Source organism: Sulfurovum indicum (assembly GCF_014931715.1).
Classification (GTDB): Bacteria; Campylobacterota; Campylobacteria; order Campylobacterales; family Sulfurovaceae; genus Sulfurovum; species Sulfurovum indicum.
The window spans coordinates 803,078-859,356 of record NZ_CP063164.1; the positions used below are offsets into that span (position 1 = coordinate 803,078).

General features: G+C 44.9%; 59 protein-coding genes (2 of these 59 running past the window's edge). 36 read left to right on the forward strand and 23 right to left on the reverse strand.

Annotated features, from left to right (window positions below; all coding sequences use genetic code 11):
- The 7 genes from gatB to IMZ28_RS04120 all read left to right on the forward strand — a co-directional run.
- A protein-coding gene (gene gatB, locus IMZ28_RS04090) for an Asp-tRNA(Asn)/Glu-tRNA(Gln) amidotransferase subunit GatB (protein WP_197549477.1) crosses the window boundary here: on the forward strand, window positions 1-1,304 show its 3' portion. It extends 127 nt beyond the left edge of the window; the window shows 1,304 of its 1,431 coding nt (coding positions 128-1,431); its start codon lies beyond the left edge, outside the window; the stop codon is at window positions 1,302-1,304.
- A gap of 24 nt (window positions 1,305-1,328) precedes the next feature.
- Complete coding sequence (locus IMZ28_RS04095) at window positions 1,329-2,864, forward strand: ion transporter (RefSeq protein WP_197549478.1); 1,536 nt, start codon at window positions 1,329-1,331, stop codon at window positions 2,862-2,864.
- Entirely contained in the window at window positions 2,864-3,601 is a 738-nt protein-coding gene (locus tag IMZ28_RS04100) for a potassium channel family protein (protein WP_197549788.1), read from the forward strand. Before IMZ28_RS04095 ends, IMZ28_RS04100 begins: the two co-directional genes overlap by 1 nt.
- Window positions 3,598-4,485, forward strand: a complete 888-nt coding sequence (locus tag IMZ28_RS04105; RefSeq protein WP_197549479.1) for an NAD(P)H-dependent glycerol-3-phosphate dehydrogenase — start codon at window positions 3,598-3,600, stop codon at window positions 4,483-4,485. The genes IMZ28_RS04100 and IMZ28_RS04105 overlap by 4 nt, the downstream gene beginning before the upstream one ends.
- 38 nt (window positions 4,486-4,523) lie before the next feature.
- Complete coding sequence (locus IMZ28_RS04110; RefSeq protein WP_197549480.1) at window positions 4,524-6,323, forward strand: autotransporter assembly complex protein TamA; 1,800 nt, start codon at window positions 4,524-4,526, stop codon at window positions 6,321-6,323.
- A complete protein-coding gene (locus IMZ28_RS04115; RefSeq protein ID WP_197549481.1) occupies window positions 6,320-9,898 on the forward strand; it encodes a translocation/assembly module TamB domain-containing protein in 3,579 nt (1,192 codons plus the stop codon). The genes IMZ28_RS04110 and IMZ28_RS04115 overlap by 4 nt, the downstream gene beginning before the upstream one ends.
- Window positions 9,899-9,982: 84 nt before the next feature.
- On the forward strand, window positions 9,983-10,471 hold the full coding sequence (locus IMZ28_RS04120) for a hypothetical protein (protein ID WP_197549482.1): 489 nt from the start codon (window positions 9,983-9,985) through the stop codon (window positions 10,469-10,471).
- 13 nt (window positions 10,472-10,484) lie between these two features.
- Here IMZ28_RS04120 and nspC read toward each other — a convergent pair whose 3' ends face one another.
- Window positions 10,485-11,624 carry a carboxynorspermidine decarboxylase gene (nspC, locus tag IMZ28_RS04125; RefSeq protein ID WP_197549483.1) on the reverse strand — a complete coding sequence of 380 codons (1,140 nt, stop codon included), beginning with the start codon at window positions 11,622-11,624 and terminating at the stop codon, window positions 10,485-10,487.
- Window positions 11,625-11,708: 84 nt separating this feature from the next.
- Here nspC and IMZ28_RS04130 point away from each other — a divergent pair, with 84 nt between their 5' ends.
- From IMZ28_RS04130 to IMZ28_RS04165, 8 genes are all read left to right on the forward strand, one after another.
- Window positions 11,709-12,191, forward strand: a complete 483-nt coding sequence (locus IMZ28_RS04130) for a hypothetical protein (protein WP_197549484.1) — start codon at window positions 11,709-11,711, stop codon at window positions 12,189-12,191.
- A gap of 109 nt (window positions 12,192-12,300) precedes the next feature.
- Window positions 12,301-12,435: a 50S ribosomal protein L34 gene (gene rpmH / locus IMZ28_RS04135; protein ID WP_197549485.1), complete on the forward strand. Its 135-nt coding sequence runs from the start codon at window positions 12,301-12,303 to the stop codon at window positions 12,433-12,435.
- 31 nt (window positions 12,436-12,466) lie between these two features.
- Window positions 12,467-12,784, forward strand: a complete 318-nt coding sequence (gene rnpA / locus IMZ28_RS04140) for a ribonuclease P protein component (RefSeq protein ID WP_197549789.1) — start codon at window positions 12,467-12,469, stop codon at window positions 12,782-12,784.
- Window positions 12,785-12,829: 45 nt separating this feature from the next.
- Window positions 12,830-14,449, forward strand: coding sequence for a membrane protein insertase YidC (gene yidC / locus IMZ28_RS04145; protein ID WP_197549486.1), 1,620 nt, complete (start codon window positions 12,830-12,832; stop codon window positions 14,447-14,449).
- A complete protein-coding gene (locus IMZ28_RS04150) occupies window positions 14,450-15,307 on the forward strand; it encodes a Jag N-terminal domain-containing protein (RefSeq protein WP_197549487.1) in 858 nt (285 codons plus the stop codon).
- On the forward strand, window positions 15,304-16,644 hold the full coding sequence (gene mnmE / locus IMZ28_RS04155) for a tRNA uridine-5-carboxymethylaminomethyl(34) synthesis GTPase MnmE (RefSeq protein ID WP_197549488.1): 1,341 nt from the start codon (window positions 15,304-15,306) through the stop codon (window positions 16,642-16,644). Before IMZ28_RS04150 ends, mnmE begins: the two co-directional genes overlap by 4 nt.
- On the forward strand, window positions 16,622-16,945 hold the full coding sequence (locus IMZ28_RS04160; RefSeq protein ID WP_232087512.1) for an SEL1-like repeat protein: 324 nt from the start codon (window positions 16,622-16,624) through the stop codon (window positions 16,943-16,945). Before mnmE ends, IMZ28_RS04160 begins: the two co-directional genes overlap by 23 nt.
- Before the next feature lie 74 nt (window positions 16,946-17,019).
- On the forward strand, window positions 17,020-17,655 hold the full coding sequence (locus IMZ28_RS04165) for a peptidase associated/transthyretin-like domain-containing protein (protein WP_197549490.1): 636 nt from the start codon (window positions 17,020-17,022) through the stop codon (window positions 17,653-17,655).
- A 106-nt stretch (window positions 17,656-17,761) separates the two neighbouring features.
- Here the strand turns inward: IMZ28_RS04165 and IMZ28_RS04170 are convergent, their stop codons facing one another.
- Complete coding sequence (locus IMZ28_RS04170; RefSeq protein ID WP_197549491.1) at window positions 17,762-18,442, reverse strand: dUTP diphosphatase; 681 nt, start codon at window positions 18,440-18,442, stop codon at window positions 17,762-17,764.
- A 131-nt stretch (window positions 18,443-18,573) separates the two neighbouring features.
- On the opposite strand from IMZ28_RS04170, the gene purL reads away from it, so the two are divergent.
- The 3 genes from purL (at window position 18,574) to IMZ28_RS04185 (ending at window position 23,056) form a co-directional block, all read left to right on the forward strand.
- Window positions 18,574-20,796 (forward strand): phosphoribosylformylglycinamidine synthase subunit PurL, encoded by a 2,223-nt coding sequence (gene purL / locus IMZ28_RS04175; RefSeq protein WP_197549492.1) that lies wholly within the window; start codon window positions 18,574-18,576, stop codon window positions 20,794-20,796.
- Between the two features lie 285 nt (window positions 20,797-21,081).
- Complete coding sequence (purH, locus tag IMZ28_RS04180; RefSeq protein ID WP_197549493.1) at window positions 21,082-22,614, forward strand: bifunctional phosphoribosylaminoimidazolecarboxamide formyltransferase/IMP cyclohydrolase; 1,533 nt, start codon at window positions 21,082-21,084, stop codon at window positions 22,612-22,614.
- Window positions 22,615-22,720: 106 nt separating this feature from the next.
- The gene (locus tag IMZ28_RS04185) at window positions 22,721-23,056 is read left to right on the forward strand and encodes a DsrE family protein (protein ID WP_197549494.1); all 336 of its coding nucleotides are present in this window, start codon (window positions 22,721-22,723) and stop codon (window positions 23,054-23,056) included.
- 89 nt (window positions 23,057-23,145) lie between these two features.
- Here the strand turns inward: IMZ28_RS04185 and IMZ28_RS04190 are convergent, their stop codons facing one another.
- The gene (locus IMZ28_RS04190) at window positions 23,146-23,931 is read right to left on the reverse strand and encodes a TrmH family RNA methyltransferase (protein ID WP_197549495.1); all 786 of its coding nucleotides are present in this window, start codon (window positions 23,929-23,931) and stop codon (window positions 23,146-23,148) included.
- A 74-nt stretch (window positions 23,932-24,005) separates the two neighbouring features.
- Here IMZ28_RS04190 and IMZ28_RS04195 point away from each other — a divergent pair, with 74 nt between their 5' ends.
- The 3 genes from IMZ28_RS04195 to IMZ28_RS04205 all read left to right on the forward strand — a co-directional run bounded on the left by IMZ28_RS04195 (window position 24,006) and on the right by IMZ28_RS04205 (window position 25,897).
- Window positions 24,006-24,407, forward strand: a complete 402-nt coding sequence (locus IMZ28_RS04195; RefSeq protein ID WP_197549496.1) for a rhodanese-like domain-containing protein — start codon at window positions 24,006-24,008, stop codon at window positions 24,405-24,407.
- 127 nt (window positions 24,408-24,534) lie between these two features.
- Window positions 24,535-25,401 carry a DnaJ C-terminal domain-containing protein gene (locus IMZ28_RS04200; RefSeq protein WP_197549497.1) on the forward strand — a complete coding sequence of 289 codons (867 nt, stop codon included), beginning with the start codon at window positions 24,535-24,537 and terminating at the stop codon, window positions 25,399-25,401.
- Between the two features lie 124 nt (window positions 25,402-25,525).
- A complete protein-coding gene (locus IMZ28_RS04205) occupies window positions 25,526-25,897 on the forward strand; it encodes a heat shock protein transcriptional repressor HspR (RefSeq protein WP_197549498.1) in 372 nt (123 codons plus the stop codon).
- A gap of 50 nt (window positions 25,898-25,947) precedes the next feature.
- Here the strand turns inward: IMZ28_RS04205 and IMZ28_RS04210 are convergent, their stop codons facing one another.
- From IMZ28_RS04210 to recO, 3 genes are all read right to left on the reverse strand, one after another.
- The gene (locus tag IMZ28_RS04210) at window positions 25,948-26,250 is read right to left on the reverse strand and encodes a glycine zipper 2TM domain-containing protein (RefSeq protein WP_197549499.1); all 303 of its coding nucleotides are present in this window, start codon (window positions 26,248-26,250) and stop codon (window positions 25,948-25,950) included.
- A 78-nt stretch (window positions 26,251-26,328) separates the two neighbouring features.
- Window positions 26,329-26,703, reverse strand: a complete 375-nt coding sequence (locus IMZ28_RS04215) for a hypothetical protein (protein ID WP_197549500.1) — start codon at window positions 26,701-26,703, stop codon at window positions 26,329-26,331.
- A 113-nt stretch (window positions 26,704-26,816) separates the two neighbouring features.
- Window positions 26,817-27,530 carry a recombination protein RecO gene (gene recO / locus IMZ28_RS04220; protein ID WP_197549501.1) on the reverse strand — a complete coding sequence of 238 codons (714 nt, stop codon included), beginning with the start codon at window positions 27,528-27,530 and terminating at the stop codon, window positions 26,817-26,819.
- 186 nt (window positions 27,531-27,716) lie between these two features.
- On the opposite strand from recO, the gene gltB reads away from it, so the two are divergent.
- The 4 genes from gltB to IMZ28_RS04240 all read left to right on the forward strand — a co-directional run bounded on the left by gltB (window position 27,717) and on the right by IMZ28_RS04240 (window position 34,896).
- Window positions 27,717-32,135, forward strand: coding sequence for a glutamate synthase large subunit (gltB, locus tag IMZ28_RS04225; RefSeq protein WP_197549502.1), 4,419 nt, complete (start codon window positions 27,717-27,719; stop codon window positions 32,133-32,135).
- A 98-nt stretch (window positions 32,136-32,233) separates the two neighbouring features.
- Complete coding sequence (locus IMZ28_RS04230; RefSeq protein WP_197549503.1) at window positions 32,234-32,995, forward strand: inositol monophosphatase family protein; 762 nt, start codon at window positions 32,234-32,236, stop codon at window positions 32,993-32,995.
- The gene (accD, locus tag IMZ28_RS04235) at window positions 32,985-33,833 is read left to right on the forward strand and encodes an acetyl-CoA carboxylase, carboxyltransferase subunit beta (RefSeq protein ID WP_197549504.1); all 849 of its coding nucleotides are present in this window, start codon (window positions 32,985-32,987) and stop codon (window positions 33,831-33,833) included. Before IMZ28_RS04230 ends, accD begins: the two co-directional genes overlap by 11 nt.
- Window positions 33,834-33,987: 154 nt before the next feature.
- Entirely contained in the window at window positions 33,988-34,896 is a 909-nt protein-coding gene (locus IMZ28_RS04240; RefSeq protein WP_197549505.1) for an alpha/beta fold hydrolase, read from the forward strand.
- A gap of 103 nt (window positions 34,897-34,999) precedes the next feature.
- On the opposite strand, the gene IMZ28_RS04245 is transcribed toward IMZ28_RS04240, so the two are convergent.
- The 3 genes from IMZ28_RS04245 to IMZ28_RS11065 form a co-directional block, all read right to left on the reverse strand.
- Window positions 35,000-35,629: an NAD(P)H-dependent oxidoreductase gene (locus IMZ28_RS04245; protein ID WP_197549790.1), complete on the reverse strand. Its 630-nt coding sequence runs from the start codon at window positions 35,627-35,629 to the stop codon at window positions 35,000-35,002.
- 229 nt (window positions 35,630-35,858) lie between these two features.
- Complete coding sequence (locus IMZ28_RS04250) at window positions 35,859-36,467, reverse strand: hypothetical protein (RefSeq protein WP_197549506.1); 609 nt, start codon at window positions 36,465-36,467, stop codon at window positions 35,859-35,861.
- Between the two features lie 19 nt (window positions 36,468-36,486).
- Window positions 36,487-36,609: a hypothetical protein gene (locus IMZ28_RS11065; RefSeq protein ID WP_269472902.1), complete on the reverse strand. Its 123-nt coding sequence runs from the start codon at window positions 36,607-36,609 to the stop codon at window positions 36,487-36,489.
- A gap of 103 nt (window positions 36,610-36,712) precedes the next feature.
- Between IMZ28_RS11065 and IMZ28_RS04255 the strand changes: the two genes are divergently transcribed.
- The 3 genes from IMZ28_RS04255 to IMZ28_RS04265 all read left to right on the forward strand — a co-directional run bounded on the left by IMZ28_RS04255 (window position 36,713) and on the right by IMZ28_RS04265 (window position 38,005).
- Complete coding sequence (locus IMZ28_RS04255) at window positions 36,713-36,862, forward strand: tautomerase family protein (RefSeq protein WP_197549507.1); 150 nt, start codon at window positions 36,713-36,715, stop codon at window positions 36,860-36,862.
- Window positions 36,863-36,953: 91 nt separating this feature from the next.
- Window positions 36,954-37,328 carry a hypothetical protein gene (locus tag IMZ28_RS04260; RefSeq protein WP_197549508.1) on the forward strand — a complete coding sequence of 125 codons (375 nt, stop codon included), beginning with the start codon at window positions 36,954-36,956 and terminating at the stop codon, window positions 37,326-37,328.
- Window positions 37,325-38,005: a class I SAM-dependent methyltransferase gene (locus IMZ28_RS04265; protein WP_197549509.1), complete on the forward strand. Its 681-nt coding sequence runs from the start codon at window positions 37,325-37,327 to the stop codon at window positions 38,003-38,005. Before IMZ28_RS04260 ends, IMZ28_RS04265 begins: the two co-directional genes overlap by 4 nt.
- A 25-nt stretch (window positions 38,006-38,030) precedes the next feature.
- Here IMZ28_RS04265 and IMZ28_RS04270 read toward each other — a convergent pair whose 3' ends face one another.
- On the reverse strand, window positions 38,031-38,501 hold the full coding sequence (locus IMZ28_RS04270) for a leucine-rich repeat domain-containing protein (RefSeq protein ID WP_197549510.1): 471 nt from the start codon (window positions 38,499-38,501) through the stop codon (window positions 38,031-38,033).
- Between the two features lie 53 nt (window positions 38,502-38,554).
- Here IMZ28_RS04270 and IMZ28_RS04275 point away from each other — a divergent pair, with 53 nt between their 5' ends.
- The 3 genes from IMZ28_RS04275 (at window position 38,555) to IMZ28_RS04285 (ending at window position 41,259) form a co-directional block, all read left to right on the forward strand.
- Window positions 38,555-40,084 (forward strand): CCA tRNA nucleotidyltransferase, encoded by a 1,530-nt coding sequence (locus tag IMZ28_RS04275; protein ID WP_197549511.1) that lies wholly within the window; start codon window positions 38,555-38,557, stop codon window positions 40,082-40,084.
- 135 nt (window positions 40,085-40,219) lie between these two features.
- Window positions 40,220-40,894 (forward strand): hypothetical protein, encoded by a 675-nt coding sequence (locus IMZ28_RS04280; RefSeq protein WP_197549512.1) that lies wholly within the window; start codon window positions 40,220-40,222, stop codon window positions 40,892-40,894.
- Window positions 40,891-41,259, forward strand: coding sequence for a DUF2237 family protein (locus IMZ28_RS04285; RefSeq protein WP_197549513.1), 369 nt, complete (start codon window positions 40,891-40,893; stop codon window positions 41,257-41,259). Before IMZ28_RS04280 ends, IMZ28_RS04285 begins: the two co-directional genes overlap by 4 nt.
- 3 nt (window positions 41,260-41,262) lie before the next feature.
- On the opposite strand, the gene IMZ28_RS04290 is transcribed toward IMZ28_RS04285, so the two are convergent.
- Complete coding sequence (locus IMZ28_RS04290; RefSeq protein WP_197549514.1) at window positions 41,263-42,288, reverse strand: aldo/keto reductase; 1,026 nt, start codon at window positions 42,286-42,288, stop codon at window positions 41,263-41,265.
- A gap of 246 nt (window positions 42,289-42,534) precedes the next feature.
- Between IMZ28_RS04290 and IMZ28_RS04295 the strand changes: the two genes are divergently transcribed.
- Window positions 42,535-43,191, forward strand: coding sequence for a pyridoxamine 5'-phosphate oxidase family protein (locus tag IMZ28_RS04295; RefSeq protein WP_197549515.1), 657 nt, complete (start codon window positions 42,535-42,537; stop codon window positions 43,189-43,191).
- Between the two features lie 63 nt (window positions 43,192-43,254).
- On the opposite strand, the gene IMZ28_RS04300 is transcribed toward IMZ28_RS04295, so the two are convergent.
- From IMZ28_RS04300 to IMZ28_RS04310, 3 genes are all read right to left on the reverse strand, one after another.
- Window positions 43,255-43,725: a host attachment protein gene (locus IMZ28_RS04300; protein ID WP_197549516.1), complete on the reverse strand. Its 471-nt coding sequence runs from the start codon at window positions 43,723-43,725 to the stop codon at window positions 43,255-43,257.
- A gap of 151 nt (window positions 43,726-43,876) precedes the next feature.
- The gene (cutA, locus tag IMZ28_RS04305; protein ID WP_197549517.1) at window positions 43,877-44,245 is read right to left on the reverse strand and encodes a divalent-cation tolerance protein CutA; all 369 of its coding nucleotides are present in this window, start codon (window positions 44,243-44,245) and stop codon (window positions 43,877-43,879) included.
- Complete coding sequence (locus IMZ28_RS04310; RefSeq protein WP_197549518.1) at window positions 44,232-44,687, reverse strand: low molecular weight protein-tyrosine-phosphatase; 456 nt, start codon at window positions 44,685-44,687, stop codon at window positions 44,232-44,234. The genes cutA and IMZ28_RS04310 overlap by 14 nt, the downstream gene beginning before the upstream one ends.
- A 61-nt stretch (window positions 44,688-44,748) precedes the next feature.
- On the opposite strand from IMZ28_RS04310, the gene IMZ28_RS04315 reads away from it, so the two are divergent.
- The gene (locus IMZ28_RS04315) at window positions 44,749-45,348 is read left to right on the forward strand and encodes a trimeric intracellular cation channel family protein (RefSeq protein ID WP_197549519.1); all 600 of its coding nucleotides are present in this window, start codon (window positions 44,749-44,751) and stop codon (window positions 45,346-45,348) included.
- A 21-nt stretch (window positions 45,349-45,369) separates the two neighbouring features.
- Here the strand turns inward: IMZ28_RS04315 and IMZ28_RS11070 are convergent, their stop codons facing one another.
- The 4 genes from IMZ28_RS11070 to IMZ28_RS04330 form a co-directional block, all read right to left on the reverse strand.
- Window positions 45,370-45,504 carry a hypothetical protein gene (locus tag IMZ28_RS11070; protein ID WP_269472903.1) on the reverse strand — a complete coding sequence of 45 codons (135 nt, stop codon included), beginning with the start codon at window positions 45,502-45,504 and terminating at the stop codon, window positions 45,370-45,372.
- 40 nt (window positions 45,505-45,544) lie between these two features.
- Window positions 45,545-45,712, reverse strand: a complete 168-nt coding sequence (locus IMZ28_RS04320; RefSeq protein ID WP_197549520.1) for a hypothetical protein — start codon at window positions 45,710-45,712, stop codon at window positions 45,545-45,547.
- A complete protein-coding gene (locus IMZ28_RS04325) occupies window positions 45,709-46,272 on the reverse strand; it encodes a CDP-alcohol phosphatidyltransferase family protein (protein WP_197549521.1) in 564 nt (187 codons plus the stop codon). Before IMZ28_RS04325 ends, IMZ28_RS04320 begins: the two co-directional genes overlap by 4 nt.
- Window positions 46,273-46,376: 104 nt before the next feature.
- Complete coding sequence (locus IMZ28_RS04330) at window positions 46,377-47,231, reverse strand: universal stress protein (protein ID WP_197549522.1); 855 nt, start codon at window positions 47,229-47,231, stop codon at window positions 46,377-46,379.
- 145 nt (window positions 47,232-47,376) lie between these two features.
- Between IMZ28_RS04330 and IMZ28_RS04335 the strand changes: the two genes are divergently transcribed.
- Both IMZ28_RS04335 and nhaA read left to right on the forward strand, forming a co-directional pair.
- Complete coding sequence (locus IMZ28_RS04335) at window positions 47,377-49,989, forward strand: cation-translocating P-type ATPase (protein ID WP_197549523.1); 2,613 nt, start codon at window positions 47,377-47,379, stop codon at window positions 49,987-49,989.
- Between the two features lie 71 nt (window positions 49,990-50,060).
- Window positions 50,061-51,230, forward strand: a complete 1,170-nt coding sequence (gene nhaA, locus IMZ28_RS04340) for a Na+/H+ antiporter NhaA (RefSeq protein ID WP_197549524.1) — start codon at window positions 50,061-50,063, stop codon at window positions 51,228-51,230.
- Window positions 51,231-51,301: 71 nt separating this feature from the next.
- On the opposite strand, the gene IMZ28_RS04345 is transcribed toward nhaA, so the two are convergent.
- The 5 genes from IMZ28_RS04345 to IMZ28_RS04365 all read right to left on the reverse strand — a co-directional run bounded on the left by IMZ28_RS04345 (window position 51,302) and on the right by IMZ28_RS04365 (window position 55,614).
- Entirely contained in the window at window positions 51,302-52,099 is a 798-nt protein-coding gene (locus IMZ28_RS04345) for an ion transporter (protein ID WP_197549525.1), read from the reverse strand.
- Window positions 52,100-52,397: 298 nt separating this feature from the next.
- Complete coding sequence (locus IMZ28_RS04350) at window positions 52,398-53,162, reverse strand: slipin family protein (RefSeq protein ID WP_197549526.1); 765 nt, start codon at window positions 53,160-53,162, stop codon at window positions 52,398-52,400.
- 3 nt (window positions 53,163-53,165) lie between these two features.
- Complete coding sequence (locus IMZ28_RS04355) at window positions 53,166-54,461, reverse strand: NfeD family protein (protein WP_197549527.1); 1,296 nt, start codon at window positions 54,459-54,461, stop codon at window positions 53,166-53,168.
- 125 nt (window positions 54,462-54,586) lie between these two features.
- Entirely contained in the window at window positions 54,587-55,288 is a 702-nt protein-coding gene (locus IMZ28_RS04360) for a GNAT family N-acetyltransferase (protein WP_197549528.1), read from the reverse strand.
- A 5-nt stretch (window positions 55,289-55,293) separates the two neighbouring features.
- Window positions 55,294-55,614 (reverse strand): hypothetical protein, encoded by a 321-nt coding sequence (locus IMZ28_RS04365; protein ID WP_197549529.1) that lies wholly within the window; start codon window positions 55,612-55,614, stop codon window positions 55,294-55,296.
- A 363-nt stretch (window positions 55,615-55,977) separates the two neighbouring features.
- On the opposite strand from IMZ28_RS04365, the gene IMZ28_RS04370 reads away from it, so the two are divergent.
- Window positions 55,978-56,279, forward strand: the 5' portion of a protein-coding gene (locus tag IMZ28_RS04370; protein WP_197549530.1) for a 23S rRNA (pseudouridine(1915)-N(3))-methyltransferase RlmH. Its footprint extends 160 nt past the window's final position; the window shows 302 of its 462 coding nt (coding positions 1-302); the start codon lies at window positions 55,978-55,980; its stop codon lies off the right edge, out of view.

Here is a 56,279-nt window from a genome sequence, read left to right on the forward strand (position 1 = left end):
TTCCGGGAGCTTTGCCTGTGGTGAACAAGGAAGCGGCTATGAAGGCGATGAGACTGGGCTATGCACTCAATGCAACAGTCAACCATGATTCGACATTTGACAGAAAATCCTACTTTTATCCGGACAGTCCTTCCGCGTACCAGATCACACAGCTTACCAAAGCGATCGTACAGAACGGGGAGCTCTACATCGATCTGGAAGACGGGTCTCAAAAGCGTGTAGGGATCACCCAGGCGCACCTGGAGGCAGATGCAGGAAAGAACATGCATGAGGGAGACCACTCCAAAGTCGATCTCAACCGTGCAGGGACACCGCTTATCGAGATCGTCTCTGCTCCGGATATGAGAAGTTCGGATGAAGCGGTTGCCTACCTGAAAAAGCTCCATGCTACTGTACGCTATCTTGATATCTCCGATGCAAATATGCAGGAGGGGTCGTTCAGATGTGATGTGAATGTCTCGATCCGTCCCAAAGGACAGGAGGAGTACGGCACCAGAGTAGAGATCAAAAATATCAACTCTTTCCGTTTTGTGGCACAGGCGATCGCATATGAGGTGCAAAGACAGATAGAAGCATATGAGGATGGGGTCTATGACCAGGAGGTCGTACAGGAGACAAGACTCTGGAATGTAGCCGAAGGGGTGACCAGATCAATGAGAGGGAAAGAGGAAGCGGCAGACTACCGTTACTTCCCTGACCCTGACCTCAGACCGCTTATCGTGACAGAGGAGATGATCGAAGAGGCGAAAAAGATCCCTGAGATGCCTGATGAAAAAGTGAAGCGTTATGTTGAAGAGCTTGGTATCAAAAGAGATGATGCCCTTGTCATCACATCTGTCAAAGAGATGGCATACTATTTCGAAGAGATGCTCTCACACGGTGCGGTTGCCAAGACAGCAGTGACCTGGTTAACCTCGGAACTGCTCGGGCGTTTGAACAAAGCCGGTCTTTCAATCGAAGCATCACCGGTAGATGCAAAGACGCTGGGGACTCTGGTCTCAAAGATCGCAGATGATACCATCTCCGGGAAAGGTGCCAAAGAGGTACTGGACTATATGATGGAGAATGAGAGTCGTGATGTTGATGCGATCATTGATGAACTTGGTCTGGCACAGGTAAGCGATGACGGTGCGATCTTGGCACTCATCGATGAGATACTGGCTGCAAATGAGGAGAAAGTTGAACAATACAAAGCAGGAAAAGAGAAGCTTTTCGGCTTCTTTGTCGGACAGACGATGAAGGCAAGCAAAGGTTCGGCCAATCCTGCCAAGGTGAACGAGTTGCTTAAACAGCGGCTTGCATAACCTGCCTTAAAGGAGAAACGGGAAATGAACGATACGATACTCTCCATTGCCCGTTTTTTACACAGCTCCAGGCGTTACCGGAAGACAAAGTCCGCTATACGCGACATTCTCAACAACCCAAACAATGAAAAGAAGAAGTATTTTGATCTGACCATTATCTTTCTCATAGTTACCTCTGTATTCATTCTGGTCTATGAAGTGAAGCATCCGGTACCTGTATGGCTGGACTACTATGACATCTATTTCGTCTCTGTGGTCTTTGCTATTGAGTATCTGTTGCGTCTATGGGTACACAATGATCTCTCAGAAGCGGTATTGAGCGAATACTACGATTCGAAGTTTCTTGACAAACCTTTTAAAATAGCAAGACCTCTCAGGAAAGTACTGCTGGAGAAGTTCAGATATATGCTCACCCCATCGGCGATCATCGATCTGCTGGCGATCTTTCCCGCATACAGACCGATCAGAGTGCTGCGCATCTTTGTACTCTTCAGGGTATTGAAGCTGCTGCGTTATGCCAGGAGTATCAATCAGTTTGTAGAGGTATTGAGAAACAAACAGTTCGAGCTCTATACACTTCTTTTTCTGCTCGCATTCATTGTGATTACCGCCGGGATCGCCATCTATGTTCTCGAAGAGAAGGTCAATCCGAATATCAATTCGCTCTTTGATGCGCTCTACTGGTCTCTCGTAACCATCTCGACAGTAGGGTTCGGTGATATTTCGCCTGTTACTCCGGAAGGAAGAAGTATTTCGATGATCATTATTATCAGCGGAATAGCGATGATCTCCTTTGCGACTTCGGTGATTGTCTCCGCTTTCTCTGAAAGGCTCAATGAGGTCAAAGAGATGCGAACTATTGAACGGATCAACAAGAGTGAGTCGTTCCTGGTCATTTGCGGTTACGGACAGATGACGAAAATGTTCCTGCGGCAGGGTGATCCTGCGAAGAACGGCTACATTATTTTGGAAAAAGATCGTGAGCGTGTGGAAGAGGCAAGGAAAGACGGGTTTGATGTGATCCATGAAGATGCTAGCCGCACTGAAGTACTCAAACGTTTCAATACGGAATATGCAAAGATCACACTGCTGTGTCTGACAGCCAGTGATGTGGAGAATATCTATATTACGCTCACGGCAAAATCTATTTCAAAAAAGATCCAGGTGATCGCCAGAGCCAGTCACCAGAATATGGTCAGAAAGTTCGAATATGCCGGCGCGAACCACATTTTACTGCCGCATGAAGTGGTCAACAATATGATCCATATCGCGATTACCCAGCCTACGATGTATAAAGCACTGCATGCCGTATTGACCGGGAAAGAGTCGGCACAGATCTATGAGATCCATATGAATGCCTATGGTTCCCTGGTGGAAAAAACGGTAGAGGATCTGGCATTCAGGGAGTTCAAACTGCTCTTTCTTGGTATTCACCGAAAGGGCGAATTCTTCTTTAATCCACCCAAAGAGACCCGTCTGGAGGCACATGATGTGCTTTTGGTCATTGGCAGAAAGATCAGTCTGGATCATTTTAGAGAGAGAAACAGAGGAGTGGGGTGATGCCGTCAAAAAAGATCCTTCTATTCGGATACGGGCACCATGGAAAATATATTGCCAAAGGACTGCTTGAAGACGGATATGTGCTTAAAGTAGCAGAGCAGAATGAAACATTCTATCAGAATGCGCTTGAGGATGGTTTCAAGGAGAGTGTTCTGATAGATATGAGTAAAGATGAGGAGCTTGTTGCGCTCGATCCGGAAAGTTACGATAAACTGGTCTGTGTGATGGATGATGAACACTATAATGTCTTTATTACACTCTCTTTGACCTCGCTGTTCCCCGACCTCTATATCGTGGCGATCTCCGACTCCATCCATACGACCGGCAAACTCAAGCTGGCCGGTGCAAAAAAGGTGATCGATCTTTATGAAGTGAGTGCCAACCGTATCCATAATATTCTTAAACGTCCCATCACCACACAGCTGATGAAAGATTTTATTATGAGCAAAGAGGGGATCAGTTTCATGGAGATGGAGATCCCGGAAGGGTCATTCCTTAACGGCAGGAAACTTGAAGAGGTGAATTTCTCCTCTTATGATGTTTTGCTGGTAGGTATGGTCGATATGGAACTTGGCAGAGGCTTTGAATTTGTCACAGCAGGACATGAACACCAGCTTGACAGCGGTGATATCATCGTCTGTATGGGAGAGATGGAGAAGCTGCGTATCTTTAAGAAGATCATAGGAAGGAAAGAACCTGATAGAGGTGATCAAGATAAAAAGGAGCATACGTCATGAAGATGGCAGTTATTGGGGCAGGCAAGTGGGGACAGGCATTGTATCATGCCTTTTCGCAGAAGAATGATGTAGTAATACACTCCAGAACACCCAGAGAGATCGAAAATTTTGTCTCTCTGGATGAGGCGCTTTCAAGAGAGTATCAGGTCATGGCGATCCCTGCACAGTTCGTCAGAAGCTGGCTTGAGAAGTATTTTGAGGATAGAGGACAGAAGATACTGGTCGCAGCCAAAGGGATAGAGACCGCTACAGGAGCATTTCTCAATGATATCTACGGGGAGTTCGTTCCCCAGCAGAGACTTGCCTATATCTCCGGACCCTCTTTCGCTGCGGAAGTGGTTCAGTCTCTGCCTACTGCATTGATGATTAGTTCTGTTAACCTGGAACTGGCACGGACTTTTTCCGATGCACTCCCTAACTATATCAAAGGGTATATAAGTGATGATATCATAGGTGCAGAGGTTTCGGGTGCATACAAGAATGTCATTGCGATCGCCAGTGGTGTCTGTGACGGCTTGGGGCTGGGCAACAATGCCAGGGCTGCACTTATCTCGCGCGGTCTGGTGGAGATGACACGCTTTGGAGAGGCATTCGGTGCGCACAGCGAAACGTTTCTCTCTCTGGGCGGTGCCGGCGATCTTTTCCTGACGGCAAGCTCAACTCTCTCCCGTAACTACCGTGTAGGACTCGGTCTTGCAAAAGGGAAGAAGATGGATGAGATCCTCAAAGAGCTGGGCGAAGTGGCAGAAGGAGTGGGGACCTCAAAAGCCCTGCAGAAGATCGCAGAGAAAAAAGGTATCTACCTCCCTATTGCCTCAGAGGTCTATGCGATGATCGAAAAGGGGAAAGACCCCCGGCAGAGCGTCAGAGATCTTCTGGGATAACTTTTTACGCTACAATAGGTGTTTTAAGAGAAAGGCTAATGGTTTTGAAACACTTGTTTTTACTTCTGCTTCTTTGTACTCTCCTTTTGGCTGACGGGAACGTCACGGAGGGAGAGGGTGTGGAGACGAACAGTTCCCGGAAGAGTGTACTCTCTGTCAAAAAGATATCTATCAAAGGGGTCAAGGCATTCGAACTCTCTGATCTCTATGAGGCATTGAGCATCGAGTACCCCGGTTTCTTTCAATTCTGGAAAGAGAAGAAAGCGACGATACGCCAGAGGCTTGTTCCGACACTTCCTTTGGCCCTGCGCAGTTTTTATGATTCGGAAGGGTACTATGATGCACGGTTCGAGATAAAAGAGAGTGCTTCAGTCGTGAATGTAAAGATAGAAGAGGGGAAGCCTGTCAGGGTCAGAGATATCAACATCAGCAGCGATTTTGATATCTCCGGTCTGGTAACATTTGAAAAAGGGGAAAGATTCCGCAGCAAAAAATTCATCACCCTTAAAAGCCGGATCACAGAGGCGCTGCTCAAAGAGGGATACTGCAGTTATGACCTTGACAGTAAAGCCTTTGTCGACCTTGAAGAGCACAGGGTCGATATACGTTTTTTACTGAATAAAGGCGGTCTCTGTACCTTCGGTGATGTGACGGTCAAAGGGCTGAAGCGTATCGATGAAAAGATCGTCAGCAGCCGGGTGAGTGCCAAGAAAGGATCACGCTTCAGTACAAAAGCGGTACAGAGCAGTTACGCAGCGATCTACGGGCTTCACTCATTTGATTCGGTACTGATCAGTATCGATAGAAAGTTCTATAATGTCGTACCTGTGGATATTACGGTACAGGAGATGAGCAAACCGTATCATGTTGAAGCAGGTGCCGGGTACGATACCTATGTCGGTTCACGGGTTCACGGTACTTTTGTCAAACACAACTTTTTTGGAAATGCGCAACAGTTGGGCATCAGGGGTTCCTGGTCTGCACTGGAACAGCTGGGGATCGTCGATTTTTACAAACCGCTCCTGCTCGATCTTGATGGTTTCGGTATCGATCTGGGTATAAGTACAGGATATTCAAATCTGGAGTTTGAAGGTTTTCGTGAGAGAAAAAGCTTTATGAAAGCCTTTCTGAAACATGAGAGTGATAAGCTCACACTGAGCGGCGGCCTCTCATATGAAGCGATAGATATCTCGGAAGTGAATAATGGAGTGAGGCGTTTGCCGGATGATGCATACGATACCTTCCTTCTTCTCTATCCCTATTTCAGCATTGTCTATGATGCAAGAGATTCCAGGCTCAATCCCAGAGAGGGGTATTATCTCTCTGCCTATACGGAGTACGGGATCCCGGCTGATGCTGATTCAAGTCTTTATCTGAAGACACTCTTTGAGGCACGCGGTGTCTACAGCGTATCGGACCTGACCATGGCAGCGGTCGGAAAGATCGGTTCGATCGATATGCAGGAGGAGTCCCCCCACGGTATCCCTGAGTCGAAAAAGTTCTTTGGCGGCGGGGCCTACTCCAACCGTGCCTACGGATATCGTGAGCTGGGGGTGATCGTTTCACCCACAGAGTATCTTGTCAGTGGTGCAATGAGTATGGTGAACCTCTCTTTTGAAATGGACTATCCTCTCTGGGGCGATCTCTCTGCAGCACTCTTCACGGACAATACGATGCTGACAGCAGGGAGTTATGATTTTTCCGGAGAGATCATCACTTCTGCAGGGGTGGGTATACGCTATATGACACCGGTGGGTCCTTTCAAGCTTGATATCGGTTTCAATGTGGACGATCCCTCTTTCTACGGTGTCTCATTTCAGGTAGGACAGTCATTTTGAAGAAGTTTTTTTACGGATCACTACTTCTCTTCGTTATCCTGATAACGGCTGTAGTGGTCGCCGGAAACTCTTCATCTGTTATCAAAAAAGCAGCAGACACCTTTGCTCCCGGGTATCATATCACTTATGAAGATATCTCCGGGAATATTTTTACCGGTGTAAGGATAAAGGGGATTAAGTATGCCGACAGACCTCTTGTCAGGGAGATCCGGTTTTTATGGAACCCTTCAGGTATTCTCTATAAGCGTCTTTCCATCAATGAGGTCAGCGCTGAAGAGGTTGATATCGATACACTCAGGGCGCTGGTCGCATCGTTTCGTAAAAACGGGGAGCAAGCTAGTGCTTCGCCGTTTCCGTTTGCAGTGACAGCAGGCAGGGTACATGTCACGCTAAATCCTTTTGTCGAACAGGGGATCAGGATAGAAAAAACGCTTCTGGATGCTGAAGATCTTCTCTACTCTGCCGATAAAGTGGAGGCAGGTGATCTGAAACTGCAGCTGGATACCAATGTAACAAAACTGAAACTGCATGCAGGTTTGAAAGAGGGAAAGGTAACACTCAAGAGATTGACTCTCGATGAGACAGATCCGGAGATACTGCAGAAGATGTTTCTGTTGCAGGAGGGCAGAACGGCAGCCAAAGCTCCTTCCGAAACTCGACTGAAAACAACAAGGGAACACTCCAACCCTCTGATCCCGAAAGAAGCAGATGTACACTATTTCAGCGCAGCACTGAAGCCCGGAAGATATTCTGCCGCAACGATAGAGAATCTTAAAATAACGGTTGAGGGCCTGAGTGCGGATATTGTAAAGCTCCTGAAAAAGAGAGAAGGTGCATTCAGCATCGATCGTTATGCGCTTGAGCTTAAAAGTGATGCAGGCAGGATCGATATAGAGGGGAGCCTGAAAAGTGATACAGCTACCCTGAACAGGGTCAATATGAGCAGGCTCGATACCCTGGTACTGAAGGCGCTGTTCCTGCCAAAGAGCAATGAAAGCAGTACAGACAGCAAGCCGGAAGCTGCAGTCGAAGAAGAGAGAGCAAAAGAGGGTAACAGAACGAAACCGCAGAAGATGAACCCTTTTATTCCTAAAAAAATCCTGCTCAAGTCCCTGCATGCCGATATCATGCCGGTCACCTTCGAGCCTGTGCATATTTTGGCATTTGCACTGGATGCCGGGAAAGTGAAGTTTGATGTGGAGAACCTTCTTGTGGAAGAAGGGATGATAAACCTCAAAGGAAAGACGAATCTTACCAGCTTTACGGAAAGCGGTAAAATAGAGAACAATCATATAGAAGGGCACCTGGTACTCACCCCCAACCAGCGCCTTTTTGATCTTTACAAAATACCGTTGCGAAAAAAGGCTGTAGGAAACATAGATATCGATTTCGCTGCCTCGAAAGAGAAGGTCACGGTAAACCTGAAGGCCAAAGCAAAAAATATTATGCTCGCAAAAGGTGATGCCAACCAGAGCAGAGAATTCAATATCGATATTGATTCATTAAAGAGCCGTGCAGTCTATCGGTTCAAAGAGCGGAGACTCAATGCCGATACACAGATGAGGATCTCCACACCGTATATCAAGGATATCCTGGTTACAAACCGGTTTGTGATGGATGAAAAGATCAGTTACGAAGGAGAAGTGAAGGCGGGAGAGTTCGCCGGTCTGGACAGCAGACTGCTAAAAGAGGTCGCCAACCTGCATATTGACTACAGTGGAGATCTGCAGACTCTCAAGGCCCATATAGATACAGAAGGGCTGAAAGGCAGTTTCAATGTAGAAGACTTTAGAAAGAAAGGTCTCTTCCGTCTGGAGACAAAAGATGCCATTGCTCTCGGGGAACTGGTCTCGCTTCCTGCCGAGCTTAATGCCACCAGGGTCAATGCTGTGATTGATATACCACTTAATTTTGCCAGACTGATACCTCTCTCAGGTAAAGTGAATATCATTTCCAATGTTGCCAATATCGATGCCGATGTGCACTATGACAAGATCATTACACTCAAAGCGACAGCAACTCTGCCGAAAAAGTCGCTGCTGAGAGATCTTGATGAAAATATCCGTTGGGATGCAGTAAGTCCACTAGTCTCCTCTGTAAAAATAGGGAAGCGTGATGTGACTGCAACACTTAAGTCGGACAAACTTTCTGCCGAAGTGCAGGTGAAAACGCATAAGAAAACGGTAGAGGGGAGAATGGAACTTGCCGGCCTCAGGACCACTCTGAATGGGAAGATCGGTGGGGATATGCTCATTCAAAGCGAGGTCAATTCGTTCAAAACCCTGTTGGAAACAGCCAGTCAGTTCTATACGGTCACAGATATGCCAAACGTAGAGGGAAAACTGAGTCTCTCCTTGTCTGTCAGGAAAACAATGGAAGCGCTACTGGAGATTAACGCACCTCAAGTGCTCTACCGTTCAGACAGAAAAACTGAACACAGAATCGATGATGTGAAGGTGGTCCTGAGAAAAAAAGGTCCGAAGATCGAATTAAGCTCTTACCGGTTTACCTACAATACAATGAAGTTCTTTGCCAAGAAACCTTCTGTCGTCAGCTTTGACAAAGAGATGATCACGATCGCACAGCTGTGGTTGAACGATCAGCTGAAAGTGACTGGAGAACTCAATGGCAAAACGATGCAGGGCAAAGTTTTGGCAGAGGCGGAGAAGTTCCGTTTTTCGCATGAGATGATCGATCTTGACAGCAGGATCAGTATTGAGAGCAGGCTGGACGGGAATCTAACCGACATCAGGGGAAAGATAACACTCCTTGGAGGGGATATCCATTATGATCTGGCTGCCAGGTCCTACCCGAGTGACAGTGATATAGTGATAGTACAGGAGATGAAGAAAAAAGAGCCGAATCCTTTGATGGACAACCTGACTCTTCAGCTGCAGATCGATACACAAAAACCGTTGGTCTACAGGGAAGGGCCGGTTGATGTAAAAGCCAGTGCGGATCTTGTTGTACACAAATCGGTCATGTCCGATCCGCTTGTTATCGGTTCGATAGACTTGGTTGATGGCGGAAGCTACCTTTTTCAGGGCAAAAAATTCATTCTCGAACAGAGCCATATCTATCTGACAGGCGATCCTTCAAAACCGATACTTGATATTACCGTCAAATACCAGTCTCTGCGCCATCTGATCAGAGTACATATAACGGGGACGCCAGCAATACCGAATATACTTTTCTCTTCTGTACCAAGCCTGAGCAAGGAGCAGATCCTCTCTCTTCTTCTTTTTGATTCCGAAGAGGCTGCTGCTGCGAATAATGCCGGTGACATGATGAAGATGATGGGGGGAGCCATGGCAAAGTCGGCACTGAATGATCTCGGGGTCAAGCTTGACCACCTGGTGATTGGGGAAGGAAACAGTGTGGAAGTGGGAAAAAAACTGAATGACAGGACAACAGTGATCTATATTAACGGGGAGATACCGAAGATAGAGGTGAAGTATAAATACAGCCCAAGTATAGATGTAGTAGTGGGAGCAAGCGAAAAATCCGAGTCACTGGATGTGGTCTACAAAAAAGACTTCAATACAGATAGTGATATTGTCATCCAGGGAAGATAGAAGAGTGTAGAGGGTTTCATCTCAATATTTATAATTATATGATAGTATTACCTTACTATATAAAAAGGAAATATGGGAACTGATATGATCATTAGTGAGGAAAAGAACACGAACAGAGATTTAGAGATCATCTTTGAAGCAAAAGAGTTCTGTATCTATGCCGCAGTATTCGATGCAATGTATGCTGTTGTCGAGACTATGCTCTACAAGATGAAAAAAAATGAACAGAAGCCTTTTCTTGTCATTTTGGTAAGTGCGCAGGCCGATAATCTTGAACATATACTGCTGGAGCAGAAACGTCCGTCAGATATCCTGGTAAAGATCGATATGCTGGATGATCACTATGCACTGATCTGTCAGGATACCAAAGTTGACGGAGGATTCCATTTCTCTGAGCGTCTGATGCGCTACCTGAAAACGAGTTTTGCAAATGATATCTATTTTGCAGTTATGGATATACGGTCAGCACACTATACATCCAAAGAGATCATCTTTGAGATGCTGGAACTTTTCTGTAATGCAAAAGCTCAGGAGAAGAGCGGAGAAGTGGTATTGCGCTCCCTGAAACGCTGAAAGAGAGTCAATATCAGGAGAGTCTGTTCTTGAAATCCTCATAACCGAATTCTCTGAGGACCTCTATATGTCCACTCTTTCTCTCTATGGCAATGCTTGGCAGTTTGATACCGTTGAAAGTGGTCGCTTTGACCATCGTGTAGTGCATCTGATCCTCAAAAATAATCCTGTCGCCAATCTGCAGCGGCGTATCAAAGCTGTAGTCCCCCATGATATCTCCGGCCAGGCAGGTATTGCCTCCCAGACGGTAAGTATGGGCTTTCTCTCCTGCCTCTCCCGCACCTCTGACCTCTGCACGGTAGGGCATGATGATGGTATCAGGCATATGGGCTTCGGCTGAAGTATCAAGGATAGCGATATCGATACCGTTATGGACGATATCCAGTACTGTTGCAATGAGCGGTCCGGTTTCCCAGCCGATCGCTTCCCCGGGTTCGAGGTAGACCTCTACTCGGTACTTGGCTTTGAAACCGTTAATAAGGTCGATGAGCTTTTCCACATTGTAGTCTTTGCGTGTAATATGATGTCCGCCTCCGAAGTTGATCCATTTCATCTGAGGGATATACTCTCCGAATTTCTCTTCAAAATTCTGAAGTACAGCTTCAAGTGCACTGCTGTCCTGTTCACAGAGTGCATGGAAATGTAGGCCGTCAAGTTTGTCAAGGAGAGTTTCATCAAAGTTTTCCAGTGTTGTACCCAGTCTGGAGTAAAGACCGCAGGGATTGTATATCTCTTTGGGAGAGGCGGAGTATTCTGGATTGACCCTGAGTCCCAGTGAGAGTTCCGGGTTGGTTCTTTTTGCCAAAGCGGCAAAACGTTTGAACTGTGCAGGTGAATTAAAGACCATATGGTGGGAAAGCGAAGCGATCTCTTCTATCTCCTCCTCTTTGTAGGCAGGTGCATAGGTATGCACCTCTTTGCCGAACTCCTCTGCCGCCAGTTTTGCTTCATGCAGACCGCTGGCACAGCAGCCGTCAAGGAAGGGCTGCAGGATATCGAAACTTTTCCAAAGGGCATAGCCTTTGAGTGCGAGCAGTACCCTGGCACCGCTTTTTTTCTTAATTCTTTCAATGATTTTCAGGTTGTCAACGAGCTTTGACTCTTCAAGCAGCCAGCAAGGTGATGGCAGGATTTCAAGATTTTTTTTATGCATAGCGAATTATAACAGCCAAAGCTAAAGGGAACCTCTAAATATTTTGCTATAATTATCCAATATACTTTTAAAGAATGGGAGATAATGATGATCGTACGGGAAAATGAAATGTACGGAAAAGATGTCAGATTCACAGGAAATGATATTTCTCTGGCAGCAACAATGCTGGATAAACTCTCTACAACCATTGAAATCATCTACTACCTGATGAACCGCAGAGAGGAGCGTTCGTTTGTTGTCATGCTGATCTCTTCAGACGAGTTTGATGTGGGAAAGATCGTTAAAGAGCAGAAACGTAATACCGATATTCTTTTCAAACTGGATGAAGAGAGGTCCATTTATGCGATCATCTGTCAGGATACCAAGATAGACGGGGGATATCGTTTTGCAGAAAGGGTTATGCATCATCTCAGAGAGAATGAAGTGAAAGAGCCATACTGTGTGGAGCTGGAAATACGCAATACGACCTACGATATTAAATATATTATTTTCAAACTGATCGAGATCTATATTGAGACAAAAGAGAATAAACGGAGCAATGAGATCGTCTTTAAGTCACTTCACTGACCAAAGTTGGCATTTGTCCGGAATAATTAGAATATCTTAAGACGTTTTTAGGTAAAATCGCGTCCAAATATACCCACAGTCGTGGGAAAACAGATGAAGGATCTTTAAGATGAAAAGAACATACCAACCACACAACACACCAAGAAAAAGAACACACGGTTTCAGAACAAGAATGAAAACAAAGAACGGAAGAAAAGTGATCGCTGCAAGAAGAGCAAAAGGCAGAAAGAGATTGGCGGTATAATCCCATCGCTAAGATTAAACATTTTACTCGCATAAAGACCAGTAAAGAGTTTAACGGAGTCTACAAACACTCCACCAAAGTCTGGCATACACCCTTCTTTGTACTCTTTTATAAGAGATCGGACGAATATAAAGTCGGGTTCGTAGCCAGTAAAAAAATAGGAAATGCAGTTCACAGAAATAGAGCAAAGCGTTTGCTTAGAGCACATTTCATTGAAAATATCGACCGACTCAAAAGCGGATCGTATGTTTTGGTTGCAAAACCGGCTCTTTTGAATGAAAGCTACTCAGGGACTCGCAAAGCCTATCTCCTCGCACTCAAGAAGTGTACTGCATTAAAACAAATTTAACACAGTTAAGACTATACTATCGTTTATTGATACAAAGGTACTATTTTGGAACAACAAGATTTAAACAAACGACTGCTTCTAGCCCTTGCTCTTTCATTTCTCGTATTTGTAGGTTACAGCTATCTTTTCCCGCCGCAGATCTCCCAGCCTGTTGCCGAACAGAATGTAAGTACCAATGCCGCACCTGCTCCTGCAGCCAATAAAGCGACACCGGGTGTGAATACGCCTGCAGCACAGCAAACAGCTAAGAAAGCACCGGTTACGACCGCTTCGGGCACCAATCTGGTAACGGTTGTCTCCGATATATTCAAAATGAGCATTGATAAACTGGGGCGTATTGCACAGTTTGAACTTCTTGAAGAGAAGTACCGAAATGAAGAGGGGCACAATCTGCAGATCCTTGGAGCGAATGAAGCGAAACCGCTCGAGATACGTTTTGCCGATGCAAAACTGAATGAAGAGGCCTTCAAAACACCATATACCGCTTCGTCCACGGGAACACTTGATGCCAAGAGCGGAGCAGTAACACTCACCATGACACAGAAGCTCTCTGCTGTGACTGTTACAAAAACTCTGACCATCCAGCCGACCGGTGCCTATACGATAAAAGTGAGCACTTCCGCTGACGTACCTTATTTCATTACGCCAGGACACAGACCTATGGCCGACACTTCGATGTATATGCTTGTCAGAGGGGTCCTGATCAAAGGACCTGACGGGGTTATCACAACAATAGAAGACGGCGATGCCAAGGGGGATGAGGTTGTAAAAAATGCAAAGATCGCTTCAGCGTTCGACCGTTATGTTGCAACCATGTTCTATGACTTTGAGAAAGGGATGAATGTTTCTGTTCTCAAAGAAGAGAATGGCAATCCCCTGATCTTTGTTGAGGGGAGACAGAATCTTCAGCTTGGCGGGTATATCGGACCAAAAGAGTATAAGATCCTTAAGGCGATCAACCCTGAACTGACCGATGCAATCGAGTTTGGATGGTTCACTTTTCTCTCTTACCCGTTCTTTAAAGTGCTGCTCTGGATCAATGATATGGTCGGGAACTGGGGATGGACGATCATTCTCTTTACGCTGCTTGTGAAGCTGGTCCTCTTCCCTCTCTCATACAAGGGAATGATGTCTATGCAGAAACTCAAGGATCTTGCACCGAAGATGAAAGAGCTTAAAGATAAATACAAAGGTGATCCGGCCAAGCTCAACATGAAAATGATGGAGCTTTACAAGAAGCATGGAGCCAACCCAATGGGCGGTTGTCTGCCGCTGCTGCTTCAGATCCCTGTCTTCTTTGCGCTTTACCGTGTTCTGCTCAATGCAGATGAGCTTCAGGGAGCAGCGTGGATACCGGCTTGGATCGACAACCTTGCAGCAGCAGACCCTTACTATATACTCCCGGTCCTGATGGGTATCTCTATGTGGTTCCAGCAGAAGATTACACCGAACAACTTCACTGATCCGCTTCAGGAAAAGATCTTCCAGTGGTTCCCGGTGATCATGGCTCTGATGTTCATCATTATGCCTTTCCCGTCAGGTCTGGTACTCTACTGGGTGGTCAACAACATCTTCACGATCGGTCAGCAGTATGTGATCAACAATGCCTATAAGAAACAAAAAGCTGCTGCAGCTGCAGCGCACAAAAAAGGGAAGGAGAGTTAAATGACGAAGGTTGAAGCACCTACCCTTGAAGAGGCGTATGAGCTTGCTGCAACACAACTCTCCTGCTCTGTGACCGAACTTCAGTATGAAGTGATACAGTATCCATCCAAAGGGATTCTGGGGCTTTTCAAAAAAAAGGCCATTATCGTAGCGACAACAAAAAATATCCCGGTATCTTCTGCCGTACCTTCGGAGGATCCCTCGCTGAATGAAGCGACACTCGAAGAGGAGGTGGCTTCAGAGATCCTCTCCACACTCAAAGAGGAGACTCCGCAGGAGGAAGATACAGAGAGAAAAGAGCGTGCGGAAGAGAAGGTCAAAGTAGCACATGATGCCATTGTGGAAAGTTTCTTCGAAGCAGATACCCATACAGAAGATGAGGTACCTTTTGTCGATCAGGCACTGGCACTCAGCATTGAGGAGAGTCTCAAAGCACTCTTTGACGTCTCCTGTTTTGATATCGATGTTGTAGAGGTGGATGTGGTCGAGAATACGGCCCTGATCTTTATTGACGGAGAGGATGCGGCACTGCTTATCGGAAAAGAGGGGTACCGCTACAATGCGCTCTCCTACATGATTTTCAACTGGCTGCATACAAAATATCAGCTTTACATCAAACTGGAGATCGCAGAATTCCTTACCTCTCAGCAGGAGATGATACGAAACTATATTCAACCGGTCATTGAGAATGTAGAGAGATACGGTAAAGGGAAGACCCGGTTCCTTGACGGTATTCTGGTACAGATCGCACTTGAACAGCTGCGTGAAGCCTTTCCTGACAAATATGTCGCGGTAAAAACCGGAAAATCGGGTAAGAAATTCGTTGTAATAAACGAATTCCATACAAAAGCCCCATGACTGATACCATTACTGCTATTGCAACTGCCCACGGTGTCTCCTCTATCTCCATTATCAGAGTGAGCGGCAAAGACTCTTTGGCTGTTGCAGAACAGATCTCGAAAAAAAACGGGATCAAACCGCGATATGCACATCTTACCTCCCTTTATAACCAGCACAATGAACTGATAGACCAGGCGATCATGATCTACTTTGCGGCACCCTACAGTTTTACCGGAGAGGATGTTGTTGAGTTCCAGTGCCATGGAGGAATGATCGTGGCACAGGAGATACTTGATACCATACTTGCATCAGGTGTACGACTGGCCGAGCCCGGTGAGTTTTCCAAACGCGCATTTTTGAACGGGAAGATAGACCTGACCGAAGCGGAAGCGATCTCCAGACTGATAGAGGCAAAAAGTGTTGATGCCGCGAAGATACTTGCCAAACAGATGAAGGGCGAGCTCAAAGATTTTGTAGAAGAGAGCAGAGAGGCACTGCTTCGTTCTCTGGCCTATTCGGAAGTGATGATCGATTATGCCGAAGAGGATATCCCGGATGATATCATGACAAGTATTCTATCGCAGCTGGATGGACTGACAGAAAAGATAGAACAGGTTGTTGAAGCAAGTCACAGAAGACGCGGACTGATAGAGGGATTCAAGGTAGCGATCATCGGAAAACCCAATGTCGGCAAGAGTTCGCTGCTTAATGCACTGCTCTCCTATGAGAGGGCGATCGTCAGTGATATCGCGGGAACGACACGGGATACGATAGAAGAGCAGGTGCGCATCGGTTCACACATTATCCGTCTTGTCGATACGGCAGGTATCAGAGAATCGGATGATACTATAGAGAAGATAGGTATTGAGCGTTCGATGAGCTCGGTGGAAGATGCCGATGTGCTCATCGCACTCTTTGACGGTTCGCGCCCCTTTGACGGGGAGGATGCGAAGATACTCTCTATCATTGAAGAGGTCGAGGATACACATGTGATCGTGGCGATCAATAAATCTGATCTTGAGAAAAAGCTTGATACTGCTCTTCTGGAAAGATTCGATCCTCTGGAAGTGAGTGCGAAGAAAGGTTTTGTGAAACTGACAGATGCGCTTAAAAAGCTGTTTGATTCCATTGGTGAGGGAGAAGAGCTGATGCTTATCTCAACCCGGCAGATCGAGGCGGTTGAGAGAGCGAAGAACGCTATCATGGAAGCAAAAGAACCGCTTGCAAGAGGGGAGCTTGAGTTCTTCTCCTATCATCTTCAGGAAGCGGTCAAAGCGATCTCTTCGATCTCCAAACCCTATGAGAATGAAGAGATCCTTGACAAGATGTTCGGTGAGTTCTGTTTGGGAAAGTAAGATGCAGGATATTGAGATATATATTTTGGGTGGATTGGCACTCTTTACCCTTTGGTTCATCCGCCATACGATCAATTACTATTATGGTCAGAAGCGCAAGCTCAAACAGCTGCACCGCTTTGCCAAAGAGGGCGACCTGGAGGCACAGCAGCATCTTGCCAAACGTTACCGCAGAGGAGATATGGTGAGAAAAAGCTGTGAGCAGGCTGCATTCTGGTACCAAAGAGCGGCATTTTCGGGCGATGAAGAGGCAAAAGGGTTTTTGCAGCAGTTTTTTGAGAACCATAAAAAGCGGTGCTGATCTGTAATACAGATAGAGGGCACCTAAACTTAATAGTGTATAATATGAAATTATTTTAGCAAGGAAATGAAACGATGAAGAAGAAGTATCTGTTGTTACTGGTATCACTGTTCACTCTATGGTTTACGACCGGATGTGTAGAGAGAGAGCTGCCGTATCTTCCGGGAGAAAGCGGTTATGGTCAGGGATGGGGATCGAGTGAAGATGAAGAGAATATCGATATCTCGGATATTGACCAGAATATGACTGAGAGCGGAGCGATGCTCAGTGAAGAGGCATACAAGGTTCCGCGTATCCCTTTTCCTATGGATGAGTATGTACGCTTGGCAAGAGTGGGAAAAGGAACAGTAAAGGGTCAGATCTACATTACTGACGGATATGGGAAGAAGGTGGTCGGTAAAGCAACAAGACTCTACCTCAATCCGAAAACAAGTTATTCTGATCAATGGTATCAGGAGAGTTATATCGGCGGACAGAAGATGCAGAAAGCCGATGACAGACTCTTCAACTACCTGCGGTTCACCTCTTCGGATGCAAACGGGAACTTCTCTTTTTACGGAGTGCCTTCGGGCAGTTACTACCTGATAGGTACGGTCAGATGCGGTATGGAGTGTGGTTATGATACGCCTAAAAGTATCCGTATCGCCACACTCGTCACGGTAAAAGGGAACCAGGTGGTACAAAAGGACCTTGTCGGACAGATGTACTAAATAGCTGCAATGAACACACTGTAGCAAGCGGTACAGCTCTCAGCAGGTTGTTCTGTCGCCACTGTACACGACAGGCCCAAATTGTGTACTTTTACTTCATGGAGCTTTAGTTTTTCGGGTATGCTTCCTCCAGCTTTCCATAAAGCGCTTCAGGTGTGATCTCCGTATTTTCATCCAGGATGCGCTGCATTGTCACATTGTCTTCTTTACCGTTCCATAGTTTGATGTAGCTTCCCTCTTTGTAGCCGTGGTCCTGTCTGAACTGGTTAAGGATGTTCTTTCCTACATAGAGTTTATAGAGACTGTCCAGGTTAAGCCCGGACTGCATGGCTACTTCAAAGAAGGCTGTAATGAGCGCTTCTGTGGAAGCTCCGCAGAAGAGGATGCGCATCAGCTCCTCCACTACTTCTATCTGTCCGTAATAATTTTTTTCAGTGGCTATGACTTCCGCTCTGAATGTTTCAAAGTTAGGCAGGTTGACGATATTTTCAGCCAGCTCTTCAATGCTTCCCAGTGCGTTTACCTTATAGTCGCTTAGCGCCTGTGACATGATAAAGTGCCAAATATCAACTGCTTCGATCTTGATGTTCTCATAATCAGGCTGGGCATCGATGTTCTTCCAGTGTTTCCACGGATAGCTTTCGATCAGTTCTGCACATTCAAGGTAACTGCAGCGCTTCCAGTCGATCAGTTTTCCGTTCTTGGTAGTACCGTTCTCCCAGCCTTCCCCGTTGGTTGCATCATTGAGCTGCTGCTGAAGCTTGAGCATTTGGAGTATTTTGTTCATCTTTCCACCTCTTTAATCTTTCTATTGGAATGATACCACTAAATGATAAAACTCATTACCCTTTTAGCACTTTTTGAGTAAAATATACCTCTTATTTAATCCGGGTACAACCCCTCAAAAGGACACATTTTATGTCACAACCAGTTGAAAATCTAGATGAAGTGTTAAAGAGTCACAAGCTCAGTAAAGAGGAGTATGAAGATATTCTCCGTATTCTTGACGGGCGTCATCCGAATATCGTAGAGATCGGTATCTTCTCAGCGATGTGGTCAGAGCACTGCTCTTACAAGTCAAGTAAAAAGTACCTGAACGGCTTCCCTACAAAAGCTCCATGGGTTATTCAGGGGCCTGGAGAAAATGCCGGTGTCATTGATATTGGCGAAGGTATGGCTGCGGTCTTTAAAATGGAGAGCCACAACCACCCTTCGTTCATTGAGCCGTTCCAGGGAGCTGCAACCGGTGTCGGAGGAATACTCCGCGATATCTTTACTATGGGTGCCAGACCGGTAGCCAACCTCAATGCACTGCGTTTTGGCAAGGTAAGTGGCAGCGATGAGACAGCCAAGTACCAAAGACATCTGGTCCGCGGTGTGGTAGACGGCATCGGAAGCTACGGTAACTGTATGGGAGTTCCTACCATTGGCGGTGAAGTAAGTTTCGATGAGAGTTACAACGGGAATATTCTTGTCAACGCTTTCTCACTCGGGCTTGTAAAGACCGATGAGATCTTCCTAGGTGTGGCATCAGGTGTGGGCAACCCGGTAATGTATGTCGGTTCCAAAACAGGTCGTGACGGACTTGGAGGAGCGGTGATGAGTTCTGACTCATTTACAGAAGAGTCCAAGTCGCTTCGTCCGACCGTGCAGGTAGGGGATCCGTTCACAGAGAAGCTGTTGCTTGAAGCGTGTCTTGAACTCTTTAAGACCGATGCGATCGTAGGGATCCAGGATATGGGGGCTGCAGGGCTGACCTCTTCTTCATTTGAGATGGCAGGAAAAACAGGTGCAGGTCTGAGAATGGATCTGGATAAAGTACCTGCACGTGAAGAGGGGATGACGCCGTATGACTTTATGCTGTCGGAGTCTCAGGAGCGTATGCTCATCTGTGCGAAAAAAGGAAGAGAACAGGAGATCATTGATATCTTCGAGAAATGGGGACTTGATGTCGCCGTTATCGGAGAGGTGACCGATACAGCCAGAATGGAGCTTTTCTGGCATGGTGAGAAGGTCTGTGACATGCCTATTGCACCGGTCAGTGAGGAGGCACCGGTCCTTGACAGACCTGTAGCGCGTCCTGCATACCTTGACGCAGTGAATGCGAAGTCGGTAGACGACTATGCGAAGGTAGAAGACCAGGAAGCCTATGAAAAGCTTGTTTCTGCACTGGAAGTAGTGGACAAGGCGTGGGTCTATAACCAGTATGACTCAATGGTACAGACCAATACGACCAAGCATCCCGGCAGTCTGGATGCATCATCAATCCGTATTAAGGAGAACGGCAAAGCCCTGGCGATGAGTTCAGACTGTAATCCGCGTTACTGCTACATCGACCCCAAAGGTGGTGCAGCACTCGCAGTAGTGGAATCGGGAAGAAACGTAGCAATGAGCGGTGCCAGACCGCTTTCCATTACAGACTGTCTTAACTACGGCAACCCGGAGAACCCTGAAGTGATGTGGCAGTTCGCACAGGGGTGCGAAGGGATCAAAGAGGCATGTCTTGAACTGAACACACCGGTTGTTTCCGGGAATGTCTCTCTCTATAATGAGACCAACGGTGTTTCTGTATTCCCGACACCTGCCATTGCGATGGTGGGACTCAATGATGACCAGAACAAGGTACTTCCTTCTGCATTCCGAGAAGAGGGGAACAACATTGTGCTTGTCGGTGAGACAAAAGGAGAGTTCGGAGGATCACTCTATATCAAAGAGCTTTACGGAGAGACGGTAGGAAGATTGCCGAGCTTTGACTATAAAAAAGAGCTTGCACTGTGGGAGCTTGTGATCGAAGCGAACAAAAAAGGGCTTCTTGCATCGGCAAAAGATGTGAACCTTGGTGGTATTGCCGTATCACTTTCCAAGATGGCAGCGGTTTCAGGCAAGGGTATCGAAGCGAATGTGATGGTAGAAAACAGCAGAGATATCTTCGATGAATCCCAGACCAGAGCACTGCTTGAAGTAAGTGATGCAAACCTTGATGCACTGCTTGCAATGGCTTCAGAGCTTGGACTCAAGAGTGAGGTCATCGGCAAGATTGGCGGAGAGAAAGTCTCGGTCAACGGTGTTGGGCTTCCGCTTGAAGAGGTGAAGGATCTCTACTTCAATACGTTTGCACGTACGATCGAGCAGGATCTGTAATCGGAAGGGTGTTGTCTCCTGACAACACAGATTCCCCTGTTCCCATATTTGGTATGGGAATGCATATGAGAGTTTAGTGTTTCCTTTCTGCGTTTTCCTGAGGAGAGTGATGACTTCGTCACCGCTTTGCTTCACGAAAGAAAAAGTAGGCAAAAAGCGTCACTTTGCAAGCATACTGATGGTAACTTCGGTGTCTTTCTTCGCAAATATTGGTACCTGCCTGCCCAGTACTCAGTAACACAGAAAACCTAATATAATATCAAAAAAGAAAAAAGTGAGAAAAAAATGAGAGCATTACTAAGTGTAAGTGACAAAACCGGGATCGTTGAGTTCGCTCAGGGATTGGAGAAGCTTGGTTGGGAGATCATCTCTACCGGCGGGACGTACAGAAAGTTGAGTGAAGCAGGGGTAAAAGTCATCGAGATCGACGAGGTGACAAAATTTCCCGAGTGTTTTGAGGGACGTGTAAAGACCCTGAACCCGTATGTGCACGGAGGGATCCTGCATAAGCGCAGTGATGAGGCACATGTCGCCCAGGCCAAAGAACTTGGTGTAGAGGGTATCGACCTTGTCTGTGTGAACCTTTACCCGTTCAAAGAGACTATTGAGAGAACAGATGATTTCGGTGAGATCATTGAGAATATCGATATCGGCGGACCGACGATGGTACGTTCGGCAGCGAAGAACTTCAATGATGTGCTTATCGTGACGGATGTGAATGACTATGATGAAGTATTGAGCGCACTCGAAACGAATGCTGCAAGCCTTGAGTTCAGACGCAATCTGATGATTAAAGCCTTCGAGCATACAGCAGCGTATGACTCTATGATAGCCAACTATATGAACAGACGCTTCAATGACGGTTTCGGTGAGTATCAGTTCATTACAGGAAAGAAAGTATTCCAGACACGTTACGGAGAGAACCCGCACCAAAAAGGTGCCCTCTATGAGTTTGACAAGCACTTTACAGAGAACTTCAAACAGGTTAAAGGTGAGGCAAGCTTCAATAACATCAATGATGTCAACGGTGCACTCAAGATCGCTTCGAGTTTTGGAGATGAGAATGCAGTATGTATCGTAAAACACGGAAACCCGTGCGGATTTGCCATTAAAGAGACGCTTTTGGACTCTTATGTAGAAGCACTCAAGTGTGATCCTGTATCGGCATTTGGCGGTGTAGTAGCGGTCAACGGTATTGTTGACAGAGAACTTGCCGAGAAGATGAACGAGATCTTTCTCGAAGTGGTTATGGCAGCAGACTTCACACCGGAAGCACTGGAAGTGTTTGAGAAGAAGAAACGTCTTAAACTCTTTGCCCAGGGTGGTGAGAAACTGGTTATGAGCAAGGATGCCTACGATTTCAAGCATGTTGACGGAGGATTTGTATTCCAGAATTCCGACTGTATCTGTGACAATGAAGTGCATAATGCACATCTTAAATCCGACAAAGAGGCAACCGAACAGGAGATGAAAGATCTTGAGATCGCATGGAAAGTCGCCGGTCTGACCAAGTCTAACTGTGTTGTCTATGTGAAAAACTCAGCTATGGTAGCGGTCGGTATGGGTATGACAAGCCGTGTAGATGCAGCACAGTGTGCATTGAAAAAAGCCAAAGAGATGGGTCTTGACGTAACCGGTGCTGCGATGGCTTCCGAAGCATTCTTCCCCTTCAGAGACTCGATTGATACGGCAGCAGAGGCCGGTGTCAAGGCGATCATTGAACCGGGAGGATCGATCCGTGATGATGAGGTCATCGAAGCGGCTAATGAGTATGGTATCTCGCTTTATTTTACTACCGTCAGACACTTCCTGCACTAAGAGGTATGTACTTCTTAGTGAGTTATTAATTCACAATTAAAAATTAATAATGACAGCAGGCATTGCCTGGCAATGCTGCTGTTGAATATCTTGTTTTGGAAAATCTATGAATAAACTATTGATTGTCTGGAGCTCTGGTGAACTTGAAGTAGCCAGGAAAATGGTCCTGCTCTATGGATCTGTAATACTCCCGCGAGGCTACTGGGATGAAGCCCATATTATGATATGGGGTCCTTCTGCAAAACTTTTGGCTGAAAATGAAGCACTTTGCGAAACGGTGAAAAAAGTGCAGAAGAGCGGGGTGACATTCTCCTGCTGTATCGTCTGTTCCGATGACTATGGGGTCACGGAAAAACTGGCATCACTGGGAATAGAGATGACCCACACGGGCGAAAGACTGACAGATGCACTGCAGAGTGACTGGAAAGTCATAACATTCTGAACATCAGCTCTATGTTTACCGGTTTTTCGGTACTGTAAAAATATTGATCAGGTTTCTTTCAATGCGGACTGTGACGATGTTTTCTGTGTCTAACATCCACAGGCATGTTTGAATTGGTACATCATGATTGATGCTGCGATCGCTACATTGAAACTTTTGATCCCCTCTTCCATCTCAATGGTCACGACTTCATCACAAAGATCCAGTATATCACTGCTGATACCTAACTGTTCATGTCCCATCAGAAGTACCCACTTTTGCGGGATATTTACTTCTGAAAGCGGTGTTGAGTCTTCTGTGACCTCTGCGGCAAAGATACGGTAGCCCAGTTCTTTGAGCTTTAGAATAGTCTCTTTTATGTCCTTATAACAGTGGTAGTGCAGTTTTCCGATATGTCCCATGGAGACACGTACGGCACGTCTGGCGTAGGGGTGCGGTCCCTGTCTGGGGAGAAGATAGGAGCCTACTCCCAGTGCAGCTGCAGAACGGGCGATGGCCCCAATATTGTCGGCATTGCTTATCTCATCAAGCATAATGATGTGATCATCCAGCTCTTCGAGTCTATTCTCTTTGGGACGTATGGCATGCATCATAACATTATGGTGAAGCCTGTGCCCTACAATCTGTTCAAGTACGGCTTTGGGTGCAATATAGGCTGTCGGGATTATGTGATCCTCCAGAAAATCTTTATGGGTGTCATAATATGCCTGTGTTGCAAAAATACTTTTGACCTCTACACCGGAGCCAATGAGAAGGTTGACCACTTTGGGACTGTCTGCGATGAAGGATCTCTCCTTTGTAAAGGCATTTTCACGCAGTTGCCGGTAGATCTGTACTTCCGGCAGATTGATATCGTCTACTTCAATAAAATTCATAGGGTATTGTACATAAAGTTGTACAAATGTTTACTTCTTTTGGTTACAATGCCTTAAAAATTTAAGGATAAAAAATGAAGAAGATATTATTTGTATTGTTTTTTTTGGCAACATCACTTTTTGCAGAACTGCAGCAGGTGTGGGCAACTCCGGAGTTTTTTGAAAAGAACCCCACAATAAAAGTCATCGATATCAGAACACCTGGCGAATGGAGAGAGACCGGAATCGTCAAAGGGTCTATTCCTATTATGTTCTTTGATGAGAAAGGGCGTTTTGATCTGCCAAAGTTCCTGGATGAGCTCAATAAGGTTGTCAAAAAGGATGAGCCGTTCGCACTCATATGCCGTACGGGAAGCAGAACAACTGAAGTCTCAAAGTTTCTTGCCTACAGACTGGGATACAAAGTCATAAATCTCAAAGGAGGGCTGATGAACCTTATGCGGATGGGATACAGGCCTGTACGTTATTTAAAGTAGATATCTATATAAAAAATTTATTTAAAAAATACTAAACTTGATTGACACAGACTAAACTTTTTTGATATAATACCTCTAAAATTAAAGTTTTATTAAGAAAAATAATTTCAGAGTGTAGGATAGTACCATGTCAAAAAGTTTATATGAGACCTTAGGTGTCAGCGAAAATGCGAGTGCTGACGAGATAAAAAAAGCATACAGAAAACTCGCAAGAAAATACCACCCTGATATTAACAAAGATGCAGAAGCTCAGGAGAAGTTCAAGGAGATCAATGCTGCCTATGAAGTACTCTCGGACCCTGAGAAGAAAGCGCAGTATGACCAGTTCGGTGATCAAATGTTCGGTGGTCAGAACTTCCATGACTTTGCACGCGGTCAGGGTGCAGGTGTGGATCTTGATGAGATCCTTCGTCAGATGTTCGGCGGCGGCGGTGCCGGCAGCTTTGGCGGTTTTGGAGGATTCAGTGGGGGATCCAGCGGTTTTGGAGGCTTCGGTACGCCGGACCTTGATATTCATGCGCGTATAACCGTACCTTTCATGGTCTCTATTAACGGCGGAAAACACAACATCTCCGTAAACGGTCAGAATTTTGACATCAAGATACCGGCCGGTATCAAGAGCGGAGAGACACTGCGTGTCAGAGGAAAAGGAAAGCAGTATAACGGACATAGCGGTGATCTGCTTATTAAAGTAGAAGTGGCAGATTCCGGTGAGTATGAAAGAAAAGGCAATGATCTTTACAAGACCTTTGATGTGTCACTCAAAGAGGCTCTCTTTGGCGGAAAAGTACAGGTGCAGACTCCGGAGAAAGAGGTCTCACTGAAGGTACCGAAAAATACAAGGAACGGACAGAAATTCAGACTTAAAGGCAAAGGGGTACCTGACAGAAAGACAGCGATGAAAGGTGACCTCTATCTCATTGCCAATGTCATACTTCCCGATGTGGACTCACTTGATCCTGAATTAAGAAAAGTATGTGAGGAAAAGTTATAATTCCTGTCCGCTGTAAAGATTTAGTGATTTAGCCGGAGAAACCTGGAAGAGCCCGGCCTCTTCAAGAAGAAAAGAATGAAAACAACTATGAATATTATGAATATAAAGAAGAAAGGAGTAGAAGATGCATAGCTATGATGAACCCGTATATTTGATCTCAGTTGTGGCGACGATGTTGGATATCCATCCGCAAACGCTTAGGCAGTATGAGCGTGAGGGATTGGTGGAGCCTTCACGTACACAGGGACGTATGCGTCTCTATTCGCAACGTGATATTGACAGAATGAAGCTTATTTTACGCCTGACACGACAGATGGGAGTAAATCTTGCCGGAGTGGATATTGTGCTGCAGTTAAAAGAACAGATCGATGAGATGCAAAAAGAGATCGATACACTGCGTGAAGAATTAAGCAAGGTCAACAGAAACGGTTCGGTACATTCCAGTAAAGCTTTGGTTGCCAAGAACAGTTACGACATCATTATTTTTGAAGAGTAGAGAAGCCTCTCTGCGAGGAGAGAGGGTGAAACAGGCAGACTGCTTCTTTCTTAATCTACGTAATGTGCTCTGCCTTGACTGTCAAGATAGTAGGTGTGCCCGTACTGATCCTTGTAGTATTTACGCTGTTTGTCCTGCTGGGAACCGTAAAGTGCACCGGCTACTCCTCCAAGCGCTGCTCCGGCTACAGTCGATTTGGTATTACCGCCGATCGCCTGTCCCAGTACTGCACCGCCGGCCGCACCGATAAGCGCCTTCTCTTCAGTGTTGCTTAAACCCTGTTCCGCACATCCTGACATTGCTATCACTGCTGCACTTGCTGCTACAAGTGTTTTAAGTTGTAACGTTTTCATTTGATACTCCTTTTCTGTAGTATTGTAATAACTATTGTAACATAAAAATTTCTATAATCAAGGGGTACGGTCCCAGTTTCAGCGACGGCAACTGTTTCCACGAGATCCCCAGTGTACGATCGTACCTTTTCTATTGACCTCGAGGAAGACTTTACAGGTTTCATACTCTATATCGCTGCCATACCCCATACTACCGTAATAGCCCCAGTTTCCATAACCATATACCGATGTAAATGCCGGGTTTGAGTATATGCTGGTCTTCTCATAGACATAGACTTCATTCCCGTTAGAGAGTCTGTAGGTTGTATCGGGGTATCCTGCCTCTTTTACAAAGGTATGGATATTCTGTCCCACCCACGCGTCGTAGGTCTTAACAAAGTTTTGATGCGTTGCACATCCTGTCATCCATAGCAGTATGCTGCCGAACACCACACTTTTCAAGAAGATTCTCATGATCATATCCTTATAGACTGGGCTATTTTTTATTTTATACTGTTTTTGTGAACAGATTGTGAACTGAATCGTCAATGCTGTTACGACAGACAGAAGCAGTTCTGTTTTAAGCCTTATAACCCTTTCATCACTACATCGAACAACAGGTCGACCTCATGATCCTCCAAAAAGACTGTTTTTTTGCTTTCAAAGAAGTCAAGTATTTTTTTGGTAGGCAGTGCAGGAGTGTAGATACAATACGGATGTGCCGGCTTGAATGCCTGCATAAGGGCTATCTCCTCTTCGATACGCTGTTCACATATGTAGCACTTCTCGTCTGGGTAGAGTCTGCCTTCAAAATCCAGTAGTTTGATGTAGCTTTCACAGATGAGACGTTTCGGATTCTGTCTGTCCCATTTTTTGGCAGCATCCAGCAGCAGATCGAAGTAGAACGGATCGATCTCTTCGGTATCTTTGAGGTGAGGTTCGAACTTCTGGATAAAGTTATGCCAGAGCAGTAACCTGTTGCGTTCAAACAGCCAAGGAAAACCGATGTGCGTAAGTGAACGCAGACGTGGAAGAAACCTGCCGTCTTCCCCCTCAACTTCAAAATCGACAAGGTTTCCCAGCTGCAGGATGGAGTGGCGTGCACCAAAAAAACGATAGTAGGTACGTATATGATATCTACTCAGGATCAAAGCAATGGAGTCTTCATTTTTGGCTTTTCGTACCCGTAGTATGAACCCTTTGATGCTGTATCCTTTCTTGACGGAAGTTTTATGGAGGCACCGCCAAAAAACTGTAAATCCGGAATATGTATGAGAGATCACCGATCTTTTACAGATCATTTCCGGAGCCAGGTTGATGCCACTGAAATTATAGTCGATTTCGTGTTAAATAAGGGTGCATGTGATCCATGTGCGGGCGCCGCTTAACCCCTTATTAATTTGATTATAACCAATTTTTAAGTATAATCGTCCCCATTTTGAACGCTTGTATACAGTGTTTATTCATTTTATTTTTAAGGTTGGAATATGAGAGATTTATTTACCTCGTTTAAGGATAATTGTGGGTTCGGGCTTTTATGCTCCATCGACAATACACCTACACATCAAAACTTGGAAGATGCCATTATATCGCTGTCACGTATGATGCACAGGGGAGCGATCGCTGCGGACGGAAAGACAGGTGATGGTTCGGGGCTGCTTCTCTCTTTGCCAAGATCATTTTTTGAATATGTAGCGGGAAAAGAGGGTGTGGATCTTCCCGAACAGTATGCTGTAGCGATGGTCTTCTCCCGTAACCCGTCTGATTTTGATGTCATTGAGAAAGTCTGTAACAACAATGATCTTGAAGTGGTCTACAGCCGTACGGTACCGGTAGATACCAATGCTCTTGGAGAACAGGCCCTTGCTACGCTTCCAACCATCAAGCAGGTTTTTGTCGCACCAAAGGGTGTAGTGGCTGCCGAGCGTTTTGATGCGCTCGTCTACCTTTCGCGCAAAGAGATAGAACATGAGCTGAAGCATGACAGAGATTTCTATATCCCTTCATTCTCGACCAAAGTAGTCTCTTACAAGGGACTGGTCATGCCGACACATATTAAAGAGTTCTACCAGGACCTTGCAGATGAGAACTTCAAGATCTCTTTCTGTCTCTTCCATCAGCGTTTCTCCACCAATACTCTGCCTGAGTGGAGACTGGCACAGCCTTTCAGAATGATCGCGCATAACGGTGAGATCAATTCGGTCACCGCCAACCGTTTCAATGTTAAAGCCAAAATGGCGGCAGTGAAATCCAACGTCTTTAGCGATGAGGAGATGAAGCGCCTGACCGATGTGATCCAGGACGGAATGAGTGATTCTGCAAGCCTTGACAACTTTATGGAGTTCCTCAGGGTCAATGGCGTGGACTTCTTCAAGGCAGCACGTTCTCTTATTCCTGCACCATGGCATAATGCATCACAGATGGACAGTGATCTTAGAGCCTTTTATGAGTATGCAAGTACCTGTTTTGAGCCTTGGGACGGACCGGCGGCAGTCAGTATGACCGATGGCCGTTATATTGGCTGTGTACTGGACAGAAACGGTCTGAGACCTTCCAAGTATATCATTACAACCGATAACAGGCTCCTGATCACTTCCGAGTACGGTGTACTTCAGATCCCTGAAGAGCAGATCGTAGAACGCGGACGTTTGCAGTCCGGTGAAATGATGGGGGTTGACCTCAAGTTCGGAAAAGTCCTCAAATCACACGACATCGATGACTATCTCAAGTCCATGCACCCTTACAACAAATGGATCAGTCAGAACATGAGCTATCTCCAGGAGCATGTGCCCAACACATCTGTTGACGAGGTATCGACTGACCATCATGAAATGGAAGCAAAACAGCGCTACTTCAACTATACCCTTGAAGTGATGAGAGAGGTTATCAAGCCGATGATCGTGGAGGGGAAAGAGACCACGGGTGCCATGGGTGACGATACGCCTATTGCTGCCTTTTCTACGCATCAGAGAAACTTTACCGACTTCTTCAAACAGAAGTTTGCACAGGTAACCAATCCGCCGATCGATCCGATCCGTGAGAAGGTCGTTACCAGTCTCAATACAGGTTTCGGTGAGGTCAGAAATGTGCTTTCGGATGATGCCGAGCATGCCAAACGTCTCAAGACCGTGCTGCCTGTCATGTCGGCAGAGAAGTTTGCCATCTTGAAAGAGTTCGGTACAGAAGGGAATGAAAAATACGATCCGGCCTACAAGTATGCTTCTTACGACACCAGCTATACACATGATCTCAAGGCAAGTCTGAAAACGCTTGTAGAGAAGATCGTAGCAGATGTACGTGACAAGGGCATAAGAACGATCATACTTGATGACAGAGGTCTCTCAAGTGAGACAAAGACCATTCCGATGCTAATGGTGATCGGACGCCTGAGCCAACAGCTGGTAGAAGCAGAACTCAGGCATCTTACGAGTATCGTTGCAGTGACAGGTGAGGTCTTTGACCCTCACTCCGCAGCCTGTATGATCGGCTATGGAGCAGCGGCGATCTATCCGTATCTGCTCTACTATACAGTAGAACAGCTTGTTGCAGATGAGACAGATGATATGCAGGCAACGCTTAGACGTATCAGACGTGCTATGGGAGCAGGACTGCTCAAGATCATGTCAAAAATGGGTATCTCTACCATCTCTTCCTACAGAAACTCCAGACTCTTTGATGTGATCGGTCTGAGTGATGAGATCGTCAAAGAGTGTTTTGACGGTACACAGGGACTGCTTAAAGGACTCGGATATGAAGATATCGACCAGAGACTCAACAGCTACCATCAGCGTGCCTATACTGATAAGTTTGAAGGTAAAGCCAAAGGGCTTTACAAGGGTGGATTCTACAAGTATAAAAAAGGAGAAGAGTTCCATGACTTTTCCCGTCCTACTATTGCAGCCATCCAAAAGTGTGGGGAGACAGGAAGCAGAGAGGATTATAAGAAGCTTGAGGAGCTGGTAGATAAAAGGGACAAGAAGTTCATCCGTGATTTCTTTGAGCTTCATTCGCCGAGAGAGCCTATCAGTATTGACGAAGTAGAGCCTGTTTCTGAAATATTCAAACGTTTTTCGACTGCTGCGATGTCCATGGGATCAATCTCACAGGAAGCGCATGAGGTACTGGCCGAAGCGATGAACACTATAGGAGCAAAATCCAACTCCGGAGAGGGGGGTGAAGATCCGGCACGCTACGGAACCATCAAGAACTCCAAGATCAAGCAGATCGCTTCAGGACGTTTCGGTGTGACACCGGAGTACCTGCGTTCGGCTGAAGAGATCCAGATCAAAGTAGCCCAGGGAGCAAAACCGGGCGAAGGCGGACAGCTGCCGGGGAGTAAAGTCTCTCCGCTTATTGCAAAACTGAGATTCACCAAACCGGGAGTGACCCTTATTTCTCCGCCACCGCACCACGACATCTACTCTATCGAAGACCTTGCACAGCTGATCTTTGATATGAAACAGATCAACCCCAATGCGAAGGTAGCGGTTAAACTGGTCTCTACTGCCGGAGTCGGTACCATTGCGGCAGGTGTCGCCAAAGCCTACGCAGACAAGATCATCATTTCCGGTGGAGACGGCGGTACGGGAGCAGCGCCTATCGGTTCGATCCGTTTTGCAGGGAATCCGTGGGAGCTTGGCCTTTTTGAAGCGCACAATGCCCTCAAGGCCAACAATCTAAGAGGTCAGGTAACGGTTGAGACCGATGGTGGTCTTAAAACAGCACTTGATGTGGTCAAAGCAGCGATCTTCGGTGCGGAAGAGTATGCTTTCGGTACGGGCGCACTGGTCATTGTCGGATGTATGATGCTGCGTGTATGTCACCTGAACACCTGTGGTGTCGGTGTTGCGACACAGGATCCTCATCTGCGAGCACGTTTTAAAGGCAATGTGCAGAAAGTCATCAATTACTTTACACTACTTGCAGAAGAGGTCAGGGAGATTCTTGCTTCACTTGGCTATAGAAGCCTTGAAGAGATCGTTGGTAAGACAGAGCTGCTCAAAGTGATTGATGATGAGTTTGCAAAGAAATTCGACTTTGAACAGTTCCTGGAGAAGGTAGACGGTGTGGATACCTGCCAGGTAGCATCCAATGAGCCGTATGATAAGAACGAGTATGAAAAAGCGATCGTTGAGGAGCTGATGCCAACCATAAAAGATCCAGCCAAACCGGTAGTACTCAATAAAGAGATCACCAACCTGAACAGAAGTTTCGGTACACGTATCTCCGGTGAGATCGCAGCACTTTACGGAAATAAAGGATTACCGGCCGATACGATTACCATCAACCTTACAGGTGTTACGGGGCAGTCACTCGGTGCTTTCCTTGCCGAGGGTGTGACAATTAATGTACGTGGTGCAGGAAATGACTACATCGGTAAAGGGATGAGCGGCGGAAGAATTGTGATCACATCAAGCAAATGCGGTCCGGAATTCGCATTGGGCGGGAACACCTGTCTGTATGGTGCAACGGGCGGTACTCTCTATGTCAGCGGTCAGGTTGGAGAACGCTTTGCCGTAAGAAACTCCGGCGCGACCACGGTTGTTGAAGGTACGGGTGATCACCCATGTGAATATATGACAGGCGGAACAGTGGTCATTCTTGGTAATACCGGTGTAAACTTCGGTGCAGGTATGACAGGCGGTAAGGCATTCGTGTATGATGAAGATGGCACTTTCTATGAAAAACTCAACCCTGAGCTTGTAGAAGCGATCCGCATCGATACGGATGAGTGGGACTTTGAGATGTTCGAACTTAAAAGGCTGCTCAAAGACTATGTGGAAAAAACAGGCAGCAGAAAAGCACAGGATATCCTTGATAATTCAAGAACATCCATACGCAAATTCTGGATGGTTGTTCCACGCGGTGCAAGACCGACACTTGAAACAAATAAAAAAGGTGAATAGAGGTGTTCATTGCTATGCAATGACATGAAGAGTGAATAATTAACAGTGGAGAGAGCCGGTATGCTGTTTGGCCGGAAAGCTTCATGAAAAGGTGATTGATGAGCCAGTTTATTGAAGCATGTATCAGAGCCAATGAAGAGATCGCTGCTGCATTGCAGAACAGCTTTGATGATACCTGGTTTGAAAAAACAGAGATCGGTGCCGGGGGCGATGTCAGTTCCAGGCTCGATCTCTTTGCCGAATCTGTTTTTGTCAAACACTTGAGTCATTTCGGGCAGATAGAGTCTGAAGAGTCAGGACTCATAGGGGAAGGTGATGTAAAGATCATTATTGATCCTCTTGACGGTTCTTCCAATGCACTCTCACTTTTTCCCTATTACGGCACCTCGGTTGCAAGAGTGAATGCCCGGGGTATTCTGGATGCAGCAGTAGTCTGCAACCTTGCCAACGGAGATATTTTTGTTAAAACCGTTCAAAACAAAACACGGCAGGGAAAACTCTTTTCTGCTGACTTTCAAGACCCCAAAACGGTTCCCGGCTCGGAGATAGGGCTTTTTGAAAAAGCCTATGCCAATTCGGCACTGATAGCGATGATGGATGCAGAAGGTCTCAAGTTCAGGGCCCCAGGTGCGATCGCTCTCTCTCTGGCTTATGCCCAAACGGTAAACTTTGTACTCTTTGTCGGTCCGTTCCGTATCTATGATTTTGCTGCGGGATTGGCACTTTGCGAAGGGCTTGAAGTGATCGTTGAGCAAGATTATGTTATAGTATCAAAAGATATAGATACGGTCAAAAAACTGGAAGAGATGATAAAAAAGACCAGAAGTTTAGAAAAAGAGGAAGTGAAGAATGGAATTTAGCAGTATGTTCAGTAATCTGTTTGGAAAAGAGAAAACAAAAGAAGAACAACAGAACCAATGGATTAAATGTCCCAAGTGTACCTCTCTGATGTACTACAAAGAGGTTGAGGCAAAGCAGAATGTCTGTCCAAAGTGTAACCATCACTTCCGTATCAGTGCGGACAAACGTATAGAGTCCATTGCTGATGAAGGCAGTTTTGAAGAGCATGATGCTTCGCTTGCTCCGATCGATCCGCTGAAGTTCACAGACAAGAAGTCATACAAGAAGCGTATTGAAGAAGCAAAAGCAAAAACAGGGAAAACCTCTTCTGTTGTCAGCGGCAGCTGTACGATAGGCGGTATACCGGCAGAGCTGGTTGTCTTTGACTTTGCATTTATGGGCGGAAGTCTCGGTTCGGTTGAAGGTGAGAAGATCGTCCGTGCGGTCAACCGTGCTATTGAAAGAGAGTGTGGTGTCATTATTGTCTCAGCATCAGGCGGTGCCAGAATGCAGGAGAGTACCTATTCACTGCTTCAGATGAGCAAAACCTCTGCTGCACTAAAAAGACTCAGTGATAAAGGTCTGCCGTATATCTCTGTACTGACCGACCCGACTATGGGTGGTGTTTCTGCTTCATTTGCAATGCTGGGTGACATCATTATGGCGGAGCCTGGAGCCCTTATAGGGTTTGCAGGACAGCGTGTTATCAAACAGACAGTCGGTGTTGACCTTCCTGAAGGCTTTCAGCGTTCGGAGTTCCTGCTTGAGCATGGACTCATCGATATGATCGTCAACAGAGCAGATATGCGCCAGACCATTGGTGATCTTCTCAAACTGATGGACAGAAAAGCAGGTTAACATCTTCTCTTCTCCTGCAGGGGCAGAACACTCCCCCTGCATTTCTTTTTCCGGGCAGCAGGTATCTGCGCACCACATTTTCATATCAATGTATACGTTTTATTTGAAATAAGAGAGTATTGTCCTATAGTGTACCAAGAGAGAAAGGCACATGATGTATTTACCGTTACAAAATGAGACCATTGTATTGGCCGACGGCAGAATACTTGGTTTTGCTCAGAGCGGCGATCCTGAAGGAAGGGCCGTTTTTCATTTTCACGGTCTTCACTCTTCACGTCTGGAAGCAGTAGTGGTACATGAGATCGTAAAAGAGGCGGGGATCCGGTTCATTGGCATAGACAGACCCGGTATCGGTCTTTCCTCATTTCAACCGGGACGAACGATCCTTGACTTTCCATCAGATGTTGAAGCATTGGCGGATGCATTGGGTATAGAAGAGTTTTCTCTAACGGCTGTCTCTGCAGGATCACCCTATCTTTTTGCCTGTCTGCATAAACTACCGCGCAGAGTCTCTTCCTGTGCCATTATTGCCGGCGTTCCGCCGGTATTGGAACTGGGGGTTGACAAGATGCCAAAAGAGAGCAGGATTTTCATCTCTATAGCACAAAAATTTCCATGGCTCATTCATCCTCTCTTCTGGTTTCACTATGGACGGCTAAGCAGACACGATTCGGATGCAGAGAGGTTTTTAGATCATATTATACGAACATTGGAGAGGGTGGATCACCTATTGCTTGAAAACAGGGATACAAGAGAAGTACTCTTACAGACATTCAGGGAGTCATACAGGCAGGGAAGCAGAGGTGTCGCCTGTGACGGTATAGCGGTCTTTGCAAAGCCGTGGGGATTCTCCCTTGAAGAGATCGATTTTAGGCCAGTCCGTCTATGGCATGGGGGGAAAGACAACGGAGTTCCCGTTCAGCTGGCAGAGAGCGTGGCAGAGCGGCTTAAAGGAGCAGAACTGACGATCTATCCTGATGAGGGGCATCTCTCTATTGTTTTTCATCATTTTCAAGAGATCATTCATGCACTGCAGACAGACGATCATGGGTTTCAAAGATAACAGTGTTGTTCCGGTCGTTATTGAGCAGCACTTTGCACTGTGCTTTTGGGGACTGCTGACACGCTTTGGGAGGAGTAAAGGTATCTATCCGGACTGTGGGACATCAGTCCAAAAATGTCACCACTTCTTCAAACGGTATTCTTAGCTGTTCACTCTGTTCGTTGACCCTGTATCCAAAAGCACACAGTACGGCAACCTGATATTGCGTCGTATCTATCTGCAGTAACTTCTCTACATTCTCTTTTTCAAAACCCTCAATAGGACATGAATCTATCTTCTCGTAAGCTGCAGCGGTCATCATATTGGCCAACGCGATGTAAGTCTGCCGTGCTGTCCAGCAGTATGTCTTCTCATCGGTAGAGAAGGTATCGGCAAGAAAGGTCCCGTAAAGATCGATATAGGCATCTATTTTCTCCGGCGGCAGCGGACGTCTTGCAAAACGTTTTTGGGGAATACCGCTTTTCGGTCTTACGCTTTCAATGGCTGCGAGGATAACCACAACGTGTGAACAGCTGGTGATCTGCGGCTGGTTCCAGCACAAAGGACGCAGTCTGGATTTGAGCTCATCTTTGCTTATGACCAGAAACTTCCAGGGTTCCATTCCAAAAGAGGAGGGTGAGGTGCGTCCTGCCTCGAGAATATAGTGCATCATCTCATCGGGGATCTTTCTTGTCTCATCAAAGAGCTTGCAGGCGTGACGGAACTGCATGGCTTTGGTAAAATTATTCTCTATCATGGCAAATCCTTGTAGTGTTTTGTATAGCATATAACATTTAGATAAAAAACGCCTTGTGTTACTATGTCTGCTACACAGGTAAAAGAGGATATAGACACGAATTTACCTTCCAAACACCACATTGCTATGGAGTACATATACGTAAACAGGGCTTAGAAGTGCTTCAAGAGCTTGAGTTTAATGCTCACAGGTATTGGGAACTTGGTATATATGAGAAACAGATCAGTTAAGTTTTAAGTATGAAAGTCTTTAATATAGCTTCGACCTGTCGTCTGTGTACAATTTGATGTACCATACCCAGAATAGACCATTGTTTGGGATTGAATGCTCCAAACCATGGATGTTCGGAGGTATTGTCAATATGGATATCCTCAATGTTGTTTTCAAGTTTTTCTCTATAGGTTGTCAAAAATGCTTCAAACTGTTTGATGATATCATCATCTATTTCGGTATAGGGTTTGACATCTTCTATCTTGACATCTCCTGAGAGTGTTTTTCCTTGTGAAAGGATAGGGATTCGAGTCTGAAGGGCTTGACCTACCATGAGCAGATGTTCAATAACCATAGCAACCGAGTAGTATCTTGAGTTGTCCTCAAGACCGAAGAGTTTGGGTACCAGCACACGTTGAAAAAGCTGCTCTTTGTTTAGTTGTGATGCCATAGCAATGATTTTTTCCCCTTCTTGATCATAGATATCCCATGCCTTTTTCCATGAGACAGAACGGTTAAGCAGCGGGAAGATTACATATTTTGCTGCTATACGTTTGTAGGAGGATATACCGTTTCCTGCTTTGTCTAATGTAGTAATGATCTCAGTAGAATCCGGTTCTTTCATAGTTGCTCCATAGTTCTTATCAGTATAGATCTTTGACTTTTTTATGTTTGATTTGGATATTTTCAAGATAGAGGTTGTCATTGAGTATAATCAATGCTGCTTTTCCAGTCTCTATAAAGTAGTTGGGGATGGTTACTGTCATAGCGTAGATTATAGCGTTTTTTATGATCGTATGGCAAGAAAGGGAAGGGAGAAGCATCACTGTTTCCCAAACATAAACGCTTTTCCTGTGAAAAGGGGAAAATATGTTCTTTCCAATGGACCGAAGTGAAGCCTTTGACATTATTGGGATCACGATGATGGCAGGATGTAGCAGTGAAACAAAAAAGAGACTCATTACATTGCTTTTTGAGCAGATACAAAAGGAAGTTGGGATACAATCTGACGATATATAAGTGGTCATTACCGAAGTTCCGGCACAGCAGCCTGGGTTCTTCGGGATGATAGGCGATGAGATCGTACTAAACTATGAGGTGGATGCGCAGGATGCTGAGAACACTTCCGCACAAAAAGATTGTGATGAATGCAATTGCGGCATTTTTCATTTATGGTACATGGGCGTATGGTGCCAATGATGTAGGCGCTGTCAAGTCGGCAATGGCACAGGGGAGCATGAGTTTTGCCAATACGCTTGTGTTAGCGTTATATCTTGAGGTAGTACACCGTATTGCTTCCGGTTTAAAGCAGTTGATCGCTTATGTATTTGCACTGTTTCTGTCAGTTGTGGGTATACAGGTATTGATACACTATACCGTAGGAACACAAAATATCTTTTTGACCATCTTGCCCGGTATGATCATCGGAACAATTTATATCGTAAGCTATTTATACCACTTAAAAAGAATGGAGAAAGTAAAATGAAACTGGAAAATATCGTTCCCTGGGGACGCAGTAAAAAAGAGTATATGGAGATGTTTGATCTCACACAAGAGGAGATTAAGAGCAAGAAGATACTGGGCTGCGGTGACGGACCTTCAAGTTTTAATACCGAAGTAGACTATGATGACGGCTGTGTGGTCTCTGTCGATCCGCTGTATGCCTACAGCAAGAAAGAGATCATGCAGCGCATAGATGAAGTTGCAGACGGGATAATAGCGCAGGTCAAAGCCAATAAAGATAAATTTGTCTGGAAGAATATCCCTGATGTGGAGTCGCTGGAGCATATGCGTATCGAAGCGATGATGGAGTTTTTGATGGATTATGAGGAGGGGAAAGAGGAGGGCAGGTATCTTGCCGAGGCGTTACCGAAGCTCTCTTTTGATGACAAGAGTTTTGATCTGGCACTCTGCTCCCATCTGCTTTTTCTTTACAGTGACCATTTGGATGAAGCGTTTCATCTTGAAGCAGTAGATGAGATGCTCAGGGTTGCCAAAGAGGTACGTATTTTCCCGCTTGTAACACTGAAGAATGAAAGATCTCCCCATGTGGAGACGGTAATGGCCCATCTTAAGGAGCAGGGGTATGATGTAGAGATCGTCAAAACAGAGTATGAGTTTCAAAAAGGCGGGGATGAGATGCTGAAGATCAGCAGAGCATAAGGCTGCCTGCTGAGATGATCTTCTGTTACGGCAGGCGTGAAATGATCAGACTGCCTGGAAGATGTGCAGCAGATCCTGCATGAAGAGGATTGTGGCGGATATCAAGATAGACCAGATCAGGCAGATACTCCAGCGGAGCGATATCTGTAATACGGTTATGGGAAAGAACAAGTTTTTTAAGTGTTTTTATCTCTCCCAGAGGACCGATATCATCAATGCGGTTGTGGTGGAGAAAAAGAAACTTCAGCTTCTGCAGTGTCTGTAATGGTAGAATGTTAATAAGCCGGTTATGGGAGAGTGAGAGTTTATGAATGTTCGGAAGTGAAGCAAGTAAAGCAATATCGCTGATGAAATTATCTGAAAGAGAAAGACGTGTAAGCCATGGAAGTGCAGTGATCTCCTCTGGGATCTCGGTCAGTCCCAGACCGGCAAGATCAAGATAGGGGAGTTTGCTTGCCTTAGACATCTCTATGAGTGCAATTGCTTTTGGATTCATGAGACTCCTTCTTCGTAGTGCTTTTATCATATCTTAGCCAATCTAAAGTCCTGATGAAGTATTATCAGCCAATATCCCAACAGAAAAGACAAGAGATGAAACTTCCCGAGTCACTGATCAAGATCACCCGGTATTTGCATGCACATGATGCCAAAGCAATAGTTGTGGGCGGTGCGGTACGTGATATGCTGCTCGGTCTTCCTGTAAAAGATTATGATGTTGAGGTGTATGGACTGCACAACCTTAAACAGCTTGAAGAGATACTCTCTGTATTTGGCAGTGTGAATCATGTGGGTAAAAGTTTTGGTGTGATGAAACTCAAAGTCGAAAATGAGGAATACGATTTCTCTTTTCCCCGTACAGAACAGAAGGTCGGCAGAGGACATAAAGGGTTTGATGTTGAAGTAGATGGGGCATTGAGCTTTACAGAAGCAGCCAGACGACGTGACTTTACTGTCAATGCACTGGGATATGACATACAAACAGGTGAAGTGCTGGATCCGTTTGGCGGACTGCAGGATATTCAGTACAAAGTACTTCGGCATATTGATGACAATACTTTTGTTGAAGACCCGCTCAGGATATACAGAGCTGTACAGTTTGCTGCCCGTTTCGGGCTGGAAGTAGCTGAAGAGACAGCCAGGCTGTGTAAGCAGATGATCGCAAATGATTTGCTTGATGAACTCCCTAAAGAGCGGATCTATATTGAATGGGAAAAGCTTCTGCTTAAATCAAGCAGGCCCTCTATCGGTTTTGAACTGATGCGGGAGTGGGGGATCACTGAGCGTTATTTCCCGGAACTTCATGCACTTGTCGGTGTGCCCCAGGATCCTGAATACCATCCGGAGGGGGATGTGTGGGTGCATACGATGTTCAGTATCGATGCCATGGCGTCGATACTTGGCAGTGAGGAATTTGGAATGAGGAATGAGGAATGGAGCAAGAAGCGGAAACTGAAGCTTTTGTTTGCAGAGTTGTGTCATGATTTTGGAAAGCCTGTGACCACAACAATAGAACTTGAGGGTGGTGAAATCATTCAATGGAAAGAGCTTCAATGCAATCAAAGCATTTCGGAAGAAATACAAACAAAAATCCCTTATTCAATCCGTGCTCTCGGTCATGAAACAGCCGGTATAGAACCCACCCGCAGCTTTATGTACCGCCTGACCAGAGAACATGATTTCATAAAGAGCATTCTGCCTCTGGTCGAACATCACCTTAAGCCTTCACAGTTCTACAGGCAGCAGGCAAAAGCAGGGGCGATCAGGCGGCTGGCTATGAAAGTGAATATTGAAGAACTGGTGTTGGTAGCCAGAGCAGATTTCCTTGGACGTACAACTAAAGAGGCTGTATTGGGTGAGTATAAAGCAGGGGATTGGCTTCTTGAAAAGGCTGAGGCACTACAGGTAAAGCAGAAGCCTTCGGAACCTTTTGTGACGGGAAAAGATCTTATAGCTCTTGGGTTGACGCCTTCCTGCCAATTTAAAAAAATACTTGATGAGGTGTATGATCTGCAGGTGGATGGTGAACTCTCCAGCAGGGAAGAGGCCCTGCAGTATATTCAGAGACACTATCGTATCTAAGGTTTCAGTAGTTCATATCGCAACACATTTTTCTCTTTTCTTTCAAGGTTTTATTGGGCTTAAGTTCTGTGAAAGCAAATATTGTATAATCACTAACAGTTAACGTAAAGCTGAAATTAAAAATGTGAGGTAGGTATGCAGGAGATCATAGCACATATAGAGAAGACGGTACATACTGTACAGCCGTTTTCCCCGGAAAAATTCGTGAAGATGCTCGATATTGACAGCCATCTGCACTGGAAAGCGAATTTTCCTGTAGCGGTTGTCCATCATAAAGATCGGATGGGTGAGGAAACAGTAGCCTGTTTTGAAAAAGAGGGGCTGTTGGATACTGAAGGTTATACAAGAGAGCTTTATGCGTATGAAGAGCTGAATGAGTTTGCGGCAAAGCTGCCTGAAGCCTTCAAGCGGGTCTCTTCACTCTGTCTTGCCAAAGAGAGTGATTCTTACAGGTATGAACCCAAACGCTCCGGAGACAAGTGGAAAAAGCTTGTGGATAACGGCACTTTCAAAGCAACCATAGAGCTCTCTGTCTATGATGGAACAGCAGAGAAATGCAAGGTAGAAGCAGAGCTGCGTGATCTTATGCGGAGCAGCAAGGAGATCCCTTCACTGAAAGCCATAGGGTTTGTATGGGTGGCTGTTCTGCCAAAAATAAAAAAGATCGATGAGATATTGAAACACTACTTTGGCAACTGCTATTTGAGAATAGAAAATGAAAGCGGGCATGTCTATATAGGCTGGCATGAACAGCTGGGCAATATCAATATGCGCTACTTTGTCTGTCCGCCGAACAAGGAGAAAAAATGAGCACACGACTGAATGTACTGGGAGAGCCTCTGGAGCCGTGCAGTCTGAAACCGATGACGGGCTTCTATCGTGACGGAAGCTGTTTTTCAGGCCCGGATAATCAGGGCCTCCATGCAGTCTGCATCTATGCGAGCGAGGAGTTTCTGGAATACTCCAAAAAAGTCGGTAACGACCTGTCCACCCCGCGACCAGAGTACAACTTTGCAGGGGTCAAGCCGGGGCAAAGCTGGTGTCTGAGCGGCCCGCGTTTCGTGCAGGCACATAAGGATGGTATGGCACCGCATATTTTCATTCATGCTACCCATCAAAGGATGCTGGAATTGATCGATCTGGAAACGCTTAAATCATATGCTATAGACCTGTAAGGTTCAGCCCATCGGGTAGAGGATCTCCTCATGCACCTTGTCACAGGCGGCAAGTATTTCTTTACTGAGTGTCAGATCCATTGCGGCAAGAGAGGCATCAAGCTGCTCGGCAGAGGTGGCACCGATGATGGTAGAAGCAACGAAATCGAACTGTTTGGACCAGGCGGTAGCCAGTGTGACCGGATGCAGTCCGGCATCTGCTGCGATCTTGAGATACTTCTGTGTTGATGCAAGGGTTTTGGTGTTCATGAAACGCTGTGCCATCAGGCGCTGCCGGGTATTGGGTGATTTTAGGTAGGTAGCAAAGCGCCCTTTGGCTTCTTCAGGTTTCATTGCCTGATTGTATTTACCGCTGAGTACACCGCCTGCAAGCGGGGAATAGGGCAGCAGTGAGATCTGCTCTTCACGGCATAGCGTGGAGAGCTCATCGAGAAATCTCCGGTTAAGCAGTGAGAAGTTGTTCTGTATCGATTCAAAGCGTGCCAGTTTTTCATAGTTGGATATCATTAACGCTTTGGCTGTACCGTAGGCAGTGTCGTTCGATGTTCCAATATAGCGTACCTTTCCGGACCTCACCAGCCTGTCAAAGGCTTCAAGTGACTCTTCGATCGGAACAACACTGTCCGGCCAATGCATCTGGTAAAGGTCGATATAATCGGTTTTAAGACGTTTCAGGCTTCCCTCTATCGCCCGCTCAATATGAAACCTGTCAATAGCTGTCAATCCATGACGTATGGGAGGAACGAACCAGCCGCTGGCAGCACCGGCAACCTTGGTGGCAAGAATGACTGAGTCGCGCGGTTTGCTCTTCATCCACTCGCCTACCCACTCTTCGGTAATACCTGCTGCCTTGGATTCTGGAGGAACAGGATAGAGTTCGGCTGTGTCATAGAAGTTCACCCCCCGGTCGTAGGCTTTATCCATGATCTTAAATGCCTCTTTTTTGTCACATTGTGTACCAAACGTCATTGTTCCCATGCAGATGGGTGAGACACGAAGTCCTGTTCTTCCGATATAGCGGTACTGCATACTGCTCCTTTATCTCTCTTTTTGGTATTATAGCAAAGATTGTACGGTGTTTCAGCAAGATACGTTGTCTCAAACGCCTGTATGCAGCATGGAGATATTTTAAGATGCACTGTCATCGCTGATACAGGTGCGTACGAGACTGGTTTTGAATATACTTTTGCTTCAGATGAAGTCGAGATATATACAGATGGCATTACTTTTAGCAAATTTTGGCATAATCAGTTTCATTACAGAGTAGAGGTTCAGATGGCAAATTCAAAACTACCCGGTTCTGAGGGTGAAAAAATATTACAAGATGCATTTAAGACTACAGCATCTGCACTGGCTTTTTACAACAAACAGATGATTACACATCTTTCCGGACTGATGCAGGAGTTTATTGCAAAACAGGAGATGATGTTTATTTCTACGGCAGACTCAAAAGGAGAGTGTGATGCCTCATTCCGTGCAGGAAAAGCAGGCTTTGTGACCGTGCTTGACGAACATCATCTTCTTTACCCGGAATATAAAGGTAACGGTGTCATGGCAAGTATGGGTAATATACATGAAAACCCAAACATCGGGCTGCTTTTTTTGGATTTTTTTGAAACGAAGGTAGGATTGCATGTCAATGGCAAAGCCAGGATCATTTTAAAAGAGAATCTCGAGTCTGAACTGCAAGGATTTCCACAGGCTTTTAAAAATATCAAAGAGAATGCAGATATCTTCAAAATAGTCTCTTATGTACTTGTAGAGGTGGAAGAGGCATATATTCACTGCTCTTTACATATTCCGATGTTACAAAAAGCAGATCCTTCATCTTATGAACACAAGTTTCCAAAATACTCCAAAGGTGGAGATGCGTTTGAGGTAGCGGATATACCTCGGCACTGGTCTGCGGAAGCTCTTGACAAAAAGAGATAGACTTTATCAGCCGGTTCCAGTACCAAGAGAAGAACCTTTGACCAAAAGGGTATGAGGCCATTTTTAAAAAAGGTCGACCAGCTCCGTCTTGTCCGTCTTCATCAGGTCTTTTTCTACTATTTTGACCACTTTCTCTTTTGCCTGCGGCTGCATACGCTCTGTAACCCGTTTATGTATCGTTTCAGGTATTGCAAGATAGACAGCGGTATTTTTCTCTGTAATGATCTGGGAAACATCCTTGGCGATCTCCCGAAGAACACTCTCTTCTATCTCTTTTTCAATGGTATGTTTCTCTGCGATGCCTCCTCTTGAGAAACTTCCGCGTTCCTGACTGCCGCCTTTGAACTGTCCGGCCTGGTCAGTAAGTACTTCATGCAGTTTCTGGTGTGATGCAAGATAGTTTCTATCGTGAATAAGATCGAGCTTTACATTTTCGGGTTTTATTCCCGCTTCTGCTTCGAGGTCACGGGGTTTGGCTTCGTATACTTTTAATTCACCCAGGTTTGCCAAAATAACAATATTTCCAACTTTCATTTCAATACCTCCTTTTATTAAAATATCTTAATGATCTTGATTGTTGCCAACTCACTTTGATTATACTTATAATAGGCAGTATTGTCAATCATTGGCAGGAAAAAGAGAGGGGGAGGAGCAATGTATATGCCTCTGGGTAAAATGTGTAGATTTAAAGCTTCTGCAAAAGCGCGTCTGTAACAGTTTCCGTATAGTGTGGTTTCACGGTTTCGTCATCGATCCAGTGCAGATAGTTGTGGCTGGCGGCATCGATCTTGATCATAAGGATCTCCGGCACATCGTAGGTATGCAGTGCTTCAATGGCCTCTTTGACTTCGTCAAAAAGAGAGACTTTTGTCTTGATATCAAGGCGGATCTCTTTACTTGTAATGATTTTCCCTCTCCAGCGGTAGGAACTTTCGATAGAGGAGGTCTGTACACAGGCTGCAAGCTCTTTTTGCAGAAGTGTCTGTGTGATCAGTTCAACATTCTCCTGGTTGTCTGTTGTGGTAGTGATAGTGCAGTAATCAGATACTTTCATTCTTTACCTTTTCTATAAAATCTCTTAGAGATACTTCTATCATCTCATATACTTTCTCAAAACCTTCAAATCCCGGGAAAAAATAAGGGTCAGGTATATCAGTACCTTCATATCCTCCAAAGCTGCCAAGAAGATGAACATTTAAAAAACCCTGTGCTTCCAGATCGTTTTGATTTTGACTGTCCATCGCAACGATATAGTCGAATTTCTTCTTGTCATCGGCTGCAACAGGGCGTGAAATCTGTCTGGAAATATCAATACCGTGTCTTTTTGCTACTTCTATGGAATGTTCACAGGGAGGCTCCCCCTGATGCCAGCTGCTTGTACCTGCAGAGTCTATCTCACAGGCTATAGCATACTCTTCGGTGAGCTTCTGTGCGATACCCTGGGCAATAGGACTGCGGCAAATATTTCCCAGGCAGACAAATAAAATACGTTTCATTCTCTTCTCCAGTTGAGTAAGGTCATTATTTTAGTATAATTTATCCTAAAAAGGAGAGTGGATGTTCGAAGTTGCGGAGTATATCGGCATTATTGCCTTTGCGATCTCCGGTTTTTTTGTTGCAGTACGAAGCAGACTGGATTTTCTGGGGGTATTGATCTCTGTATTTTTGACAGCCTTTGGAGGGGGGATCATCCGTGATGTGATGGTGGATCGGACTCCTTATGCTTTCAGCAGCAATCTGCCTGCGGTAATGATCATTGCTGTTATGGTGCTCATGATCTTTTTCAAATTTCATAAACGCGGTACCATTGAGAACCGTCTGCTCTTTATCATCAGTGACTCCATCGGCTTGATCTCTTTCAGTATCACCGGTGCCCTGATCGCCCTGGAGACACACTTTAATCTTACAGGTGTTCTTGTACTGTCGTTCATCACTGCTGTGGGAGGAGGGATCACACGTGATGTGATCATCAATGAGGTGCCTTTTGTCTTCAAAACAGGATTTTACGGAACGATCTCTCTCTTGATAGGACTTTTTATGTATCTCTTTTCCTATTTGGAACTGCTCAATTTTTATATGATATCCACACTTTTTATTACAGGAGTAGCGCTCCGGATGGTCGCCTATTATCAAAAATGGTCCATTCCTTTAAAATAGACAGTATTGTTTATCGATCGGTCAGAAGGTTCTGTATTTTGACTTTTTTGTGACAACTCTGTCTCTGCCAGGGAGACAGATATCGAAATCACTGACAATGAAAAGGTTTCCCCTGTAATTCTCTTTTATCTCATTATAAAGCATCTCTTCACGCAAATGGCTGTTTTTGTTATAGCGGGGTTTATCTGGGTAGCAATCAGGTTTCTGATGTGCTTTTTCTCTGCCGTTTTTCCCAGTTCTTCTGTGTATAGGTACACTTATGTACAAACAGATACGATTTATTATCCTGCTCAAGTTTCGGTGCAAGGGTGGAAAAATTCATCTCTTTGGTCGGTTTTTCTGCACTTGTGCCCAAAAATGTCAACTGTATTTCTGCTCCTTCCAGGCATGCCGGATAGAACGGATGTTGGTTTTCGGTTCCGGTAATATAAAGGTAATGGCAATATTCTCTATCGCTTCAACAATGACGAAATAGACCGCAATATGAAAGAGGGTACTGTTTTCAAATCCAAACAGTAACATGATACCTCCACCCATCAGCACCGCAGATATCTTGGCGCTCCATGTGTGGTAACTGGCAAGTTCACCGAACTTTGCAAATGAAAAAACAGCAGGCAGCAGATAAACAGTAACGACTCCAATGATATAGTACAGCTCCTCTCTGATGATATCCGGCCAAAGCCACCAGGCAGCTATCGGTGTACTGAGATAGGTTGCCATATCTCCGTAACTGTCAAGTTTTGCACCAAGTTCACTTGTCTGGTCCAACATACGGGCGATGAACCCGTCAAGTGCATCTGACAGCAGCATCAGACCAAAGAGTATAAAGAAAAGGTCCGCTCTTCCAAACCATCCGGAAAGCAGCAGAAATGGTGCTGCAGCGATACGAAAAAGAGATAACAGCGTAGGGATATTCAATGGCATGGTATCACCTGCGATCCTTTCTTCCCTTCTCTTGCTATAGCTGATTGATCCGGTATGGGGCTACAGATTTTCCGGTAACTTTCTCTGAGACAAGACCGGTCAATCTATGGAACATATACGAGTACATCGGTTGATGTCTCCCTCAAGATGGAAGATGCCATGCTTCCAAGCAAAGCTTTAAAGCCGGAAGTACCCCGTGAACCTACTACGACAAGATCGTAAGACTTTTTGTTGATATACTCAAGCAGTACTTCTTTACTGCTTCCTTTTCCATCAATGACCTCACCTTTTTTAAGGGAAAGGTCTTTGATGAAGTTTTTTAGATCTTTTTCCGCGCTGATCCTTGCTTTTCGATTATATGCTTCGAAATCGGATCCGACTACAGTGTATGGCCCGTCTACATAAATTACTTCGGAGCTGTTGACGACTTTGATCTTTGCTGAAGGAAAGATGCTTTTTGCAAAAAGTATGCTCTGTTTTGACTGTGTCTGCAGGTCAGTCGGTGCCACAATGTTCTGATACGGCCTTTTAACGCTGTTCTTGACGATCAGTACGGGTAAATGACTCTGGTGTGCTACCTTTTCGGCTGTTGCACCCAGGTATTTTTTTTTATTTTTTCTACTTGCGCCTATGACAATCATATCTGCATGGATCAGTTTGGACTCATAAAGAATAATATCACCGGGATCTCCTTCTTTTACCAAAACAGCATAAGATATTTGCCTGTTTTTGTTCAAGGAGTGTATCTTTTTTTCTATTTTTTTTGTGATCCCTTTGGTATCGATGTTGACCTCCTTGCCTCCAAAATAGCTTGGAATCGAGAAGAGGGGAGTCTGTACAGCATGAACGACGAACAATGCTGCCTTATTTTCTTCTGCCACCATCAATGCCCGTTTTAAAACACTGTCTGGTTTTTCAAAAATGTCAATACCTACAAGAATTCTTTTTACCTTTTTCATTTTTCATTTACCTTCTTTCAAAAATTAGGGCTGTTTTTTAGCACTTCATTACATTCTATCTTTAAAAAATTAATGAAGTAACAGAGTTCATTAATAAAAAAGTGTGAATAAAGAAGATAGAATAAAAATATATAAGAGGATAAAAATGAAATTTCATACCAAAAAAATTGATGAGGTTTTTTCTATTTTAGATACAGACAGTTCCGGTCTGACATCTGAAGAGGCTGAGAAAAGGCGGAAGAAGTACGGTCTGAATATCCTTCCGGTAGAACCTGACAAGAGAGTGTTTCAATATTTTTTGCAGCAGTTCAAAAGCCCAATCATCTATATACTGCTTTTTGCTGCATTCATGGCTTTGACCATTCGTGAGTATATGGATTCAGGTTTTATTTTTGCTGTTTTGATACTGAATGCGGTTATCGGAGCATATCAGGAGTATTCAGCATCCCAAAAAGCCAAGTTGCTTCAAGGTCTTATCAAGTCAAATGCTATGGTGATCAGAGACGGTATCCTCAGGGAGATAGAGAGTCAATTGATCGTTCCCGGGGATATTCTTATATTTGAACCGGGTACCAAAGTGACAGCAGATGTCAGGCTGACAGAGACAAAAAATCTCATAGTTGATGAGTCTCTGCTAACAGGAGAATCTGTAGATGTCCATAAAGATGCACTCTTCATAAGTAACAATGAGGATTTGCTTCTTCCGGAGCGGAAGAATATGCTTTTTGCCGGTACCTATATCTCCAGTGGCCGGGGCACGGGTATTGCAGTAGCTACAGGCAAAGATACTGAGGCCGGAAAAATAGCGCAACTGCTCAGTAAAAAAAGCAAAGCACGTATACCGCTGCTTGAGAAGATGGAAAAACTCTCCTTTACCATTTCCATTGTTATCGGTATTATGGTAGCTGCTCTTTTTGTTATAGGGATGCTCAAAGGTATGAGCTTTTATGCACTCTTCCTCTTCTCTGTCGCTTTGGCAGTTTCAACCATACCTGAAGGGCTTCCCGTAGCGATCACGGTTGCTTTGACTTCGGCATCTATTGCAATGTCGAAACGAAATGTGATCATACGTAAACTTGCTGCCATCGAGGGTCTCGGTGCCTGTACGCTTATTGCCAGCGACAAGACGGGAACATTGACGCAGAACAAGCTCAGTGTGGAGTATTTCATATCACCACACAGAGTCTATGATACCGCTGCGTTAAATGAAGTGCATGATAAAGTCTATCTGGCCTCTGTTTTATGTAACGAGATGCACTATGAAAAGTCAGAAGAGGGTGGTGTTGATTTTTTCGGTGATCAGGTAGATATTGCACTGGCCCAGTTTGCTGCCAATGCGGATGAGTCCTATATAGAAAGCTCAAGGTCATACAGAAAAATTGATGAGATCCCTTATGAGCCGGTCAACAGGTTCTCTGCGGTTATGATGGAAAGGGACGGACAGATATTTCAGTTTGTCAAAGGCTCTCCTGAAACTGTACTTGAACACTGCGATATGACAGAAGAGGAGAAACGAGCGATATTGAAAGATGTGGATGAATGGGCGCTTAAAGGCTACAGGACTATCGCACTTGCCCATAAAGAGTCTACCGATGAAGAAAAGATCGATCTGAAGAATTTCAGCTATCTTGGTTTTGTAGCTATTATAGACCCGGTAAGGGAAGAGAGCCCGGAAGCGATCAGAAAAGCACAGCTGGCCGGTATTAAAGTGGTTATGATCACTGGGGATCATCCAAACACTGCACTGAGTATCTCAAAAGAGCTTGGTATTGCCTCTTCTGATAAGGAAGTAATGAATGAAAAAGAGCTTCTGGCCTGGGAAAAAAACGGTGCAAATGCGGAAGAACTGAAAAATAAAACAGTTTTTTCCCGTGTAAGTCCGGAACAGAAGATGAAGATCGTTATTGCCTATCAGACTCTTGGGCATTATGTTGCAGTTACAGGAGACGGTGTGAATGATGCGCCTGCACTCAGACATGCCAATATAGGTGTAGCGATGGGTAAGAGCGGTACAGATATTGCCAAAGCTACCAGTGATATCATCCTGACAGATGACAACTTTGCTTCCATTGTCAATGGTATCGAAGAGGGAAGACGGGCGCATGACAATATCAGAAAAGTTATCTACCTGCTGATCTCAACAGGATTTGCGGAACTGGTTCTTGTAATGCTCTCTTTTGTCACGGGACTGCCTTTGCCCCTTCTTCCTGTACAGCTTTTATGGCTGAATCTGGTAACTAATGGAATACAAGATGTGATGTTGGGACTTGAGAAAGCCGAACCGGGAATATTGAACAGAAAGCCAAGATCACCGCAGGAGCCTATTTTCAACAGACTGATGTTAAGACGTATTGTGGTTGGAGGGCTTTATATCGGTTTTGTATCTTTTATCCTTTTTTACTTTTTGCTGGAAAGCGGAGAGAGTGTGGAGAGTGCGAGAAACATGATACTGCTTCTTATGGTACTGTTTGAGAATGTTCATGTTTTCAATGCAAGATCGGAGATCAATTATCTGCATAAGATAGATTATAAAAACAGTATCTTTCTGATCTACTTGGTTATTTTCACACAGCTTTTGCACCTGCTATCCATGCATGTTCCTTTTATGCAGAAGGTGCTTTCAGTTCAACCGGTCTCTTTGGATACATGGATGAAGCTTGCTCTCCTTGCCATAGGTCTTGTAGTGGTAATGGAAGTTGACAAGTGGCTGATGAAAAGACGCATTAAGAAGCATTCAGCTCAAGCTCTTTTGCTATAGTGCAGTATGCCATTTCCAATAATGAAAAATTTTAGTTAGAATATGCCTTCACTTACATAGAAGGATATACCTTGGCACAAGCTCTAAAAGATTTTATAAAAAAAGAATCCTCAGCAGGAATCCTGCTGATCATTGTCACTGTTTTGGCACTTTTCCTGCAAAACAGTTTTCTTTCTGAATTTTATACGAAATTTCTGCATACGCATGTCGAGATACGTTTTGGAGATCTGCAGATAGCAAAACCTCTTCTTTTATGGGTCAATGACGGACTTATGGCAATCTTTTTCTTTCTTATAGGTCTGGAGGTCAAAAGAGAGGTCATGGAGGGGCACCTCTCTTCGGTGAAGCAGGTTGTTCTTCCCGGGATCGCTGCTGTCGGAGGTATGGTTGTACCAGCTTTGGTATTCATACTCTTTAACAAGGGTGATGCGTTTGCCATGAACGGATGGGCGATACCTACTGCAACGGATATAGCATTTGCACTGGGTATTTTGTCTTTGCTGGGAAACAGGGTACCTGTCTCTTTAAAAATATTTCTAATGGCCCTGGCTATTATTGATGACCTGGGAGCGATAGTGATTATTGCGCTCTTTTATACAGTAGAACTCTCTACAGTCTCTATTACCATTGCGGCTGTGTCTCTTGCCGTACTCTTCATTATGAACCGTATGAATGTTGCCGTAAAATCCGCCTACATAGTTGTAGGGATCATTCTATGGGTATCCGTACTTAAATCCGGAGTACATGCAACACTCGCCGGGGTTGCGCTTGCCTTTATGATACCTATGCATTCCAAAGATAAGAAAGGGAACAGGATTTCAATAGCAAAAGAGATGGAGCATGACCTGCACTACTGGGTCGCCTTTGCTATTCTCCCTCTTTTTGCTTTTGTCAATGCCGGGGTTGATCTTGGTGGTATTTCACTAGAAGAGATGGCCGGTTCTGTACCATTGGGGATTATGCTTGGGCTCTTTATCGGTAAACAGGTTGGTGTATTTGGTTTTTCATGGCTGGCTGTAAAAACAGGTATAGCTTCTTTGCCAAAAGAGAGTAACTGGGTTCTGCTTTACGGAGTGAGTGTCTTAACAGGGATCGGGTTCACCATGAGTCTCTTTGTCAATTCACTTGCCTATAATGATACACAGCTCTATCATTATGCTGATAAACTGGCAATTCTTCTTGGATCGTTCCTCTCTGCAATTGCCGGGTACCTTATTTTACGGATCAAAACAGGGAAGTAGAATCTGCCGGTATATGGACAAAAGAGCATTACATAGCTATTTAAACCCGGAATATCTACCAAAGATAGAGATTACTTTCTGGAGAGCATCAGCTCTTTCAGTTCTTTGATCTCATTTCGTAATTTTCTAATTTCCTGTTTTGCCGTCTCTTCACTTGCGTGGAACTCTTCTATAATATGTTCTTCTTCAGTATCATTCATTTCGTTCATCGCATCTACAACAATAGCGATAATGAGATTGACGATAATAAAAGTAGCAAGAAAAATAAACGGTATAAAGAACATCCAGGAGAGTGGATAGACCTCCATGACAGGACGTACTATTCCCATAGACCACGATTCAAGCGTCATGATCTGGAAGAGTGTATAAAAGGACTCACCCAGTGTTCCAAACCACTCGGGAAATTTTTCTCCGAACAGTTGGGTTGACATAATGGCAAAGATGTAGAAAAAGAGAGTAAGCAGTCCGGCAATGGATGCAATACCCGGTATCACCCCCAACAAAGCAGAAATGATCTTTCGCATTTGAGGTACAACGGTAATAAGCCTAAAGAGTCTAAGGACTCTTAAAATTCTAAATATTTCAAATCCGCCAGTGGTAGGAACCAGAGAGATTGCGACTATCGTAAAATCAAAAAGGGACCAGGCATCTTTGAAAAATGACATTTTATACACATAGATTCTCAATATGATTTCTATAGTAAATATTGCGACAACGGCTATATTGAATATTTCAAAAAAAGTATAGTAGTTCGCAGAAAAACTTTTTGATGTCTCCAGGCCCATTGTAATACCATTGAGAATGATAATACCTATGATAAAATTTTGGAACTTGCGGCTTTCTACGAGATGTTTTATTGCGTCATACATTGGTACCCTCTCTTTAAACTTTGATCGAATTGAATATAGTTTGGAATAAAAAGTGTACCTGAAGAGGAATGAGGATGAAACGATGTTTAGGTTTTGGGTCTCAAAACTGTTTCAGAAAAGGGATGCCCCCAGGTACGCTTGCGGCGGAATACTAATACATATAAATTAACCATATATAAATGAGAAGACATTGTTTTGGAAATTTTACAGAAAATAGCCTTTTAAAAGGCACACTTGATCATATACCGGTACATTCTGTACCGATAACAGGAGCTGCCGGGAGCAGGTTAGCGGCCGGCTACTCTTCTTTTGACATATTCTGCATAAAGTGCTTCAGGTTGGTTGGAAACGGGAAGACAACAGTATTGGTTCTATCGTTGGAGATATCACTCAGTGTCTGCAGGTAACGCAGCTGGATCCCCTGAGGGTTCTGACTTAAAATATTGGCTGCTTCAAGAAGATTTTTACTTGCTTCAAGCTCTCCTTTGGAGTTGATCACTTTGGCGCGCCGTTCCCGTTCTGCTTCTGCCTGTTTGGCAATGGCGCGTACCATACTGTCATCAAGATCTATATGTTTGATCTCGACATTGGCGATCTTGATCCCCCAGGCATCAGTCTGCTTGTCCAGTATCTCCTGAATATCGAAATTCAGTTGTTTCCGTTCTGAAAGCATTTCATCAAGTTCATGCCGGCCCAGAACGGAACGCAGAGTTGTCTGTGCAAGCTGGCTGGTGGCATCATAAAAATCCTCTACCTGTATGATCGCTTTTTCAGGATCAACAACGCGAAAATAGACGACAGCATTCACATGTACGGAAACATTGTCATGAGAAATGACATCCTGTGTCGGGACGTCCAGAACGATGGTACGCAGATCCACACGCACCATTTTCTGGATACCCGGGATCAAAATGATCAGTCCCGGACCTTTTACTCCTGTAAAGCGGCCAAGGGTAAAGATCACCCCGCGTTGGTATTCACGTAAAATACGTATGGCAAATGCCATGATAATGATCAGTATTACTACAACATAAAGTATTGTCATTGGTATAACAGGTAACATAATTTATTCCTTAATTGGATTGACGTGCAGAGTGAGTCCAGACAGACCTTCTACACGTACTTTTTGACCGATTTCAAGTACCTTTTCAGACGTTGCATTCCATATCTCGCCATGACAGCGGACACGGTATCCATCGTTTGTAGATAGAAGTACTTCGGCATCGGCACCGACCAACTCATCTTTACCTGTTACTACTTTTGCAGACCTTGAGCGAACAAGAAAACGCAGAACAAAGATAAAAAAAACCAGACTGACCAGCGAAAAGGCAATGACAAGGGGAATCGAGATCCCACTGCCGAGTGTCTCTGCATCAAACAGAAGCAGTGAGCCAAAAGCAAAAGCGATCACACCGCCGATACCCAAAATACCGAATCCGGTGATAAAAACCTCTGCTGTCATAAAGGCGATGCCCAAAATGATCAAGAGTAGCCCCGCATAGTTGAATGGGATCAAGTTCAGGGCATAAAGAGCGATCACACCGGAGATTACTCCGATCACACCGGGGAATATCTCTCCGGGATTCATAAACTCGAAAAAGATACCGTAAATAGCTATGAGCAGAAGTATATAGGCGATGTTTGGATCGGTAACAATAGAGAGCAGACGGGTTTTCCAGTCAGGCTCAAAGTAGATTATTTCAGTGTTTTTTGTACTCAGCGTGATCTCTTTTCCGGAGACCGTAACGCTTCTGCCGTCAAGTTTATTCAGAAGATCTGCAGTATTTTCGGCTATCAGGTCGATAACACCGTAGCGCAGAGCATCAACTGCTGAGAGACTTTTGGCTTCTCCTACAGCCTCCAGTGCCCAGGAGACATTACGCTCATTCAACTGGGCCAGACTTTTGATATAGGCCTTGGCATCGTTGAGTGCCTTTTTCTCAAGGGTAGTGACGGTAGTCGTATTTGAATCTGCTATCTTTACCGAGGGTGTCAGACTGACCGGTGTTGCGGCACCAAGATTTGTTCCGGGTGCCATAGCTGCCACATGGGAAGCGTAAATAAGATAGGTCCCTGCACTCGCGGCACGTGCACCTTTTGGAGAGACATAGACAATAACAGGAAAGGGACTGTTTGTTATCTCCTGTATCATCTCCCGCATAGAAGAAGAAAGGCCTCCCGGCGTATCCAGTTCGATCAGTATCATATTGGCATTTTGCTGTATTGCAGCTGCTATTCCCTCTTTGAGATAGTTGCTGCTTGCAGGACCGATTGTGCTTTTTATCTCCAGTTTGATGATTGTGGATGCCGAGGCAAAAAGCGGGAGAGATAGTATAAATAACAAATAAAGTAGACGTTTCATTTTGGTAGCTCTGCTTTCGCAGTTAAAAATAACTGTAATTCATAATATCCAATAAGTATAAGTAAAGTCAAGGGGGGATGATAATACTATTGAATATCTTGGAATAATCGTATTACGGGATTGTTCTAAATATTGTCGAACCACAGTTTCAGGAAGGTACTTCGGTCATACTGCCTGGCACCAAGCTGGAATTTGTAGGGCATATAGCTCTGTCCCAGGTTCCAGAAGGCAAAATCATTTTCCTGAAGGTATCTGGCAAGCAGTACCAGTTGGGCCGTACCGTAGTTTCTGTAGGCCTTTTCTCTACTGCTGAATCCGCTGAGGCTCGTATAGGTATTGCCGATGATGTAGCCTATCTCTCCGGCAACAGTATCACCATTCTCTTCAATGCACGCAGTAATGATCTGAAAGTCCTCTTTCATCTTTTGTGTTGCCTGGAGTATCTTCAAATAGTTCGGTGTAAGCCAGCTTTGTCGGTGGTATGTCTGTATCTTTTGTGCAACTGCGGTAATATTGTCTGTCGAAACTGTAAGTGAAAGGTTTTTCTTTGAGAGCAGTCTTCGAACCTTTCTACTGATATGCAGCTCTTCAAAATGGAGCAGCGCGTAAGAGAACTGGATCTCGGGAAGCAGCAGTTCTCTGCCTTGATATATGTCGGTTACTGCAATGAAGCCTGCTTTGGCCTGTGCAATATAGAATTCCGGAGAGAAGTCGTCACTCCAGTAATAGTTCTTTTGCATATCCGGATAGATCTTCTTTCTGAGTATGAAAGGAGAGGTTACATCTTCATAGCGAAGCGGATAGATGCCAAGCTGAATCTCACTCATGATATCTATTGGTCTTCCATAATGACATCGATACTCTTCTTCGGAGTGAAATCCTGTCTCCTGTACCAGGAGGTTCTCTCTATTTTCGGAAAGGCTGCTTTCATAATATCGAGTGCAGAGGAGTCCCAGTTATGTGCATTGGGAGCAATGGTCCAGCCAAGCTCTTTGAGTACATAGGAGAAGATCTGACTGATAATCTTTTCACTCTTTTCAAGTGCTTCGGTATCTTCTGTTTTTTGTGCATCAAGCATACTTTGTACAAGCTGTTTGCGCACCTCTCTGCTGTAGTGTGATCGCAAAAGATCTATGATCTCTTTTTTTGGCATACGAACCCTTCTTTGAACTTGTTTTTTCTTATTACCGCACCAACTAAATACCTCAAACTTTGAGAGAACGAGACGAGGCAAGATGTGCGTGAAAAAATCTGAAGGACTACCCGTAGGTAATTCAAAGATTTTTTTGCGTGCAGATTGTCTCGTCTCGTTCTCCCCGAAGGGTGCAGCACTTTCGCCCACATACGGCGTTAGATTTTCTTGAATTAGCCTCCGGCTAGTCCTGCGAAAATCTGCCTTGTCTGTGAACAAAATTGCAGCATCAAAGATTGAGGTATTTAATTGGTACGGTAATATTATTGTAACAAAAATAGTGTTAACACGGTACAATATCGAAAATTTTAAAGGTGTTTAATTATGAAGATCAATGTCATCATTATAGACAAAAAGGGAAAGGACCAGCTCTATACTCCACTGATCGAACACTATAAAAAGATCGCTAAACCTTTTGCCAAAGTAGAAGTGATAGAGTTGTTTGACAAAGAGATCGCCAAAGCACATGATATTTCACCCGAAGCAGCAAAAAAATCTTACACAAAAGCATTTGAAAAATATTTAAGTAACGGAATAAATATTGCTTTAGACCCCTCATCAAAAGAGGTAGACAGCTTCGATTTTGCAAATTTGCTTAAGGATAGCACAACTGTAAACTTCTACAT

What these genes read in the sequence shown, in the direction of transcription:
- IMZ28_RS04165 (WP_197549490.1), top strand. Translation starts at nt 17,020, where the DNA reads ATGAAGAAGAAGTATCTGTTGTTACTGGTATCACTGTTCACTCTATGG.
- IMZ28_RS04105 (WP_197549479.1), top strand. Translation starts at nt 3,598, where the DNA reads ATGAAGATGGCAGTTATTGGGGCAGGCAAGTGGGGACAGGCATTGTAT.
- IMZ28_RS04250 (WP_197549506.1), bottom strand. Translation starts at nt 36,467, where the DNA reads ATGAAAGAACCGGATTCTACTGAGATCATTACTACATTAGACAAAGCA.
- IMZ28_RS04190 (WP_197549495.1), bottom strand. Translation starts at nt 23,931, where the DNA reads ATGAATTTTATTGAAGTAGACGATATCAATCTGCCGGAAGTACAGATC.
- IMZ28_RS04095 (WP_197549478.1), top strand. Translation starts at nt 1,329, where the DNA reads ATGAACGATACGATACTCTCCATTGCCCGTTTTTTACACAGCTCCAGG.
- IMZ28_RS04355 (WP_197549527.1), bottom strand. Translation starts at nt 54,461, where the DNA reads ATGAAACGTCTACTTTATTTGTTATTTATACTATCTCTCCCGCTTTTT.
- IMZ28_RS04130 (WP_197549484.1), top strand. Translation starts at nt 11,709, where the DNA reads ATGATGATCGTACGGGAAAATGAAATGTACGGAAAAGATGTCAGATTC.
- IMZ28_RS04205 (WP_197549498.1), top strand. Translation starts at nt 25,526, where the DNA reads ATGCATAGCTATGATGAACCCGTATATTTGATCTCAGTTGTGGCGACG.
- IMZ28_RS04280 (WP_197549512.1), top strand. Translation starts at nt 40,220, where the DNA reads ATGCAGGAGATCATAGCACATATAGAGAAGACGGTACATACTGTACAG.
- IMZ28_RS04260 (WP_197549508.1), top strand. Translation starts at nt 36,954, where the DNA reads ATGCTGAGAACACTTCCGCACAAAAAGATTGTGATGAATGCAATTGCG.
- IMZ28_RS04195 (WP_197549496.1), top strand. Translation starts at nt 24,006, where the DNA reads ATGAAGAAGATATTATTTGTATTGTTTTTTTTGGCAACATCACTTTTT.
- IMZ28_RS04335 (WP_197549523.1), top strand. Translation starts at nt 47,377, where the DNA reads ATGAAATTTCATACCAAAAAAATTGATGAGGTTTTTTCTATTTTAGAT.
- IMZ28_RS04315 (WP_197549519.1), top strand. Translation starts at nt 44,749, where the DNA reads ATGTTCGAAGTTGCGGAGTATATCGGCATTATTGCCTTTGCGATCTCC.
- nspC (WP_197549483.1), bottom strand. Translation starts at nt 11,624, where the DNA reads ATGCATAAAAAAAATCTTGAAATCCTGCCATCACCTTGCTGGCTGCTT.
- IMZ28_RS04290 (WP_197549514.1), bottom strand. Translation starts at nt 42,288, where the DNA reads ATGCAGTACCGCTATATCGGAAGAACAGGACTTCGTGTCTCACCCATC.
- IMZ28_RS04265 (WP_197549509.1), top strand. Translation starts at nt 37,325, where the DNA reads ATGAAACTGGAAAATATCGTTCCCTGGGGACGCAGTAAAAAAGAGTAT.
- purH (WP_197549493.1), top strand. Translation starts at nt 21,082, where the DNA reads ATGAGAGCATTACTAAGTGTAAGTGACAAAACCGGGATCGTTGAGTTC.
- IMZ28_RS04285 (WP_197549513.1), top strand. Translation starts at nt 40,891, where the DNA reads ATGAGCACACGACTGAATGTACTGGGAGAGCCTCTGGAGCCGTGCAGT.
- IMZ28_RS04215 (WP_197549500.1), bottom strand. Translation starts at nt 26,703, where the DNA reads ATGAGAATCTTCTTGAAAAGTGTGGTGTTCGGCAGCATACTGCTATGG.
- IMZ28_RS04365 (WP_197549529.1), bottom strand. Translation starts at nt 55,614, where the DNA reads ATGCCAAAAAAAGAGATCATAGATCTTTTGCGATCACACTACAGCAGA.
- purL (WP_197549492.1), top strand. Translation starts at nt 18,574, where the DNA reads ATGTCACAACCAGTTGAAAATCTAGATGAAGTGTTAAAGAGTCACAAG.
- accD (WP_197549504.1), top strand. Translation starts at nt 32,985, where the DNA reads ATGGAATTTAGCAGTATGTTCAGTAATCTGTTTGGAAAAGAGAAAACA.
- rpmH (WP_197549485.1), top strand. Translation starts at nt 12,301, where the DNA reads ATGAAAAGAACATACCAACCACACAACACACCAAGAAAAAGAACACAC.
- IMZ28_RS04185 (WP_197549494.1), top strand. Translation starts at nt 22,721, where the DNA reads ATGAATAAACTATTGATTGTCTGGAGCTCTGGTGAACTTGAAGTAGCC.
- IMZ28_RS04345 (WP_197549525.1), bottom strand. Translation starts at nt 52,099, where the DNA reads ATGTATGACGCAATAAAACATCTCGTAGAAAGCCGCAAGTTCCAAAAT.
- mnmE (WP_197549488.1), top strand. Translation starts at nt 15,304, where the DNA reads ATGACTGATACCATTACTGCTATTGCAACTGCCCACGGTGTCTCCTCT.
- IMZ28_RS04275 (WP_197549511.1), top strand. Translation starts at nt 38,555, where the DNA reads ATGAAGTATTATCAGCCAATATCCCAACAGAAAAGACAAGAGATGAAA.
- IMZ28_RS04255 (WP_197549507.1), top strand. Translation starts at nt 36,713, where the DNA reads ATGTTCTTTCCAATGGACCGAAGTGAAGCCTTTGACATTATTGGGATC.
- IMZ28_RS04150 (WP_197549487.1), top strand. Translation starts at nt 14,450, where the DNA reads ATGACGAAGGTTGAAGCACCTACCCTTGAAGAGGCGTATGAGCTTGCT.
- IMZ28_RS04230 (WP_197549503.1), top strand. Translation starts at nt 32,234, where the DNA reads ATGAGCCAGTTTATTGAAGCATGTATCAGAGCCAATGAAGAGATCGCT.
- IMZ28_RS04360 (WP_197549528.1), bottom strand. Translation starts at nt 55,288, where the DNA reads ATGAGTGAGATTCAGCTTGGCATCTATCCGCTTCGCTATGAAGATGTA.
- IMZ28_RS04300 (WP_197549516.1), bottom strand. Translation starts at nt 43,725, where the DNA reads ATGAAAGTTGGAAATATTGTTATTTTGGCAAACCTGGGTGAATTAAAA.
- IMZ28_RS04295 (WP_197549515.1), top strand. Translation starts at nt 42,535, where the DNA reads ATGGCAAATTCAAAACTACCCGGTTCTGAGGGTGAAAAAATATTACAA.
- IMZ28_RS04170 (WP_197549491.1), bottom strand. Translation starts at nt 18,442, where the DNA reads ATGAACAAAATACTCCAAATGCTCAAGCTTCAGCAGCAGCTCAATGAT.
- IMZ28_RS04270 (WP_197549510.1), bottom strand. Translation starts at nt 38,501, where the DNA reads ATGAATCCAAAAGCAATTGCACTCATAGAGATGTCTAAGGCAAGCAAA.
- gltB (WP_197549502.1), top strand. Translation starts at nt 27,717, where the DNA reads ATGAGAGATTTATTTACCTCGTTTAAGGATAATTGTGGGTTCGGGCTT.
- IMZ28_RS11065 (WP_269472902.1), bottom strand. Translation starts at nt 36,609, where the DNA reads ATGACAGTAACCATCCCCAACTACTTTATAGAGACTGGAAAAGCAGCA.
- IMZ28_RS04210 (WP_197549499.1), bottom strand. Translation starts at nt 26,250, where the DNA reads ATGAAAACGTTACAACTTAAAACACTTGTAGCAGCAAGTGCAGCAGTG.
- cutA (WP_197549517.1), bottom strand. Translation starts at nt 44,245, where the DNA reads ATGAAAGTATCTGATTACTGCACTATCACTACCACAACAGACAACCAG.
- IMZ28_RS04240 (WP_197549505.1), top strand. Translation starts at nt 33,988, where the DNA reads ATGTATTTACCGTTACAAAATGAGACCATTGTATTGGCCGACGGCAGA.
- IMZ28_RS04325 (WP_197549521.1), bottom strand. Translation starts at nt 46,272, where the DNA reads ATGCCATTGAATATCCCTACGCTGTTATCTCTTTTTCGTATCGCTGCA.
- IMZ28_RS04310 (WP_197549518.1), bottom strand. Translation starts at nt 44,687, where the DNA reads ATGAAACGTATTTTATTTGTCTGCCTGGGAAATATTTGCCGCAGTCCT.
- IMZ28_RS04120 (WP_197549482.1), top strand. Translation starts at nt 9,983, where the DNA reads ATGATCATTAGTGAGGAAAAGAACACGAACAGAGATTTAGAGATCATC.
- IMZ28_RS04100 (WP_197549788.1), top strand. Translation starts at nt 2,864, where the DNA reads ATGCCGTCAAAAAAGATCCTTCTATTCGGATACGGGCACCATGGAAAA.
- IMZ28_RS04330 (WP_197549522.1), bottom strand. Translation starts at nt 47,231, where the DNA reads ATGAAAAAGGTAAAAAGAATTCTTGTAGGTATTGACATTTTTGAAAAA.
- IMZ28_RS04200 (WP_197549497.1), top strand. Translation starts at nt 24,535, where the DNA reads ATGTCAAAAAGTTTATATGAGACCTTAGGTGTCAGCGAAAATGCGAGT.
- IMZ28_RS04110 (WP_197549480.1), top strand. Translation starts at nt 4,524, where the DNA reads ATGGTTTTGAAACACTTGTTTTTACTTCTGCTTCTTTGTACTCTCCTT.
- recO (WP_197549501.1), bottom strand. Translation starts at nt 27,530, where the DNA reads ATGATCTGTAAAAGATCGGTGATCTCTCATACATATTCCGGATTTACA.
- IMZ28_RS04350 (WP_197549526.1), bottom strand. Translation starts at nt 53,162, where the DNA reads ATGTTACCTGTTATACCAATGACAATACTTTATGTTGTAGTAATACTG.